The sequence below is a fragment of the Butyricimonas sp. Marseille-P3923 genome (assembly GCF_900184685.1).
Classification (GTDB): domain Bacteria; phylum Bacteroidota; class Bacteroidia; order Bacteroidales; family Marinifilaceae; genus Butyricimonas; species Butyricimonas muris.
Genome location: NZ_FXXL01000007.1, coordinates 865,072 through 922,742, shown reverse-complemented (window position 1 = coordinate 922,742; position 57,671 = coordinate 865,072). Strand labels below are relative to the sequence as shown.

At 41.9% G+C, this 57,671-nt stretch carries 53 protein-coding genes and 1 tRNA gene (2 of these 54 only partly in view); 25 read left to right on the top strand and 29 right to left on the bottom strand.

The annotated features are described in order from the left end of the window. Positions 1-1,163: the 3' portion of a DNA cytosine methyltransferase gene (locus CS948_RS15480; RefSeq protein ID WP_099292587.1), read on the top strand. It extends 106 nt beyond the left edge of the window; only the last 1,163 of its 1,269 coding nucleotides appear in the window; its start codon lies off the left edge, out of view; the stop codon is at positions 1,161-1,163. Between the two features lie 2 nt (positions 1,164-1,165). Here CS948_RS15480 and CS948_RS15475 read toward each other — a convergent pair whose 3' ends face one another. Both CS948_RS15475 and CS948_RS15470 read right to left on the bottom strand, forming a co-directional pair. Continuing rightward, positions 1,166-1,648: an N-acetyltransferase gene (locus CS948_RS15475; protein ID WP_099292586.1), complete on the bottom strand. Its 483-nt coding sequence runs from the start codon at positions 1,646-1,648 to the stop codon at positions 1,166-1,168. An 11-nt stretch (positions 1,649-1,659) separates the two neighbouring features. After that, entirely contained in the window at positions 1,660-3,333 is a 1,674-nt protein-coding gene (locus CS948_RS15470; RefSeq protein WP_099292585.1) for a hypothetical protein, read from the bottom strand. Between the two features lie 134 nt (positions 3,334-3,467). Between CS948_RS15470 and CS948_RS21710 the strand changes: the two genes are divergently transcribed. Beyond that, positions 3,468-3,617 (top strand): hypothetical protein, encoded by a 150-nt coding sequence (locus CS948_RS21710; protein WP_176555077.1) that lies wholly within the window; start codon positions 3,468-3,470, stop codon positions 3,615-3,617. Positions 3,618-3,620: 3 nt separating this feature from the next. Here the strand turns inward: CS948_RS21710 and CS948_RS15465 are convergent, their stop codons facing one another. From CS948_RS15465 to CS948_RS15455, 4 genes are read right to left on the bottom strand one after another with little or no spacing between them, the layout of a single operon-like run. Further along, positions 3,621-4,352, bottom strand: coding sequence for an ABC transporter ATP-binding protein (locus tag CS948_RS15465; RefSeq protein WP_099292584.1), 732 nt, complete (start codon positions 4,350-4,352; stop codon positions 3,621-3,623). Next, a complete protein-coding gene (locus CS948_RS21705; RefSeq protein WP_255302035.1) occupies positions 4,342-5,253 on the bottom strand; it encodes a glycine betaine ABC transporter substrate-binding protein in 912 nt (303 codons plus the stop codon). Before CS948_RS21705 ends, CS948_RS15465 begins: the two co-directional genes overlap by 11 nt. Then, a complete protein-coding gene (locus CS948_RS21700; protein WP_176555076.1) occupies positions 5,250-5,891 on the bottom strand; it encodes an ABC transporter permease in 642 nt (213 codons plus the stop codon). Before CS948_RS21700 ends, CS948_RS21705 begins: the two co-directional genes overlap by 4 nt. Before the next feature lie 18 nt (positions 5,892-5,909). Continuing rightward, positions 5,910-7,046 carry a hypothetical protein gene (locus CS948_RS15455; RefSeq protein ID WP_255302034.1) on the bottom strand — a complete coding sequence of 379 codons (1,137 nt, stop codon included), beginning with the start codon at positions 7,044-7,046 and terminating at the stop codon, positions 5,910-5,912. A gap of 208 nt (positions 7,047-7,254) precedes the next feature. Here CS948_RS15455 and CS948_RS15450 point away from each other — a divergent pair, with 208 nt between their 5' ends. The 10 genes from CS948_RS15450 (at position 7,255) to CS948_RS15405 (ending at position 16,993) form a co-directional block, all read left to right on the top strand. Beyond that, the gene (locus tag CS948_RS15450; protein ID WP_099292583.1) at positions 7,255-8,163 is read left to right on the top strand and encodes a DUF5996 family protein; all 909 of its coding nucleotides are present in this window, start codon (positions 7,255-7,257) and stop codon (positions 8,161-8,163) included. A 93-nt stretch (positions 8,164-8,256) separates the two neighbouring features. Beyond that, positions 8,257-9,651: a tRNA uridine-5-carboxymethylaminomethyl(34) synthesis GTPase MnmE gene (gene mnmE / locus CS948_RS15445; RefSeq protein ID WP_099292582.1), complete on the top strand. Its 1,395-nt coding sequence runs from the start codon at positions 8,257-8,259 to the stop codon at positions 9,649-9,651. A gap of 272 nt (positions 9,652-9,923) precedes the next feature. After that, positions 9,924-10,802 (top strand): helix-turn-helix domain-containing protein, encoded by an 879-nt coding sequence (locus CS948_RS15440; protein WP_099292581.1) that lies wholly within the window; start codon positions 9,924-9,926, stop codon positions 10,800-10,802. Positions 10,803-10,916: 114 nt separating this feature from the next. Continuing rightward, a complete protein-coding gene (locus tag CS948_RS15435) occupies positions 10,917-12,032 on the top strand; it encodes a site-specific integrase (protein WP_099292580.1) in 1,116 nt (371 codons plus the stop codon). Between the two features lie 167 nt (positions 12,033-12,199). Next, positions 12,200-12,949, top strand: coding sequence for a hypothetical protein (locus tag CS948_RS15430; RefSeq protein WP_099292579.1), 750 nt, complete (start codon positions 12,200-12,202; stop codon positions 12,947-12,949). Positions 12,950-13,072: 123 nt separating this feature from the next. Continuing rightward, a complete protein-coding gene (locus tag CS948_RS15425) occupies positions 13,073-13,447 on the top strand; it encodes a helix-turn-helix domain-containing protein (RefSeq protein ID WP_099292578.1) in 375 nt (124 codons plus the stop codon). A gap of 2 nt (positions 13,448-13,449) precedes the next feature. Then, on the top strand, positions 13,450-14,520 hold the full coding sequence (locus CS948_RS15420; protein WP_099292577.1) for an AAA family ATPase: 1,071 nt from the start codon (positions 13,450-13,452) through the stop codon (positions 14,518-14,520). Positions 14,521-14,821: 301 nt separating this feature from the next. Further along, positions 14,822-15,241, top strand: a complete 420-nt coding sequence (locus CS948_RS15415) for a metalloproteinase (protein ID WP_099292576.1) — start codon at positions 14,822-14,824, stop codon at positions 15,239-15,241. After that, the gene (locus tag CS948_RS15410) at positions 15,238-16,449 is read left to right on the top strand and encodes a relaxase (RefSeq protein ID WP_099292575.1); all 1,212 of its coding nucleotides are present in this window, start codon (positions 15,238-15,240) and stop codon (positions 16,447-16,449) included. Before CS948_RS15415 ends, CS948_RS15410 begins: the two co-directional genes overlap by 4 nt. A gap of 4 nt (positions 16,450-16,453) precedes the next feature. Continuing rightward, positions 16,454-16,993, top strand: a complete 540-nt coding sequence (locus CS948_RS15405; RefSeq protein WP_255302033.1) for a hypothetical protein — start codon at positions 16,454-16,456, stop codon at positions 16,991-16,993. Between the two features lie 71 nt (positions 16,994-17,064). On the opposite strand, the gene CS948_RS15400 is transcribed toward CS948_RS15405, so the two are convergent. The 9 genes from CS948_RS15400 to CS948_RS15360 form a co-directional block, all read right to left on the bottom strand. Further along, a complete protein-coding gene (locus CS948_RS15400; RefSeq protein WP_099292574.1) occupies positions 17,065-18,087 on the bottom strand; it encodes a virulence RhuM family protein in 1,023 nt (340 codons plus the stop codon). A 17-nt stretch (positions 18,088-18,104) separates the two neighbouring features. Further along, positions 18,105-19,073 carry an STING domain-containing protein gene (locus CS948_RS15395; RefSeq protein ID WP_099292573.1) on the bottom strand — a complete coding sequence of 323 codons (969 nt, stop codon included), beginning with the start codon at positions 19,071-19,073 and terminating at the stop codon, positions 18,105-18,107. Continuing rightward, on the bottom strand, positions 19,074-20,111 hold the full coding sequence (locus CS948_RS15390; RefSeq protein WP_218014305.1) for a hypothetical protein: 1,038 nt from the start codon (positions 20,109-20,111) through the stop codon (positions 19,074-19,076). A 99-nt stretch (positions 20,112-20,210) separates the two neighbouring features. Then, the gene (locus CS948_RS15385; protein ID WP_099292572.1) at positions 20,211-23,987 is read right to left on the bottom strand and encodes a type I restriction endonuclease subunit R; all 3,777 of its coding nucleotides are present in this window, start codon (positions 23,985-23,987) and stop codon (positions 20,211-20,213) included. Positions 23,988-23,994: 7 nt separating this feature from the next. Then, entirely contained in the window at positions 23,995-25,035 is a 1,041-nt protein-coding gene (locus CS948_RS15380) for a Fic family protein (RefSeq protein ID WP_099292571.1), read from the bottom strand. Positions 25,036-25,038: 3 nt separating this feature from the next. Then, a complete protein-coding gene (locus CS948_RS15375) occupies positions 25,039-26,349 on the bottom strand; it encodes a restriction endonuclease subunit S (RefSeq protein ID WP_099292570.1) in 1,311 nt (436 codons plus the stop codon). 2 nt (positions 26,350-26,351) lie between these two features. Next, positions 26,352-28,124 carry a class I SAM-dependent DNA methyltransferase gene (locus CS948_RS15370; protein WP_099294573.1) on the bottom strand — a complete coding sequence of 591 codons (1,773 nt, stop codon included), beginning with the start codon at positions 28,122-28,124 and terminating at the stop codon, positions 26,352-26,354. A 29-nt stretch (positions 28,125-28,153) separates the two neighbouring features. Beyond that, complete coding sequence (locus tag CS948_RS15365; RefSeq protein WP_099292569.1) at positions 28,154-29,227, bottom strand: YafY family protein; 1,074 nt, start codon at positions 29,225-29,227, stop codon at positions 28,154-28,156. Between the two features lie 13 nt (positions 29,228-29,240). Then, positions 29,241-29,492 (bottom strand): helix-turn-helix transcriptional regulator, encoded by a 252-nt coding sequence (locus CS948_RS15360; RefSeq protein WP_099292568.1) that lies wholly within the window; start codon positions 29,490-29,492, stop codon positions 29,241-29,243. A gap of 177 nt (positions 29,493-29,669) precedes the next feature. On the opposite strand from CS948_RS15360, the gene CS948_RS15355 reads away from it, so the two are divergent. Further along, positions 29,670-31,445 carry an SIR2 family protein gene (locus CS948_RS15355; protein ID WP_255302032.1) on the top strand — a complete coding sequence of 592 codons (1,776 nt, stop codon included), beginning with the start codon at positions 29,670-29,672 and terminating at the stop codon, positions 31,443-31,445. A 246-nt stretch (positions 31,446-31,691) separates the two neighbouring features. Here the strand turns inward: CS948_RS15355 and CS948_RS15350 are convergent, their stop codons facing one another. From CS948_RS15350 to CS948_RS15340, 3 genes are all read right to left on the bottom strand, one after another. Continuing rightward, the gene (locus tag CS948_RS15350) at positions 31,692-32,288 is read right to left on the bottom strand and encodes a hypothetical protein (RefSeq protein WP_099292567.1); all 597 of its coding nucleotides are present in this window, start codon (positions 32,286-32,288) and stop codon (positions 31,692-31,694) included. Between the two features lie 21 nt (positions 32,289-32,309). Next, the gene (locus CS948_RS15345; RefSeq protein ID WP_099292566.1) at positions 32,310-33,683 is read right to left on the bottom strand and encodes an ATP-binding protein; all 1,374 of its coding nucleotides are present in this window, start codon (positions 33,681-33,683) and stop codon (positions 32,310-32,312) included. 120 nt (positions 33,684-33,803) lie between these two features. Continuing rightward, a complete protein-coding gene (locus tag CS948_RS15340) occupies positions 33,804-34,124 on the bottom strand; it encodes a helix-turn-helix domain-containing protein (protein ID WP_099292565.1) in 321 nt (106 codons plus the stop codon). Positions 34,125-34,956: 832 nt separating this feature from the next. On the opposite strand from CS948_RS15340, the gene CS948_RS15330 reads away from it, so the two are divergent. Together CS948_RS15330 and CS948_RS15325 are read left to right on the top strand one after the other, a co-directional pair. Next, the gene (locus tag CS948_RS15330; RefSeq protein ID WP_099292564.1) at positions 34,957-35,271 is read left to right on the top strand and encodes a TIGR04076 family protein; all 315 of its coding nucleotides are present in this window, start codon (positions 34,957-34,959) and stop codon (positions 35,269-35,271) included. Between the two features lie 11 nt (positions 35,272-35,282). Then, positions 35,283-35,816, top strand: coding sequence for a hypothetical protein (locus CS948_RS15325; RefSeq protein WP_099294569.1), 534 nt, complete (start codon positions 35,283-35,285; stop codon positions 35,814-35,816). Between the two features lie 265 nt (positions 35,817-36,081). Here the strand turns inward: CS948_RS15325 and CS948_RS15320 are convergent, their stop codons facing one another. The 4 genes from CS948_RS15320 to CS948_RS21895 form a co-directional block, all read right to left on the bottom strand. Continuing rightward, complete coding sequence (locus CS948_RS15320; protein WP_099294567.1) at positions 36,082-36,729, bottom strand: hypothetical protein; 648 nt, start codon at positions 36,727-36,729, stop codon at positions 36,082-36,084. A gap of 29 nt (positions 36,730-36,758) precedes the next feature. Beyond that, positions 36,759-37,190: a hypothetical protein gene (locus CS948_RS15315; protein ID WP_099292563.1), complete on the bottom strand. Its 432-nt coding sequence runs from the start codon at positions 37,188-37,190 to the stop codon at positions 36,759-36,761. Then, on the bottom strand, positions 37,187-37,825 hold the full coding sequence (locus CS948_RS15310; RefSeq protein WP_099292562.1) for a DUF6266 family protein: 639 nt from the start codon (positions 37,823-37,825) through the stop codon (positions 37,187-37,189). Before CS948_RS15310 ends, CS948_RS15315 begins: the two co-directional genes overlap by 4 nt. Before the next feature lie 581 nt (positions 37,826-38,406). Then, a complete protein-coding gene (locus CS948_RS21895) occupies positions 38,407-38,541 on the bottom strand; it encodes a hypothetical protein (protein WP_255302031.1) in 135 nt (44 codons plus the stop codon). Positions 38,542-38,952: 411 nt separating this feature from the next. Between CS948_RS21895 and CS948_RS15305 the strand changes: the two genes are divergently transcribed. The 6 genes from CS948_RS15305 (at position 38,953) to CS948_RS15280 (ending at position 44,400) form a co-directional block, all read left to right on the top strand. Further along, positions 38,953-39,678 (top strand): hypothetical protein, encoded by a 726-nt coding sequence (locus CS948_RS15305; protein WP_099292561.1) that lies wholly within the window; start codon positions 38,953-38,955, stop codon positions 39,676-39,678. Positions 39,679-39,760: 82 nt separating this feature from the next. Then, positions 39,761-40,540, top strand: a complete 780-nt coding sequence (locus tag CS948_RS15300; RefSeq protein ID WP_099292560.1) for a zinc ribbon domain-containing protein — start codon at positions 39,761-39,763, stop codon at positions 40,538-40,540. A gap of 41 nt (positions 40,541-40,581) precedes the next feature. Then, positions 40,582-41,943, top strand: coding sequence for a hypothetical protein (locus tag CS948_RS15295; RefSeq protein WP_099292559.1), 1,362 nt, complete (start codon positions 40,582-40,584; stop codon positions 41,941-41,943). A gap of 33 nt (positions 41,944-41,976) precedes the next feature. Further along, complete coding sequence (locus tag CS948_RS15290) at positions 41,977-42,510, top strand: hypothetical protein (protein ID WP_099292558.1); 534 nt, start codon at positions 41,977-41,979, stop codon at positions 42,508-42,510. Between the two features lie 17 nt (positions 42,511-42,527). Then, positions 42,528-43,889, top strand: a complete 1,362-nt coding sequence (locus CS948_RS15285; protein ID WP_099292557.1) for a DUF805 domain-containing protein — start codon at positions 42,528-42,530, stop codon at positions 43,887-43,889. A 13-nt stretch (positions 43,890-43,902) separates the two neighbouring features. Continuing rightward, entirely contained in the window at positions 43,903-44,400 is a 498-nt protein-coding gene (locus CS948_RS15280; RefSeq protein WP_099292556.1) for a hypothetical protein, read from the top strand. A 466-nt stretch (positions 44,401-44,866) separates the two neighbouring features. Here CS948_RS15280 and CS948_RS15275 read toward each other — a convergent pair whose 3' ends face one another. From CS948_RS15275 to CS948_RS15265, 3 genes are all read right to left on the bottom strand, one after another. Then, a complete protein-coding gene (locus CS948_RS15275; protein WP_099292250.1) occupies positions 44,867-45,703 on the bottom strand; it encodes an IS3 family transposase in 837 nt (278 codons plus the stop codon). Beyond that, a complete protein-coding gene (locus tag CS948_RS15270) occupies positions 45,700-46,128 on the bottom strand; it encodes a hypothetical protein (RefSeq protein WP_099292555.1) in 429 nt (142 codons plus the stop codon). Before CS948_RS15270 ends, CS948_RS15275 begins: the two co-directional genes overlap by 4 nt. Positions 46,129-46,580: 452 nt before the next feature. Further along, positions 46,581-46,871 carry a hypothetical protein gene (locus CS948_RS15265; RefSeq protein ID WP_366482463.1) on the bottom strand — a complete coding sequence of 97 codons (291 nt, stop codon included), beginning with the start codon at positions 46,869-46,871 and terminating at the stop codon, positions 46,581-46,583. Between the two features lie 281 nt (positions 46,872-47,152). Between CS948_RS15265 and CS948_RS15260 the strand changes: the two genes are divergently transcribed. The 3 genes from CS948_RS15260 (at position 47,153) to CS948_RS15250 (ending at position 52,691) form a co-directional block, all read left to right on the top strand. Continuing rightward, entirely contained in the window at positions 47,153-48,136 is a 984-nt protein-coding gene (locus tag CS948_RS15260) for a DUF6340 family protein (protein ID WP_099292554.1), read from the top strand. 13 nt (positions 48,137-48,149) lie between these two features. Beyond that, positions 48,150-49,307 (top strand): iron-containing alcohol dehydrogenase, encoded by a 1,158-nt coding sequence (locus CS948_RS15255; RefSeq protein WP_099292553.1) that lies wholly within the window; start codon positions 48,150-48,152, stop codon positions 49,305-49,307. Between the two features lie 159 nt (positions 49,308-49,466). Further along, a complete protein-coding gene (locus CS948_RS15250; RefSeq protein ID WP_099292552.1) occupies positions 49,467-52,691 on the top strand; it encodes an exodeoxyribonuclease V subunit beta in 3,225 nt (1,074 codons plus the stop codon). 74 nt (positions 52,692-52,765) lie between these two features. On the opposite strand, the gene CS948_RS15245 is transcribed toward CS948_RS15250, so the two are convergent. Continuing rightward, positions 52,766-54,166: a DUF5723 family protein gene (locus tag CS948_RS15245; protein ID WP_227214760.1), complete on the bottom strand. Its 1,401-nt coding sequence runs from the start codon at positions 54,164-54,166 to the stop codon at positions 52,766-52,768. Between the two features lie 202 nt (positions 54,167-54,368). Here CS948_RS15245 and CS948_RS15240 point away from each other — a divergent pair. Further along, a tRNA-Met gene (locus CS948_RS15240) sits at positions 54,369-54,441 on the top strand. Between the two features lie 106 nt (positions 54,442-54,547). On the opposite strand, the gene lpxA is transcribed toward CS948_RS15240, so the two are convergent. The 3 genes in view from lpxA to CS948_RS15225 are tightly spaced (at most 19 nt apart) and all read right to left on the bottom strand, a layout consistent with a single transcriptional unit that may run on beyond the window. After that, positions 54,548-55,327, bottom strand: coding sequence for an acyl-ACP--UDP-N-acetylglucosamine O-acyltransferase (lpxA, locus tag CS948_RS15235; RefSeq protein ID WP_099292551.1), 780 nt, complete (start codon positions 55,325-55,327; stop codon positions 54,548-54,550). A gap of 19 nt (positions 55,328-55,346) precedes the next feature. Further along, a complete protein-coding gene (locus tag CS948_RS15230; RefSeq protein ID WP_099292550.1) occupies positions 55,347-56,729 on the bottom strand; it encodes a TolC family protein in 1,383 nt (460 codons plus the stop codon). A 6-nt stretch (positions 56,730-56,735) separates the two neighbouring features. Continuing rightward, on the bottom strand, positions 56,736-57,671 hold the 3' portion of the coding sequence (locus CS948_RS15225) for an efflux RND transporter permease subunit (RefSeq protein WP_099292549.1). The gene runs 2,238 nt beyond the window's last position; 936 of the gene's 3,174 nt are visible here — the last part of the coding sequence; its start codon lies off the right edge, out of view — the gene reads right to left on this strand; it ends in the stop codon at positions 56,736-56,738.

Genomic DNA, 57,671 nt, shown 5'->3' with positions numbered 1-57,671 from the left:
AAATAAATCCCGACTTTATAGAAAAGAACGGACGGAACGGGTGGGTAAAGTTACAATCAACCCGTTTCCGGATTGTTTTCGCCAATGATATACTGAAGGAAGCCCGGACGGCGTGGACACGTCATTTTGCCAAATACGGTTATTCCGCGGAAGTGTACCGCCAAGAGAGTGTTGTAGACCTCGTGAAACGCCACCGCGCAGGGGAAAAGGTATTTCCCGAAAAGGTGGATGTCGTCACGGGAGGATTCCCTTGTCAGGATTTCAGTCTGGCGGGGAAACGAGGTGGATTCAATTCCCATAAAGACCACAGGGGAGAGGTTATCAACGGGGAGATCGCTTCGGAAGAAACCCGGGGAAAGTTGTACATGTGGATGAAAGAAGTGATCGAGATCACGAAGCCCAAAATATTTATAGCCGAGAACGTGAAAGGACTGGTAAACCTCGCGAACGCGAAAGAGATTATTCAACGCGATTTCGCGCGGGCGGATGGTGACGGGTATCTGGTGTTGGAACCGAGGGTGTTGCATGCCGCCGATTACGGGGTGCCGCAATCCCGCGAACGCGTGATTTTTATCGGTATCCGTAAATCGGCATTGACTCCGGAGGCACGGGAGATTTTGTCGGGAGAAGTGATTCCGGCAGAATACTGTCCTTACCCTTTGCCGAGTCACGGTTATCGTGCCGCGGGAGAGGGGCTGATGCCCCCGCAGACTCTCGCAAATGTATTTGCCGGGTTGGAAGAACCGGAAGCGAGCGCGGATCCGTCGCAAATGTACTACTCCAAGGCAAAATTCTTGGGCAGGCATTGTCAAGGACAGATAGAGGTCGATCTCGCGAGTATCGCCCCGACGATCCGTTCCGAGCATCATGGAAATATAGAATACCGCCGGCTCTCGAAAGAGCATGGCGGAGTCATTGATTCTGAGTTGATGGCGGGTTTGAAAGAGCGTCGATTGACTCCCCGCGAGTGCGCGTTGATACAGACCTTTCCCCCTGATTACGAGTTCGTCGTGCCTAACGGGGGAGGGGGTAAATACAAATTATCCCCCTCTTCGGCGTATAAAATCATCGGGAACGCTGTTCCCCCCTTGCTGGCATACCATATCGGGAAACGCATGGAAAGCTTGTGGGATTTCTACTTCGGGAAGGAGCCGCTTGTTTAATTTTACAACTTCAACCGGAAGATATCGGAAACTTGTTTAAACCCGTGATGCTCGAAAAAGCGGTGGGCGGAGTGGTTATTCACTCCCGATTCGAGATAGCAATCCCGTATGCCTTTCGCTTTAAAGTTCTCCGTCGCTTCTTGCAGGAGTTGTTGACCGATACGTTTTCCCCTGTACGCGGGATCGACACTGAGGTCGAAAATCACACCGTAAGGAAATGCGCCGTCGTCCGTGATACCGAAGAGGACAAAACCGATAATATCTTCATCTTCCAAGTAGAGTAATAACGTGTTGGCGGGATCCGCGACTTGGCGGTCGAGGTATTTTAGCCACATTTCCTTGTAATCCGGTGCCAACTCGTTGCTGTCGAGCGCGACGCCCATTTGTAACTCACCATGCGAGATATAAGCCTTGTGATTCTCGATAACACGGGAAAAAAATTCGCAAAGGCGTGTCCTGTAATCTGTGGAGTACGTTTTTATCATATACGATGTGTTTAGTTTCTTGATTTCTTACTTATACGTTTCTTTCTTAAATAATGGATAATTACCCGGAGCAATACTTTCATACTGAAATAGATTCCGATAGACGTGATTATCACGAGAAGCACGGCGGTAAATACGCCGAACTCCTTGGATATCATCGAGAACACGGGTGCTTCCCCGTTCCCTTCCAGCAACACGCCGAAAAGCGAGGCGATGGAGATAAAGAGAAGGATGTTCTTCGTGCTGTTCGCTTCTTTGAGGTCGGCGATATTGTTGGCGTTCGTGAGGGATTTGTCTACCCGCTCGGTAATTTCCTTTAATTGGCGTTCGTCATCCTCGATACGCAATCGACGACTGGTTTCATGGTACATGTGCTTGTGCGACATGTAGCGAAGGTAACGCACCGAATCAAGTTGCAGGATGATATCCGACAGGCTGATACTCAAGCGGGCGTTTTGCTCGATCATGTCCAGAATCTTGTCATTGATAATGGTGAAGCCCTGTTGTCCGTCTTTGGAGTCCGTCCTACTGTTTTCCCTGATGGCTTGACGGGAGTTGAAGATGTATTTGTTGAGGACGTAATTGATCGTGTGTTTCTTTGCCAGCAGGATTTCGACCAACACGAGGTATTCCGGCCAACTGACGTGATAACGGTCCCGGCGGGCGAGATGCTTTTTCCAGTCGGTGGGAGCCTCTTTGCCCCGGTTGCCGTACGTGCCGACCACGAGGCTCATGGTTTCGTTCGCGAGCACGAGATCGTCCGTGTCAATGGCAATATTCTTGCCGCACACGTCTTCGTAACTGGAGTCCATGCGATACGGCCATTCTTCCGGGTAGAGCGTCATTAAACCCACGAGTTCCGCTTTGTGACATTGTTCGATGTGTTCGATGACCTGATCCTCTCGCATCCTGTCGAAACGGATACGACCGGAGTGACCAATGGATTCCCAGATGTCGAGGAATATGTAATTATGATCACCGTATTCGAATTCTTTCTCTTCCTTAGGTTTGTCGTGGTCTTTACACGGTTGCCTGTCAAAGAAATAGCGGTAACGTCGTTGCACTTCCTCGAAGGTAATTCCCTTTGTCCTCACGGTTGTCGGGTGGAAGTTTGACCGTTCGTCCAGATGTAGATCGCTGATGGTGACTATCTTCAAGGAACCGTCTATTTCCTGTCCTTTCAATTTCTTGTTGTACACCCAGTGTTCCACGTGCTGCACGATACCTGCCACGGCGATCAATTGATCGGTGTTGAAAGGAACATCCGTTTGACAGAATTTGGAACCGTTGATTCTTCCCGTTTTCGTCACGATAATGCGATAGGATATCTCTACCGTTTTGTTGAAAAAGACGGTAGCCCGCACATGCACGTGTCCCCACAAGCGTGCGGGTGTCAATCCCCCGATATCGATACAGATATCAAAACCTTTCAAGCGATAGCGTTCGATCTTGGGACCCGTGCGCATTCGATCGTGGGGTGTACCCTCGTCCCACGGGTGGCGCGGGCAGGTATTGGTAAATAGTTGATTGTCAAAGTTTCCCTCGTTGTCCTTTTTAATAAAAGACTTGACTTCAGGCTTCTCCGAATCGGGAATTTCGATCCCGGGAGAGGTAAAGGTCTGGATCAATATAATGGAAAACTCGTTATATACAAGTCCACATTCACATTGGTTGTAATTTTTCATAGCACCTAGGTTTCGTGCAAATGTAATTATTTCTTGTTGTTTGAAAAAATAATAATGACCGGGAGGAGGGATAGGATTAAATTTCTTAACTTTGTTAAGATATAATGATTTGATGTTGAATAAAATATATGAATATGATGCTAGGAGGTTTAATCGGAATATTTATTACCGTGATTTATATGGCACTATTCGTCGGGTTTATTATCTTGGGTTGGAACGCGTATCTGGCTCTACGGATATATATCCGGAAAAATAGTGATACAGGAAATAAGACTGACGAATAATCGTCAGCCTTGTACCAGTTCTTGCACGAAAGGCGTTGCCGGGTGGTTTCGAATATTGTCGGGCGTGTCGAATTGTTCGACGTGTCCCTTGTTCATAACCATAACCCGTGTGCCGAGTTTTAACGCTTCTTTTATATCGTGAGTGATGAACACGATAGTAACTCCCAGTTGCTCGTGTATTCGAAGTATCTCGTTCTGAAGCATTTTGCGCGTGATTTCATCGACGGCACCGAACGGTTCATCCATGAGCAATATGTCCGGGTTGGCGGCAAGGGCACGGGCTATGCCCACCCGTTGGCGTTGCCCGCCGGAGAGTTCCGATGGGTATCGGTCGAGCATTTCCTGTTCAAGTCCCACGACATCAATCAATCGTTCCACGGCACGGCGTGTTTTTTCCTTGTCCCGGTGATTTAACAGACCGGGGACATAGGCAATATTCTTACGGACAGTCATGTGGGGAAACAGTCCGATGCCCTGTATCACGTAACCGATGTTGCGGCGTAATAGAGTCTGGTCTTCTTTCGAGATATCCTTTCCGTCCACGTAAATAATCCCGAAAGTGGGAGATATCAACCCGTTGATTAGTTTCAGAACCGTGGTTTTCCCCGAACCGGAGCTCCCGATAATGGTCAGAAATTCACCTCGTCGGATTTCCATGTTAAAGTCATTCAGAATCTCCCGTTCCCCGTATGACTTCGTGACGTGTTCAAAACGAATAGCTATATCATTTCCCATGGTTATCTTGTTTTAGCAGACCTTTCTTTTGCAGAAATTCGGCGGCAACTTCCCGTTCGGAACGATGTTTCACGTCCACCTCGTGGTTCATACCCGCCATTTCAGAATCGGTCAGTATACCTTTCATTTTTTCTAAAATACCTTCCAGTTCGGGATGTTCTTTCAGGGTTTCTTCCCGTACCACCGTGGCGCAATAATAGGAGGGGAAGAAATGTTTGTCATCATCCAGCACGGTTAGGTTGGCTCCACTCAATTGACCGTCGGTGGTGAATATGTTCATGACATCGATGTTGCCCGACTTGATAGCCTCGTATTTCAACCCGATATCCATATCCAGATTCTTTTTGAACTTTATGTCATAATAAGCGCAGAGGTCGGCGTAACCGTCGTTGATCTCGTAAAAGTCGTACTCCGCGCCGAAAATAAACCGGTCGGGATAACGTGCCAGATCGGAGAAGGTTTTCAAGTGATATTTCTCCGCCGCGTCATTGCTGACAGCCAGACTATAAGCGTTGTTGAAGCCGTAGGGAGCCACCCATTTCAACCCGTACTCCCGCGAGTATTCTTTTTGCAGCTCGGCGTATAGCTCGTCCGGTGGCAGCAGGGTGTCTTTTTTCAGAATCACGAGCCATCCCGTACCCGTGTATTCCGGGTAAAGGTCGAAATCTCCCTTGACCATCGCCGGGTGAATGTTGCTCGTGCCGCCACCCACGCCTTTGGTAATCTTCACGTGAAGGTCGGAATTTTCTTCGATCAGCAGCGAGAGCATTTCCCCGAGAATGAATTGCTCGGTCATGGGCTTCGTGGCGATATGAATGGTATCTTTTTTCTGCCCGCATCCCCACGGTAACACGAGCCCGATAATCACCGCGAGTGAATAATATTTCATGTATCTTTTCATATTAGTTTACGTTTTCTTTTTATGTATTTTTCATAGCGTCCCACGCCCCAGTCCGCCAACAGGGCAAGCAGGGCGATGAGCAAACTTCCGGCAATGGTCATGGCGGAATTGTTCGTGGTGATACCCCGGTAGATGGCAACGCCCAATCCGCCCGCCCCGATAAAAGCGGCAATACCCGTGAGGGCAATCGTCATGACGACCATGTTGCGTATCCCCGACAAAATCACGGGGAATGCCAACGGTACCTGTATCTTGTAAAGTATCTGGAACGTGGTACTTCCCATGCCCCGTGCCGCCTCGATGATCTCCCGGTCAATACCCGTGATGCCCGTGTAAGTGTTACGTACCATGGGTAGGAGGGCGTATATCGAGAGAGCGATAATGGCTGTCATGTTGCCGATGCCCGAGAACGGGATCAGAAACCCGAACAGGGCTATCGACGGTATCGTGTAAATAAAATTCGTGAGTCCCAGTATCGTGGACGAGCTTTTCCGGTAAAGGCTGATCAATATACCCAACCCCAACCCGATAATGGCGGCAACCACGATGGATACCAGTGATATCTGGAGGTGTTCTCCCGTGAGGCTCAAGAAAAAACGCCAGCGCTCGACGTATAACGTGTAAATCTCTTTTATCATCCTGTTTTGTTTTTGTTATTAAAAATAGTAACCCACGTTCACGTTGAAACGTGCATGCCACGAGTTACTTTCACCTCCGGCACCGAAACCGTTCCAATCGGGTCCCAGCCACCCGTGATTCTTGCCCATGGCGTAATCAACGTATATGATGACAGGATTACAGTCCAACATTCCCCCGGTGACATTCTGGAAACTGTCCTTGAAATCGTTGTTTTGTTTTTGCAGGCACCCGAAGTCGTTGTATATTTGTATTTTCTTTAGAAACTTGCGGTTTACGGGGAAAGTATATCCGGCACTCAACATGTAGATGTTCGCTTTCGCGGCAACGAGGTAGGGTGCCCCATAGGCGGTCATGGATATGACCTCATCGTCATCGTCCGCGGCGTTTTTAGGGTGCATGGCGTAGGTCGTTACTTGCGCTTTCAGGCTTACCTGTTGCCATAGCAGTTCGTAATGCAAAGCGAGAGCGTAGTGCGTGCCGTTCTTCCGTCTGTCGAGGTTGTAGAGTTGACCGAACTCTGCCGACGCTCCCAGTCGTTGCCGGGAGTTTTTCCCGAATTTATAGAATGCCTGCCCGTTAAACTGGTTTATCTCCTTGTTGCGTCCTGCCACGTCATAACCGTAACGGTCGTCCGAAGTTTCGTTGTCCGAGCCGAAAAGCAATTCATCGGCATTCTTGAAAAAGGCAAAAGCGAGCTCCCAACGCTCGCCGGCGTGGAGATATTTGATACCCATGTCCGAATCATCTTCCAGACCGACATAATAGGCTATTTGCAAAAAGAAGTTATGAGAGGCTACGGGTTGTATCCCGAAAGGTACGCCTGTCAGACCGACTTGTATCTGGTTATTTGCGTTAAACCGGTAACCGATCCACCCGTATTTCAGCATGGGACCACCGAAATCCTTGCTGTAAAAGCGATAGTCGGCACTCAAAATAATATCGCGGTAAGAACCCGTCAATTTGAGGTATAACACGTCAAACCCGAAATCCCCGCCCCGGTCACGATGTCCTGCTTTCCAGTCACAGAAATTGTAGTTAAAGCGTAAAGCCCCGCCTAATTTGAATTTCGGGAGTTCCCTTTCTTTTTCTTGTGCGGGAAGTGAAACCGCACTAAACAGTATCCATATTATCAGTAAGAGTTTTTTGTTTTTCATTACACCCATCTTTTATCGTTTTTGGTGTATAACGGAAATTAAGTGAATTAGGTTTGCTTAAAATTATACTTTGTTTGCATAGTACTCGTGAAGGTAACCAAACAGCAGAAAAGTAAAACCATTTTAAGGTATCCCCGTTAAAGGAACAAGAACAGGGAGGGAAATAATACAATTTATGACCTGTGGCTTTAAGATAAAATAGAAGATTATGGATAAGAAATTTTTGAATTACACGGATTGGCAACAGACAGCCGACACGGTACACATGTACTTGCAAATGTTGGGTAAAGTGAAACTCGTGCGCTGCCATCAACGTCCGGAATGGGCACACGTGCGTTTGTATCTCTCGGTAGAAGGACTTTCCACGGGAATTATCCCCGGGGACGATTCTCCTTTTGAGATACAGGCTGACTTCATGAAACACATGATTATTTTCCGCAACGGGAACGGGAAAACGGTGCATTTTGATTTACACGACGGGCTTTCCGTGGCTGAATTTTATAAGCAGTTTATGAAATCACTGGAAGAGATTGGTTCCCCGACAACGATCAACGTGAGGGCGCAGGAATTTTACGATCCGGTAGATTTCGACAAGGACACGAAACACCACCATTACGACAGGGAAGCGGTACATTTGTGGCATCAGAACCACCTTTTCGCTCACGAGGCATTACGGGGCTTCCAGTCCCGTTTCCGGGGGAAAGTGGACGGTCCGGCGTACTATTTCGGTACGATGGATCTCACTGGTATCGTGTACAGTGGCGAATCGGCTCCTTTCGGTATGAACAAACCCATTTCCGATCATGCTTTCGACGAACGTTATTTCGAGTGCGGCTTCTGGCCGGGTGATCCGAATTATCCCCGTCCCGCTTTTTACGGCTTGCCTTACCCGTTTATCAGTGATTTGAGAGGTAACGATCATTTGATTCGTCCTGCTATGGCAATCTTCAAACCCGGTAAGAAAGAATTTTTCTTGACACTGGAAGATGCTTTGGCCTACGATGATCCCTTTGATGCCGTGCGGCAATTCCTGCAATCGAGCTTCGATATCATGCAGAAGATTCACCCGTGGCAACATTTGGACTGGATAACGACACCACTAACATACGCTAATTAGTTCTTTTCCCGAGGGAATCCTTTCTTGTAACGAGGAAAGATTGGTTTTGTTTGTTCCGGATTAAAAGTTTACCTTCGCGAAAAAGGTACGTTTATGATAGATCAATCCGTGATATGTGCAATAGCAACCGCCCCCGGCATGGGAGCATTAGCCGTGATCCGGCTTTCGGGTAAAGGTAGTATTGAACTCTGTGAGCGGCTGTTTGTTTCGCCATCAGGGAAAAGACTGGCGGCAGCACGCCCGAATACCGTGCATTTCGGCAAAATCATGGAGGGAGAGGAGATGATCGACGAAGTTCTGGTTACCGTTTTCCGTGCCCCGCACTCCTTCACGGGTGAAGATTCTATCGAGATATCCTGTCATGGTTCCGTCTATATCCAACAGCGTCTGTTGCAGTTACTGATTACTTCCGGAGCCCGTTTGGCCACTCCCGGGGAATTTACGCAACGGGCATTCTTGAATGGTAAAATGGATCTGTCACAAGCGGAAGCCGTGGCAGACCTGATTGCCTCGTCCTCGTCAGCCGCCCATAAAATGGCGCTAAACCAGATGCGGGGTGGCTTTTCCGACGAATTGATGAAATTGCGTATGGAACTTTTGCGTGTTACTTCATTGCTTGAATTGGAACTCGATTTCTCGGAAGAGGATGTCGAGTTTGCCGACCGCTCCGAACTACGTTCCATTGCGGTGGGTATCGATACCTTGATTTCCCGCTTGTGTGATTCCTTTTCTTTGGGTAACGTGCTCAAGAATGGTATTCCGGTCGCTATCGTCGGGAACACGAACGTGGGGAAAAGTACCTTGCTGAATGCCCTTCTTCGGGAAGACCGGGCTATTGTTTCCGATATCGAAGGAACCACCCGTGACGTCATCGAGGACACGATCAACCTGCAAGGTATCACCTTCCGTTTTATCGACACCGCGGGTATCCGCCATACCGACGATAAAGTGGAATCCATGGGAATCGAGCGCACTTTCTCCAAAATAGAACAAGCCCGCGTAGTGCTACTTCTTGTCGATACGACCAAAGATATCTCGAACTTTGTCCCGTATTATACCCGTGTCAAAGAACGTCTGGCTACCGATGCCCGCCTGCTGATCCTTCTCAACAAAATCGACTGTTTCCAAACCTCGGATTCCCTCGTGGCTGAAATTGCCGCCCTCTCTTCCGGCGAACCCATTCTGCCCATCTCCGCGAAGACAGGGTACAACATCCCCGACCTAGTGGAACAGCTTGTTGCTACCGTCAACATCAACGCCCTTTCCTCCGGCGACGTTATCGTCAGTAACGCCCGCCACTACGAAGCCCTATCCCGCGCCCGCTCCGCTATTGAACGTGTCATTTCCGGTCTGGACTCTCACCTTAGCGGTGAATTTATCTCCCAAGACATCCGCGAATGCCTCCATTACCTCGGCGAAATCACCGGACAAATTACAACGGATGAAGTGCTGGGGAATATATTCAAGAACTTCTGCATCGGCAAGTGATGGCTTGTAAACAGCCGTAACCAACTATAACCATTTAGAATAAAGTCGCTTTATATCAGCGACTTTTCTATTTTAACACTTTCCAATCCGTATTTGGAAGTAACGGTTTTTATCCATATTTTTCCTACATATTTCTACCGCGAAACAAATTGGGGTTTGTCCCAGATGTCACACTGAGGTAGTCGACAACATGTGTTGACAATGGTTTACATAGGTAGACAAAAAGCGAAATTAAAACTATATGGTTTCACTAAAAATATGGAGAAAACAACATGGAAGTAAAAAGAATTTGCCAATGGTGTGGTAAGCCATTCATTGCGAAGAAAACTACCACTAATTATTGTAGCCACCAATGTGCCAGTCAAGGCTATAAACATCGTATGAGAGAACGAAGACTCGAACTTCGTGAGTTACAGGATTTGATAGAAGTCAAAAGTAAACTTGACCATCAAGACTACTTTACTTTTGCACAAGCCGCACAGTTGATGGGCGTTTCTCGCCAATACATTTATAAACTCGTCAAAGAAGATAAGTTAAGAGCTTCAAGAATCAGTGCAAGGATGTCAATCATTCGCAGAGCCGATATTGAACTGATGCTCAAAACGCGCCCCTATGAACGAAGAAGAGTAAAAGACGATCTTGATATAACTGAGTACTATACTGCCGAGCAAATTTCCGAAAAGTACAAAGTATCGCAAAAATGGATTTGGGCATATACAAGAGAGAACAATATCCCCAAAATCCGCATCCGCCAGTTCAACTATTATAGCAAGAAACATATTGATGCAGCCTTTGCCAAATACGAGGTAGATTCCGACCTGACCGAATGGTACACGCCCGAAGAGATTCAGGAGAAGTACGGAATGACACGTGTCGCCATCCGTTCGCAAGTGTATCGAAACAACATCCCATCCAAGAAAGAGCATGGGCAGATATTCTACTCCAAGCTCCACTTCGACCTCTCGAAGAATTCCGAACAGGAGAGTAAGGCCGAATACTACACCGTCAAGGAGGCAATGGAGAAATTCAATCTATCCCGTGATTCGGTTTACGGTATTCTGCAATTCCATCAGATTAATCGTGAGAAGAACGGACGATTCGTCAGGTTCCTGAAAGTGGAGTTTGACAAGGTAATGGGTGTGCGTAAGTAACCAATCATAGACTTCCGTAAATTATTCCAAAATTAATCCCTGATGAAGGATTTCTGCATGGTTACATTACAGAGATTTGCCGACAAGTTAATAACAACCATAAAAATATGTATTATGCATGAGTGTAAAACCGTAACGTTAAGGACACGTCCTTTAAAGAACAGGATGCTGTCTTTCTACTTGGATTATTATCCGGGTTATCGAGACAAAGAGACAATGAAAGTTATCCGCCATGAGTCGCTTGGTATTTACGTCTATGCCAATCCGAGAAACAAGCGTGAACAGAACTTCAACGAGGTAATGACCGAGAAAGCCGAAGCCATCCGTTGCCGCAGGTTTGAATCTGTGGTGAATGAACGGTATGATTTCTTCGACAGGTACAAACTCAAAGCCGATTTCTTGGAGTATTATCGCAAACAACTCCGTAAGCATGACCAGAAATGGGAGTTCGTCTATCTCCATTTCAGAAACTTCGTACATGGCAAATGTACCTTTGAGGAAATTGACATCGACCTATGCAACAAGTTTCGTGAATACTTGCTGAGTGCCAAGAAGCTGAGACGCAATGGACCCATCACACGGAACTCCGCATCAGGATATTGGTCTACTTTCAGGGGATTCCTGAAAATTCTCTACCGTAATGGAATGATAAAGACCAATGTCAATGATTTTTTGGATAAGATTGAAACGGAAGATGTGGTTAAAGAGTATCTGTCTGTAGAAGAACTGTATAAACTGGCTGAAACACCGTGCAAGAAACCTATCTTGAAAATAGCATCGCTGTTTTCGTGCATGACCAGTTTACGTATCAGTGATATTCTTGCCTTATGTTGGGAAGATATTGTAGACTACTCAGCCGGAGGAAAATGCGTACATATAATTACGCAAAAGAACAAAGCGGAAGACATCATTCCCATCAGTGAAGAAGCATTGGGATTGATTGGTTACAGTTCCGAGAAGAAAGGTTTGGTATTCAAGGGGCTTATGCGCAGTTGGACACAAGCACCCATGAAAGAATGGATTCGCTCTGCCGGAATTACTAAAAACATAACTTTCCACTCGTATCGGAGAACATTCGCCACACTGCAAGCTGCGGCAGGAACGGACATCCGCACCATACAAAGCATTATGGCTCACAAGAGTATTACGACCACGCAAAGGTATATCAAGGTGGTGGATGCCAACAAACGGGAAGCCAGCAAGAAAATCACCCTGACAAGGAAAGATTGATAACGATTTTAGCCTCCATTTGTACGGGTATAGTATGATTTTTAGCCCGAAATCATACTATACCCGTTATTTTTTACCAATATTGGGCGATTTGTCATCACCAATTATAAGTATCTGGAATACGGTACATAACTTTGTGGCATAATCATTCCAAACATTTACAGTATATGACAAATAGGACTCAAATTCGTACTCAAAGGATAAGTTTTGTTCTTGCGCTGTCGGTAATCACCTACGCAACAATAAGTACTTATCTTTATATTTATCACGAGATCAACACAATGAAAGTAATGATACCCATAATACTTGGAATAGGGGTAACAGTTCCAACATGCGGTCTGCTGCAACGATTTTTCCATAGATGGCTGACGAAGAATCCAATCGATTTTTCTTTTGGTTGGCAATCTCCGCTTGTTTTTGACTCTGATTTCGAGATAAAAGACGGTTGTGCAAATGAAACTCAAACCATTGAACAGTCCAATAAATCAGTTATAGATAGTTATGATACACTGCTGGAGAACATCAAAAAGAAAGAAGCAGAAAGACAAGTAGAAGTCATGAGTGCTATTCGTGAATATGTAACTATTAAAACCGCTCCCTATCTGTCTAAAGAAGCTATTGCAACCCTCATTTCCAATATAAAATATATGGCTTGTGGTAGATATGACTTATACAAACCTATTCGCTCCAATATAGATAATCCGTTGAAATCTCCAGGACTACGCCATTTGGCATGGAACATCGGTGAACGTTTGGGGATATCCCTACTTCAAAGAGCAACTTTTATAAAAGCTTCATTCCCTCATGAACTCACAAATGCAACCATTGAATATCTAAAACTTAATTTGCGCGATAATGTTTCAAGTCAGATTCCAATTGACGTACCCGATAAAGGCGATTATCGCTTCCATTTATAAACAGATAATAGTAACTCAAAATAAAAAACGTATGCAGATGAAATAATTAATCCGGTCTGTATTGTTCTGCAAGGTTTCATTGAGTTGGTTCGCAGCATGTTAAACGATTAAAACACTTTTAATATGAAACAAGAAGAACTGACATTCAATGACCTGCCGGCAGTGGTAGGCGAACTGTGCAACCGGATTGCAAGCATGGAAAATATGCTGACGGAAAAACTTTCCAAGCAACACGAAGTCAAAGAGAACACGCACGTGCCCATGACAGTGCAAGAGGCTTGCGCCTATCTCAAAATGCCGTTATCGACCTTCTATTATAAGGTAAAAAAGGATGATATTCCAGTTATCAAACAAGGGAAGCATCTCTACATCTATCGGGACGAATTAGATAAATGGCTGGAATCCTCCCGAAAGAATCCGGCTCCGCAAAATTTCGAGGAAGAGAATGAGTCTATGTTAGCTTCCCATCGCCGTAAGCCGAACCTTAAAAACTGGTAACGATGGAGAAGGCGGATAATACGACTCTTTCACGTGAGGAGTTGGCAGTTTACATAGAGGAGTCAATAGTGAACGTGACAAGTGCATACGAACAGTCGCCTGTGGTGTTGATGGTGGACGATGCAGTTATAGGCACATTAGGCAATTTCAGTGCTTCCATAGGTAAGGCTAAAAGCAAGAAAACGTTCAATGTCTCAGCCATTGTCGCATCGGCATTGAGTAATGACACTGTTCTTCATTATCGGTCTACATTCCCAAAAGATAAACGGAAGGTGTTATACGTTGACACGGAACAAGGACGGTATCATTGTCAGAACGTATTAAAACGCATTTTACGTTTGGCGGATTTACCGGAAAACAAAGAGCCAGACAATCTGGTTATGCTGGCTTTGCGCAAATATTCTCCCGATATGCGATTAGCTATAGTTGAACAAGCTATCGGCACAATTCCCAATTTAGGATTGGTGGTTATAGATGGCATCCGTGATTTCCTGTATGATATCAACTCACCCAGTGAATCCACTGACATTATATCTAAATTCATGCAGTGGACGGATGACAAGCAGATACACATCCATACTGTCCTGCATCAGAACAAGAATGATGAACATGCCCGTGGTCACATCGGCACTGAACTCAATAATAAGGCGGAAACCATCATGCAAGTCGAAGTGGATAAAGAGGATAAGACCATAAGCGTAGTCGAAGCCATGCATATCCGCGACCGTGAGTTTGAACCGTTCGCTTTCCACATAAACGAAGAGGGGCTACCCGAACTGGTAGAACCTTACCTGCCCAGAGAAAAGAAAATCGGACGCCCGACCAAAGAACCGTTTGATCCGTACAAAGAAATTCCGGAGAATGTACATCGCGCAGCATTGGATGCCACTTTTGCGAATGGCACTATCGGTAATTATGGTGATTATTTGGAACGGTTGAAAGAGAAGTACGGATTGCAAGGTGTAAAACTCGGTCACAACAAGGCGGTCAAGGTAGCCACCTTTCTCAATAACAAGCGGATGGTGATAAAAGAGGGGAAAGAATATAAAATCAATCCCGAATGCCATTACTGAGTTCAACTTTACTTTATTGTCGGGGCGTATATATAGGAATAAAGCAAAGTAGGCAAGATAACATAATGTGAGATAGTCATACTCCCCCTCTTTTAGAGATATATCTTACTATCCGAATGCCGATTCCATATCCACATCCGATATGGCTTGCCAGGAAGTATCAACAGGTAACTGTTGCAAGATATGCCAAGGTATAACCTCACTGCGTTCCGGTTGTACATTGGCGCTCTTGCCTGCTCAGTTCCTTCGCCGGTGCGGTACTCGCAAGCTCGCACCTATTTACCATTATAGAACAATTAATATGAAAGAAAATACTGAAAATTCATTTGGTTCCTCTAACGAAACAAGATGCGTCTTCATCGGTGCGAAAGTCACTCCCCGTCAGAAAGAGCATATAAAATCACTGGCAGCACAATGCGGTATGACCGTAAGCGATTATATATTATCGTGTGCGTATAACTTCAAGCCCAAAGCAAGGCTTACAAAAGAAGAAGCGGCACTGTTGCAAAATTTGGACGATTGTCGGTCAGACCTTGTTAAATACACCTCCGCACTGCATGGAATGTCCACAAAGCAGCGCGTGGCAATGTTCAATCAGATTCCGTTCATGGTCGGTTGGCTCAAGGAACTTGGCAATGTAGCCGAAAGCGTCTGCCAGTTCCTGAATGCGGTAAAAGAGCATAACAAAATTCCGTCTAACGCTAAACATGAAGAAGAATGATTGCAAAAGCGAAAGCCATATCGCACGGCATAAACGCCATCCGTTACATTACCGGCGAATCACAGAACAAGAAACATCCGGAGAAAATCTATCGGGTATTGGATAATCTGTTGCACTCTGAACCGGACGCAATGGGAATATGGAACTCCATGCAGTTGACCTTATCCCAACATCGACCGATAAAGAATTCCGTAATCAGAATCGAGCTGAGTCCTTCGCCTGAACATACCCAATTCTTTGACATAGAGGACTGGCAAAAACTCTGGCAGGATTTCGCTGAGGAATTCGACAAACAAGTGATTACCGGCAAGGACGGAAAAGTCCGTTCCTGTCCGACCAATTTGACTAACAGCAAATACTCGGTTTGGCTTCATACGGAATCCAAAGGCGAAGTTCCCCACCTACATGCTGCGGTCTGTCGTTTGGATGAAGATGGCAATATCAACAACGACCATAACATTCATCTTCGTGCGCAACGTGCCGCCGAACGGGTGGCAAAGAAACGAGGCTGGACGACTGCGGCACAAATCAGAAATTCCAATATTCACCAAGTGAATCGTGACTGCATGGATACTCTGAAATCAATGCAATCATGGTCATGGGAAGCATACAAAAATGCTCTTATACGGAAAGGCTATGCCATACATGAACGAGAAGACAAGCAAGGTATTCTCCGTGGTTATGCACTCGTGCATGGGAACACCAAATACAAGGCTTCCGAATTGGGAGTCGGCAGGAATCTGATGATTTCGAAACTTCCTACGACATGGAATAAGTTGCATTATAAGTCAGGTGTTACCACATTGAACAGTAAACCTGAAGATATACAGCCGAAACATATTGAAAAGCCATCGGCATCCAATGCCACCAGATATAATACTTATCGTTCTGATACAGTTCCATATACTCTTAACCATGAAGGTAAGGAACACCGATTATATATTCCGGAAAAAGTGTTCGGCTGCTTCAATGACGAGTTTGATTACAGGTTCGTTTCCAACTGTCAGGAGCTTACCGATATGGCTGTGGCTATTTTTGTCGGACTGTTCGAAACGCCCAACGTTGCAACAGGAGGCGGTGGCGGAGGTTCGCAAAGTGACCTTCCGTGGAGAGACAAGGACGAAAACAATTTGCAATGGGCGCGCAGATGCGCCCGGATTGCCAGTCGTTCGTTAGGAAAGAAGCCGAAAACAGGATTGAAACGATAAGCCTATGAAGTCAAGCATGAAAAAGAAATTCGATTTTTCCGCAGAAATGGATGAAGCGGAATCCATAAAAGCCACTCCAAAGAATGAATATCTGGAGGAAGTGAAACGGCTACTTGACGTGAACGCCAAAGAACTTGCCAACCTGAATGACAATGTGCATAAGATGAGTATAAATCTGGAAAATTTACTTGAATTTCTTAGGGAATATAAATTGGCTATCGCCCAAGATACGCAGGAGCAAGCCGAAAAATTCGGGCAATCTGTACTTGATAAGTCCCTTTGCCAAATTCAAGACAAATGGGATGAAACCGAGCGAAAAATCCGCAAGATTGACAACCATATTTTCATACCACATATGACATTTTACATCTTGATTATCATACTGGTCGTACTGTTTTCTTTTTTCTCCAGTATCATAATAGCCAATGTGGAGATTTTGCACTCGGCATTGATTTGGAAGGCTGTTTTATGGACTATTCTGCTTGCCGCAGGCGGAATTACCACAATGATACTTCTTTTGAAAGTATTGAACAAGTCCCAATAGCAGATAACTACAAAGCAACGAGCCTTAAACCTGAAAATCAGGATTGAAACTCGTCGCTTTTCACCTCCATATCATTCTATATCCAAAGGGAGTAGATTGCCATCACCGAATCGGTCAAAATCGGATTGGAACAGTCTGTCTTGAATAATCCTATACTTTTCAAACTCTGTTTCCGCAAACTCTTTGGCAAATTCGGCAGACACATTTCCGTTATCCTGTAATATCGGAAGTTCTGCCACATCAATGAATTTGTCAATACGCTTTGCCCAATCCTCCATTGTCATTGGAATGTGACGTTTAGCCATATTTTCTGCCATATCAAGGGACGCATTGACTATTCTGCCCATTTCTTCCAATTCGTTTTCTCGTAAATAGTTTTTTGCAACAGACACATCTGTTTTGACAATTTTCCCATTCGGAGCCTTTTCCCAAGTTGTCAATCCCATGTGCTCTTTATCTGCATTGGCTCGTTCTACAATCAGCTCCGCAGCAGTATGTCCGTGTATAGCATAATGCATTTTGTTCTGTACTTTCTTGAAAAACAGACGAGTTATCGGAGCATCCTTGTTGTAGTCTATTGCCGTAGCATAAATATCGGTCAGTTTCTGATAAAAACGACGCTCACTCAGCCTTATCTCCCTTATTTCGGCAAGCAAATGTTCAAAGTAGTCCTCACCGATGAAAGAGCCGTTCTCCATTCGCTTCCGATCAAGCACATATCCACGGATGGCAAACTGCCGGAGTACAAATGTACACCACTGCCGGAACTGAGTGGCACGAACAGAATTGACTCTATATCCGACACTGATAATGGCATCGAGATTATAGAAGGTTGTGTTATAATTTTTGCCATCTGAAGCAGTTGTTTCCATTTTGGAAATAACTGAATGTTCGTCCAACTCACCACTCTCAAAAATATTTTTAAGATGCTTGCTGATTGCAGCTACTCCTACATCAAAAAGCTGTGCCATCGCCTTTTGGGTTGCCCAAATGGTTTCATTCTTATACATCACTTGAATCCCATCCCCCTTGCCTTCAAGCATGAAGATAAGAAATTCTGCTGTACTATTCCGTATCTCTATATTCTTTGCCATAAAAAATGTTACGATGACTATATCGGTTGGTTATCATCATCTACAATTTCAACAATTTCTCTGCAAAAAGCTTCTTGTGAAATTAGCAGACTCAAAACACGTGTGAAGTTATTCAGTTCTCTTTCTTCTGTGAGTTGTTGTTCTTGTGTTTTACCAATGTGGCCTACTCTGAAATACATGTCAATTGCCTTGTCAATACCACTCAGGATAGTTGGCATGTCTGCAATAATTGCTTCGTCCTTAACATTACCTTCAGAGGTAGATTCGACATAAATCGGATAACTACGGTGAACAGTTGTGATTGGACAAGATTCAAAATGTATTTTGCGGAAATATATTGTTGCTTGCCTTTTCATATCAGCATCAAGAGTCCTTGGGATAACAATTCTAATCTTCGCAGATTTGTATATTTTATCCCCAATTTGAATTTTATCACCTTGCCTAATTATCTCATCTGCCAATAATTTGATAAAATTTTCAAAATAAGAAATTGCGATAACAGTAGAAGGCAAAAGCCCTAGATGTCCTAAAGCAACTTTTTCATCAATTTTCTTTTTAAGATTTGACAGTTGCATTTCAAAGTCCTGATTAGGTATTTTGATCCCATCTTGGTTATAAGTTGTCGCGTAAGATAATAATGTAACGCCTAATATATCAGATGGTATTTTAACCGCATCTTCTTTAATGATATAGGCTCTGTCAACTCCAACTCTTCCCAAAAAGAGTCCGTATTCAAAAAGCACATTATCTCTTGCTGTATTATATTCTTGATTTCGGATTCTACTAATATCGTCAGCGGCAAATACCATAAAACCAAAATCAAACAAACTTGCAGACTTAAGTAAGGTTTCCAAAAAGCTTTCATTAAATTGAAATATGCCGTCATTCCAAATATAACAATCATAGTCTGGCTCAAAGAATGTTTTAATTCTTTGAACAACAGCTAATCCTTCAGTAGATGATCCTATAAATATCCTTGGTTTCATTTATTGTATTTCTTTATATATGTTCCACACTTCGTTATGCAATCGTTTCAAGTTTTCAAGCTTAGATGGATTATTTCTAAATATATATTCGGTTCCGTCTACAGATTTTAATCCATTTGCTTCCGACTCGTTTTGACATAAGTGGTAAAGCTTGAGCCATAAAACCCGGACCAAGTCTAGGTAGTAAGAATTGCGATATTCTTCAATATTAATATCATAGCAGATTGCATTTATATCAAAACTGGTTAGGTCTATATTTACTGATGCATCCGCTTTTACATTTTTAAGGAATCGAATCATCTTTTTGAGTCGTCCTTCGGTGTATGAACTTCTCGTGTTGATTCTATCTATACTGAGGAAGGGATAGTCTGGTCCAAGACGATCATTCTTTTGTTTATCGTAAATATAAATGCCTCTATATACATCGCCATTTCCACTAATGTATCCAAAAGAATCATGCCATGAAGCAACAACAACGTCAACATCACGATGTAGGTTTTGGTTCGTTATACGTATGGATTTTGGTTTCGTAATATCGCATATTACATAATGAGATTGCAAAATTCTTTCGTCTTCCAAACGAAGTTGTCTTAAATCATAATTTGCATCTCCAGTATATCGATTAAAACTGTTGACCCAATTTTTTATTCGCATCGTTTCAGCATCATACGAGTAGGGATGATTTTCAACAAATGCTTTAGCTTTGCTGTAATCTGTATCTTGAAATTTACAGGTAATTGTAAGCAAGTCAATATCACTAACACCACGAATATGAGTTCTAGTCATTACAGAACCCTGGTAGCGAAAATCAACACTTTGCTGTAGTTCTCTTTGCAAATGCGATTTTGCATTTTCACCTGCTTCTAAAGTCTTGTTCGTATATATAGGGTCAACTTCATTCATGGCAAGCTTTACATATTTTGCAATATCCTTGTCTATGCCAGAAAGGGAAGAAATGGAATTCAGTCGGACTTCTCTAAGAGAATCCGGATTGTATCTACTTTCGATACGATTAATAAGACTTGTATAATCAGCCATAATTACACTTTTAATGGTTAAACTTGATTTATAGCCACAAAATTAATACGCATCTATGTAGCCTTTTTGCATAACAAATTTAAAGTTGAAAAATCGCATCTAATTGCTTCCTTTTGAAGAATACTCAGAAGCCCTCTCTGCTACCATACGACTATCAGCCTCTTCTTCCATTATGGTATATGTTTTAGGCTGCTTATCAATATGTTTGATATTAAACTTATCTTCTACCATTTCGAGCTCTGTTATGTTTTTAAATGTCACATACATAAACATAGTGGTCACAACGTGAATCCCTAATTGAACCTCTTTTGCTTCAAGACTCTTAGCTTGGTGGTTTTCTTCGTTTCGTAAGTTTACAAGAATATCAATATACTGTGCAAACTTCTGGTCAATAGGTTTGTCACTATATTGCAGTTTGTTTAATTGCATACAATACAAAGCATTACTCAGAGCCGCATATTCAACTTCACCATTTTTATCAGTAACCTCTTTGTCTTTGATAAGGAAATGAAGCTTTTTTAAGTATGATTCATACCCTGTTACAAGGGTCTTAAGATAAATGCGTTTCTCTGCCAAAGTAAGGGTATTCGGACTACAATAAAGTTTGAACATAGCATTGAGTATTGTATCAGCCAAACCATTATATTTGCTAATGCTGAATACTTTAATCACCTTTATCATCCAAATGAATGCCTCTTCAACTGTTCTGCTGGTTCCTGCCATTCCAACAAATTCCTCCCGGATTAAAGGAATCATTTTACTTTGCAGATTCGCTATGGTATAGGCTTTTTCCTCTTGTTCGCGATAACGTTCATATATGGCATGTCCCATCTGCTGCATCAGAGTCTGATAGAACTCCTGATTTTCAAACAATTTACGGTAAGCATCGGTCTGTGTCGTATAGCACTGCTGAGCTGCTTTACTGAAAATATCCGGGAAGATGCTCTCTACAAATTGATTCTCATCGTTACCTATAGCTTGTTTCTGCATTTTTTTCGTTGCAGATTTCTGTATCAGGTCAAAGATACCTTCCACCATTACCTGGTCTGCTTCTGAGAATTCACCACGGAACATAATATTCACCTTGGCAATAATGTTATCCAGCAAATCACGAGTATCTTCCGGTTTATGAGATGCTCCAGGATTCTCTCCCTTTATCTCCGGCTTGTCACCATCAAGGGTTATATGTGTCATTTCTTTTGCCTTGATAGTATTGTTGACAAGACGTACTTTCTTGTCCAAATCAACTCTTTCGCGTGGATTTCTGGGTAATACACGATAGAGGTAATCGGCAAATATGTAGGACTTCATCAACGAACGATCAAAGGTGCGGGCTATCTGCGCCATATAAGCGTAGAAACGAATGAAATTTTTAATCTTGCCCCGTACGGTGAAACGCGTGTCTTCATCTAGTTCCTCGAATCTATCTACAATTGGCTTTAGCTCATTGGATAATGCACCCAGTTTTGACTTGTTCTTCTTGTCCTGTGTGGCAACAAACAGGTCATAGAATTTTTCTTCGTTTTCAGTAGTCCAAAGATGGTATAGCTCAATGTCCTTGTGGAATTGATATACATAGTTCACATTGACAGGGTTGATTAACTCTGTACCTTTAAAGAATGGCTCAAATGCAGTTTTGATCTCTTCGGAGCTATTTACGAAGTCAAACACGTATGTATCTTCTTTCAATGGATTGGCGCGGTTCAGACGAGATAATGTCTGCACCGCTTTTACATTTTTCAGTTTCTTGTCAACGAACATGGTGTGAAGCATCGGCTCGTCAAATCCGGTTTGATATTTATCCGCAACAATCAGCATGTTGTAGAAGTCACTGGCAAAGTAAAGCGGAAGTTTATCTTCAGAGATACTCTTATTATCGCCCCTTATATTGAGTTTTGGCTCAGTGTATTCCACACCGTTATATTCCACCTTGCCAGAAAAAGCCACCATCGGGGTTATGTCGGTAATTTTATGTTGCTTGCAATACTCCTTAACAGCAAAGAAGTATCGGACTGCGTGGGCACGGCTGGATGTAACGACCATCGCCTTGGCTCTTCCTGCCATGTTTTGAAGTGTTACTTCACGGAACTTCTCAACAATAATAGCAGTTTTCTTATTGATAGTATCCTTATGATTATCATGAAACGCTTTCAATGCTATCGTTGCAGGCGTCTCTTCATAATCGGGGTTGTCCTCTGATTGGCGTGCTATCTCGTATGAAATTTGATACGTAGTATAGTTTTTCAGCACATCCTTGATAAACCCTTCTTCAATAGCCTGTAACATGGAGTAGTTGTGATATGCCTTATATTTATCCTTATCAGGGGTTTCGCCTTTCTCCACTAATATGCCGAAGGTCTGAAGCGTTTTGGGTTTTGGAGTGGCGGTAAAAGCATAAAAAGAAAGGTTATTATGATGGCCTTGACTTAGCAGATCGAGCATCAGTCTGTCTTGTTCTTTCTCCAATTCTTCTACGCTCTTGTCTTCCCATTCAGCAAGTTCCCTCAGAGCCTCGTCTGTATCTGCCAAGGCTGCTTTCAGCTTTTCCGCACTCTTACCGCTTTGACTTGAATGAGCTTCATCCACCACAACGGCATAGCGATTACCGCTATGCGAGGTAATTTGCTCATAGATTTGAGGGAAGCGTTGCAACGTAGTAATGACAATACCTGTTTTCTCTGAATTGATGGCATCACGCAACTTTTCACTAGCATTTGCATCTTTTTCCGTGATAGTTGTTACTGTACCCTCGACATGTTCAAAACCGAGAATCGTGTCTTGAAGTTGTTTGTTCAACACTCGTCGGTCTGTTACTACAAACACACCTTTAAAAATGTGATTGTTGTCTTTGTCGTGCAGAGAAGAAAGCCGGTAGGTCAACCAAGCAATGGAATTTGATTTGCCTGATCCGGCTGAGTGCTGAATCAAGTAATTGCAGCCAGCCCCCTCATGCTCAGTATCCGCAATAAGTTTTTCCACTACATCCAGTTGGTGATAACGAGGGAAAATAATCTTTACGCTTTTGTCTGTCACCTCTTTTTCCTTGCCGTGCTTGTCTTTGATAATGGCAATCTTTTCCTCTTCCTGACGCATGATGTAACGTTGGAGGATTGCCAACAATACATCGCGGCGCAATACATCTTTCCATAGATAGGATGTCACATATTCGTCATCATCATGTTGTGGATTGCCCGCACCCCCCACGTTACCGGCACCATTGCTGCCTTGGTTGAAAGGCATGAAGAATGTTTTTTCACCCTTCAACTCGGTTGCCATTGCAGCCTCATACAGGTCGCAGCCGAAATAAGCCAGAATACGATTGTCAAAGTGGAACAACAGTTCTTTCGGATTTCTATTTGTCTTCCATTGCTCGATGGAGTCACTTAAGTCTTGATTGGTAAACTGGTTTTTCAATTCTATGGCCACAATAGGAATACCATTGAGAGAGAGCACCATGTCGATGGAGTTCTTCACATCCTTACTGTACACGAATTGGCGGGTACACTCCAATATGTTTTTATTGTACTTCTCGATCAGTTCGGGATTAAGCGTTGATGTGGGAGCGAAGAAGCAGAGTTTCAATGGAATGCCGAAGTCGTTCACTCCATTGCGCAACGTATGTATCAACCCATACTTCAGGATGTCACCTTGTATAGTTTTATACAATTGTGCCTTTGCACCATTACCATATTTACGTTCAAACTTTTCCCAAACTTTCGGCTGGGAATCTTTGATAAAGCGAATCAAGGTATCAAGGTCAATGGCTTTTTCCTTGTCATATGTGGCTTGATTTCCTTTGATATATCCACCTTCCGTGAGCAGGTATTGTTCAATATCCGCTTCAAAGTTCTTCTCGTATAAACCTGTATGTGCCATAATACAATTAATCTTTTTTAGAGTAAGTTCTGTTTTTATTGCCTCCGTGGGCTTCCAAATATCCGAATTCAGTCAATTGACGCAGATAACGTTTGGCTGTTGTTTCGGTGAAGCCGAAAACACTGACAATAGTTTCGGTCTTTATTTCGTCTTTATCGACCATAAATAATAAAATATCGACCAATTTCTCAGCAATGGATAGCTTTATCGACCATTTATCAACCATTTTCTTAGTCAAGTCTGTTTTATCGACCACCTCTACCGACTTAACATACTGTTCGATGTCATGCTTCAAATGAGTGCAATGCAACTCGGTCATGCAATTAAGGAATATTTCTATATCCTCATTTTCTCTTGTATCGATCAGGACTTGTATATATTCCCCCTTATCTTCTTTGAGTACCTTTGTGGGCAGCACGTCATATTCCATTTGTAAAAGGTTCATCAGCAGGCGGCTGGTTCTGCCGTTGCCATCTGCCCATGGATGAATGGTGACAAGTTCATAATGTGCCCAAAAACTCAGTTCGTATATAGCAGCAATATCACCAGTATCAAGTGCTTTACGGCGGGCATTAAGTTCATTGCAAAATGCTTTCAGTTTCTGAGGCACTTTCATCCAGTTCATATAAGAGCGTCCACCTGCTCCGGCAGTAACATTCAGTTTGCGCAATTCTCCTTTTGAAGCGTCAAAATTACCGCCCAAAGAATTATATTCAGCCCCTGTTCTTGCCATAACTTTAGAGGCAAGCGTGATTAGAGAATCCACCGTGATGTTTTCGTGACGCTTTATCCATTCCCGACCATATTCGTATGCATTTTTCAGGTCAAGGTTCATCAACTGCTCAACCATGGGTTTACCTTTTGCGGTAATGCCCTCGTCAAATAGGAGCTGGGCTTCCACTTCTGTCACCGTACTGCCTTCAATAGCTGTAGAATGGGTAATAATGGAGTAGAGATAGAATTTTTCGTAATCTATCTGATTTGATATTCCCAGTTCTTTGTGCTGCTTGAGTAGTTGCAGCAAGATGGTTTTATTGTCTGCATTCATTACTTAAACTTTTTTCTTGCCGGTTACATACTCGTAGATGATACTCTTTTTGTAGTCCTTCAACTCCTGTATCTTCTCCCGCTTAATGGCAATCAAGGAGTCTATTTGGGCGGTCTTGGTGTCGAGGTATGTGACAATGGCAGTTTGCTCGTCTCTTGTTGGTAGTATAACTGATGTGGATTTTATAAGTTTTTGATTAACGCTAAATACTTTAATTCCGGAGACATGTGAACGAATCTGTTGTCTCCATATATCAGTTAAAAACTGGTAAGCGAGATATTTATAATCGCCAGCAATAATCGGACGAGCAATAATTGTATGATAACCAGCAAACAATGTTATATCTCTATCAACATATATAGCATTGCCACATCCTTCATAATCTTCAGAAGTGTCTGCAAAGAGGAAACAACCTTTCTGTACCAAACATTTTGGGTCTGAATTAAGATATGTGTCTGGAACATATTTTAAAAGGACATCATTGATTTGAGTTCCTAGGTTTTCTTTACTATGTATTTGCCCATAACTTAGCACAGGAATTCCACTCTCCACTAAGTTTTCTTTTGTGATATTCAATCCCTTTTCCGTATAGTAAAGCGATTTTAGTGGTTTTATCTTCCACCCCTCCGGCACTGCCCCAATCCATTCCACACCACTGTCTTTCATCTTTGCATTAGGGTCAAGTCCTTTGGTGACAGCCTCAGTAATTACAGACTGTTTGTAAGCCTGCAATTCCCCAATCATTTCTTCCTGCAAAGCAATCAAAAAGTCAATCTCCTCACATTTTTTGTCGAGAAAAGAGGCGATAGATTTTTGCTCAGGAAGAGGAGGAACACAAACTTGCAGCTTTGCCAAATCACCAAAATTCATACTTTGCCTAACACCTGAACCAATTCCGTATAAAACTTTGCACTCATCACAGGCTCGAAAGAAATAATTATAAAACACAGAAAAAACTTTTCCTCTACTTCTTATCGTAGTGTATGCAGAAGTTATTATTCCTCTCTGTTTACATATAGCAGTTCTAAGGCTTCTTTTATCATTCTGTAAGTCAGTCAAACGAAATACTATATCATCTTTTTGAATTATATTATATCCTTCAAAAGATTCGGGCAGAAGTCCTTCTTTGGTATTGATATCCTTATCTATTATTGCACCATAACTTAATGACAAAAGGTTATTTTCCTTATTGCCTGCATTTTTATTCTTATGTTCAAAGAAATATGTCGAGAGCATGAATATTCCCCACCCCTCCGGTATCTCTCCAATCCAAGCGACTCCACTATCTTTGTATGTATCGTAAGTCTTTGCCATAGCTATCCCAAAATTTTAGCCATCAATTCAGCTTCCTTTTGTTCCAACTCCTTCAGATGTGCAAAAATCTCTTCGCTCTTGCGTGGAGCTACATATTTGTAAAACTCACGTGTGAAGGGAATCTCATAACCAATCTTGGTCTTCTTTGCGTCAATCCAGGCATCCGGGGCATAGGGAAGAACATTCTTCTGCATGTATTCCTCAATATCCTCGGTCCAAGGGACAATCTCCGTATCACGTTTCTTGGAATCCGGCTGCGGTTTGCCTTTCTTCAAGATGGGTTCTCCTGTCTCTTCGTCAAGCAAAGGACGTTCAACGGTCAATTTGGAGTATTTAAAATACCCGTTGTCCAAGATCTTGCTCTCAACCTTCAAAGTTCCATCTTCACTTATGTATTCCCAATCTGTAAAGTCCTTGTATGCCTCCATGATAAGTTCTCGGCAGCTGTCACTTATCTCCACACGCTTATTTCCCAGACTCTTCCGGCGTTTGTCATAACATTGGCTTGCATCTATAAGCTGGACTTTACCTTGACGTTCTTCACTTTTGTTCTTGGTGATAAGCCAAATATATGTAGCAATACCTGTATTGTAAAAGAGGTCATTAGGCAACTGTACAATGGCCTCCAGCCAGTCGTTTTCCAAGAGATAGCCCCGGATCTCACTCTCGCCGCTACCAGCATCCCCTTTGAAAAGACTGCTGCCGTTCTGAATGATTGCCATTCTACCCTCATCTTCTTTCAGTTTGGCTATGCCATTTAGCAAGAACAGCATCTGGCCATCGCCAATGGCAGGAAGTCCGGGTGCAAATCTACCTGCTTCACCCAATGTATATTCATCCTCTACAGCCTTCTTCGAGGTTTTCCATTCTATACCAAAAGGTGGATTTGAAATGATATAGTCAAACTTATAACCGGAGAACTTGTCGTCCCCAAGGGTATCTCCCTGACGCATATTGTCGGCATTGCCACCCTTGATAAGCGTATCGGCTTTGGCAATGGCAAAGGTTTGGTTGTTCAACTCCTGCCCGTAGCTTGTAATCTCCGCTTCCGGGTCAATCTTCAGAAAACGTTCGGTAAGGCAACCCAGCATCTGGCTTGTACCCATCGCCATATCATAGATAGAGGCAGTAATACCTTCACGCTCCAACTTCTGTTCATCGTTGCCGACAAGCAGTTCTGCCATGAGGTAGATAATGTCGCGGGCGGTAAAGTGTGCTCCTGCCTGTTCGTCATAGCTTTCAGAGAATTTGCGCACAAGCTCTTCGAAGATGTAACCCATATCCACACTGGTCACCACATCGGCTCCAAGATAGGCTTTGGCGGTACAGAACTCTTTAATGACAAGGTACAGCACATTGTTATCAGCCATCTTTTGGAGTTCACGGTCGAAGTCCATACGATGTATGATGTCAATTACATTTTCAGAGAAATGATTGAGATATGATTCAAAGTTCTCTTTGATATTCTCAGGATCGTTCAGCAGGCTTTGAAATGTGAACGGAGAAAGGTTATAGAATTGCTGGCCGGCAGTTGTCTCCAAAAAACCCTTTTTCACCACAATACCATCTTTGTCAAGCTTGGCATTTGTATCAAGGACAGCCTGCTTGGTAGGAGCAAGAGTGTCTTCAAAGCGTTTGATAACGCACATTGGAAGAATGACATTACCGTACTCGTGAGGCTTATAAACACCTACTAACTTATCTGCTATAGCCCAGATAAGGTTTGCTTTCTCTTGAATATTAATCGTTGTTTGTTGCTGTATATTATTGTTCATATTAACGCACTGCATTATGTCTAGCTAAATTAAAGTTTAACGTCTATTGCTTGATTACGGCTACCAAGTTCGCCTTTATCTGTGCAGTGATTCTGCATAGATGAATATTTTTTCATACAATCATAGATTTTTTTGCCAAATTCATCCCTAAACCAGGCTGGAGATAGGACTTCAACATCTGGTCCGAATGAAAAAATCTGCTGTTCTAATTCCAAAGTGTGATATAGGGTAAGAGAAATGACACAGTCTTTTTCGCTTACCGTTTTTTGCGATTTATGAATCGGCTTGGAGGTTACATATTTAAAACGATGCGGAGAGAATTTTAATTGAAATTCTTCTAATTTTGCATCATATGGCACTGTGACCCCAACCACATTATCAAAATAGGAATTGAAATCAACAATTTCATTTTTACGAAATATATACGTACTTAATGCAAGACTTTTGATTCTGTCGAAAGCTAGATTTTTAATTCGTTCTTCCTTTTCATCTAAACCAAACAGATACCATCTACCATTGTACTGCTTTACGAAATAGGGATGCAATGTGTGCTGATGATAGTTTCCATTGACAGATATATATTCAATTTCCAACGGTTGGTGGTTGATTGTAGCATCAATAATGTCAGAAAGATATTCTAATCCTTTTAATTGTTCATTTTGTCCAAATGAAACAAGATTTTCAGCGTTGTTTTTGACACCAAATCTGATTTCAAGATTAGAGATGACTTCTTCCAGCCATCCGTTTGAAGGCAAACCCCTGTATTTTCCTAACATTTCTATGGTAGAGCGAAGATTCTGTACCTCTGAAACAGAAAGTTCATTTTTGTAAATAGAAAAATCTGGTTCTGAATAACGATAGTAGCATTTCTTACCATCATACGGAATAGCATCAAGGTAAACTCCATCTGGAAGCATTTTGCGAATAGCACTAAAATCACCACGCAGCTGACGTTCCAAAATCATGGACTTACAACCATTAGCATCATAAAGTTTATCGTTGACTTTTTCCAGCAAGTCTTCAATATTATATTTATGGTGATAATCGCTAAAGCATCGGTCTAAAACCATAAACCTATATTCCGCATTTTTATTCTTAGGCATAGTACTGAATCTGTTATATAGTAAAATTTGTCGGAACTTTAAAATACATAGTATCTTCCTTTGTAGAATGCAGCAAATCTTTCACATCTACATCAAGGACATTAGCAATCTGCAACAATGTTTCCAATCCCGGTTGTGAAGTGTTTGTGCACCATTTGGAAACCGTTGCCGGGTCTTTCCCTAATTGTTCTGCCAGCCATTTATTGGTCCGCTTCTTTTCAACAAGAACAACTTTGATTCGATTTATATCCTTCGTTGCTTCCATTTTGGATTCTATTATTTACCTTACCATGCAAAAGTAATGAATTTATTTCATTCAAGCATCATTCAAATTATATAATTTTCCATTGAAATTGCGAATTACATCAATATTTATAACCATCATTCACTCAAACTCGATAAAATTGTCTAACTTTGCGTATATCATTTATTCAAGAAAATTATGGCAATAGAAAAACTGACAACATTAGCCTTTTCCATGTATTCCAACAAAGGTGCTTATGCTCTTTTGCTTGGTTCAGGAATATCACGCTCTGCACATATACCAACAGGATGGGAAGTTGAAACAGCTTTAATAGAACAGCTAGCAGCTTCAAAAAAAGATATTATAAAGGATAATCCGCACCGATGGTTTAAAGATAGATATGAGAAAGAAACCTCGTATTCATTCCTGTTGGAAGAGTTGGTAAAAACCCCCACTGAACGAGTGCAGTTAATGAAACAGTTTTTTGAGCCCACTGAAGAAGAAAAAGAATTGGGCTGGAAACAACCAACAAAAGCCCATAAAGCAATTGCCAAATTGGCAAAAGCCGGTTATATCCGCGTTATTTTGACGACTAATTTTGACAGATTGCTAGAACAGGCATTTGAAGCAGAAGGAATAACACCTCAAGTGGTTTCTCATGAAGCCGCCATATTACAAGCTACACCACTTACTCATTGTCAAATTCCGACAATTATTAAAATCAATGGTGATTATATTGATTGCCAATTTAGGAACACGACAGAGGAATTGGATGATTATCCTCCAATAATGAGACGATACCTTGAACGAATTTTTGAAGATTATGGACTTATAACTTGCGGATGGTCCGGAGAATGGGATAAAGGACTTATTAAAATTATATCTGAAGTAATAACACCAAGATATAATTCGTTTTTCGCAACTGTTGGTTCAGCCAAAGAAGTATTGCAGGAATTAACACGACTAAGACACGGTGAACTATTACCTATAAATGGCGCTGATGAACTATTTTCAGAATTATTGGAGCAAATTTCTGCTTTAAATGAGAACCATATCAGTAAGAATATGGGACATGACATAATGATTGCAAAATGCAAAAAATATCTATCATTAAGTCAGTACGATATTGAGTATATGGATTTAGTGGAACGATTAGGCAATAACGCCTATGACATGATAAATGCCCATGCTCAATACAACTTTGCCCTAACACAGGAATCTTTCTCAAATTATTTGGAACATCACAAAAACGCAATTACTCCTTTGATAGAAATCGCAATTTTGGCAATCAGGTGGGGTAAATGGTATCACATTAAGCCTTTTGGTGAATTATTGGTAAAATTGTGTATCAAGCCTTTCAAAAACGGCGAAAGCTTCATAGAAGGGACTCAGTATATACACTCAATAGCTCCAATGCTATTATTAAATGCCATCGGTATTGCCTGTATTAAATACAGTAAATTCAGAGAACTTGATAGTATTTTGAAACTATCCGTCCCAGCTCCTAATTTTATGACAGTTTCATATAGAGAGCCATTGTTAACCTTGTTGGGTAGCACTCATTGGAATTATGAAACATGGAATGAATTAATAGGACAACGTTATTATTATCCTATCAGTCTCTTTTTACTCAATGAATTGCGTCCTTTATTTGAGGATTTTTTTGTTGTCAATTCGGAGTATGAAAACACCTTTTATATCTGGGAACGTATGAAATCTTTAATATACGGCTACAACAAATGTTCTATTCTTAGAGAGTTCGATGTCCCATTAGGACAGTTTGTGCGAAGTGAAAAAGAATATGAATTGAGAGGCATGGGGAAAGAACCATATACTATATTTTGGAAAAGTGCTGATTCACTCAAAAATGAATGGCCTCCTATAAAGCAGGGAATGTTTGGCGGTCGCTATGAAAATTACAAAGCGATTAATGAACAAGCGATTGATTTTTATTCAAAGCATCGGAGATATTAATATAGTGCATAGATAATTACCGCAATGGTCAGATTATTCCAAAGATTCTGATTGAACCATCCCAAATTTTCGGATAGTTCACTGTCTGAATTAATCTATACATCCTAAATTCACCAAAACGAAACGGTTAACCATTCTACCATATCAACCAACTGGTTGATATGGTAGCTTTCTTTATCATACTCAATCTATCATATGATATGCAAAAACACATCTTCTTCTTTATTTTATGACAGATTGTTACTTTTATTCATCATATAGAAAAGTCCAGTCTTTTGACGCATATTCCCTTTCAAGCTCCGCCAAATCTTCTTTAATTCGTTCACGGAAGCTCTCTTCGCTATCATCTCCACTCATCATCCAATCTACACGAGTTGCATATATTTCTGCTATACGAATTTGCCGATAAGCCTCCTTCATAACATTTATTATCTCATCGGACAGTTCCAACACATCCGCTTCATCGGGATAGCGGTCATAATAACAATGGTGAATTGAGTATAATACTGGAATTTGTTCACAGTCAGGAGTGTCGGGCATATTTCGCTTTTTCGATTGGAAAATTACCCCATCATCAAAGAATCGTCGGTCAGCATATTTTTGTTCTGCCTTGACTATAGTTTTATCTAACAAAAGAAAAGATTCCGCATCTTCATAACTGGCAAAACTCATGTAGTCCTTATAGCTATGGTATGAGCTAAGGCTATCCTTCTCGTAAATAGTCCAATAATCTTCACAAATTTTCTCAGGCTTAGGTCGTAAAGCTCTTGCAATATCACGCTCAATAGAATTAGCTATCTCTCCGAAGGCAATCATATGCCGATTAAAATATCCACCACTCATAGTTATATAATTTAATCAATTCTATTTCATCAACTCAACGATATTTTCCGGTAACATCGCATTCCCGACATCATCTTTCGGGACGTTTTTCAGAAATAGGACCGGAATAATCGTGTAATTTTTGGCAAATGGTAACAAATTGGCTTTGCGGAGAAGTTCAGCTGTCAGTTGTTTGCCGTTCTCTTGGGTTGTCCACTTGCATTCACCAACCAGCAGATACTTTTTGTCAAGCGATTCGGCCACAATATCGAATTCGACCTGTTCTGGCTTCTTATCCTCATTGAGAACAGAACCCCACCACCGTTTTGCTTTGCCATAAACTACACCCTTGACAAGATTTCCTGTAACGGCATCCCGACACACTTTTTCCCACTGCATACTCACATACTCAGAGAAATGGGCAGTCAAAGCCTGTTCTATGGGTAAGCGACGACCAAGTTCAATGAACGAACGGTTAGGAACAACAAACTGATAGTAGAATGCCATAAATGGATCGGCTATCTTGTAGAGGCTCTTTTTCGCATTCTTTTCATCAATACCGAACGGAACATCTTTTTCCAAGAATCCGAGATCGATAAGTTTCTTCAACGGACGCGAGAGATTGGTTGCCGGCTCATTGCATCGTGCTGCAATCTCAGAAAGCCGGTTTGCACCAGTCCCGATATAAGACATGATCGTTGAAGTCTTGACAATATCCTTGACATCATCCTGAAATAGTTTTATAGGCTCCTCATAAAGAGTTCCATTTACAGAAAGGATATTGCGCCACAGGGCATCATCAAGCGAACTTCTGTTTTCCCTCAATTCCCAATAACGCGGTGCACCGCCCCATACGGCATACTCTTCAATGGCATTCATCGCATTAAGATGCAAAGCCTCTTGAATATACGGTAAACGTATCGGTGCAAGCCTCATTATTTCATCAGCACGCCCATATAGAGGTGCAGTAGAATCAAGGAACAACCCATACATCATATTTTGTGATGAACCGCAAAGCACCAGGTTATACTTCAACTGCTTTTCATCAACAAGTTTCTGCAATACAGACGGCAGCTCTGGTGATTGCTCTACAAGATACGGAAATTCATCCAAACATAGAGTAAAACGTTTGTTTGTCCGATAATTGACCGCACGAAATATAGATTCCCAATCTGGATATGTCAATTTGTCGAAATCCGGAAACACTTGTGCAATCACTTTTGCAAGCAATATCCTCTGGTGTTGGTCTTCAGAACGATCGGCAAGGAAATAAACATCCGTGTCCGACAACACCCTTTTGATAAGCGTTGACTTACCTAACCGTCTGCGACCGTACATCACGACTAACGAGGACTTCTCTCTTGCAAGAGCGTCCTTCAAACGTGCTGCTTCATCTATTCTATCAACGAATTTCATATGTCTTATTTATTATGTGATGCAAACATAATGTTTTTGAAACATAACACAAAATTTTGAGCCATGTTTTTTTTATTCCAACAGAACAAATTGTCACTTTTGTATAGGAGAACATGCACTCTATTCCTTTTTTGAAGCTCTTTTCCTTGTTTTCAAACTCAAATCTTGCAAAGCTTTTCCCAACTTGTCTTCTTTGGCCAGCCACAGAATATCATCGTCAAGCTGCAAAGCATACAACACTCGCAAGTAAATTCCGATTGCTACTGTTGGTATGCCTTTCTCTATTCGAGACACGGTCAACGGAGAGCAAGTAGCGCGTTCCGCAATCTGAGCCACACTCAGATTCCTGCGCAAGCGAGCCAGTTTAATCTGCTCTCCCACAACCGACATCTTTTGCTCCAATTTTCGGGGCAACTTGGTTCCCATTGTATTCTTTGCCATATCAACTCATTATATAATATACAAAGATACTACTTTTTATTTATTTAATGATATATTGCAGGTAAAAAATGCAAGATTGGGAGACATGGTATTTAAGCGATTCTACACTTTTTAAAGCGAATAAATCGGATTTATTACACTTTTCCCAACGAATCACCTCAATTGCACAACATTTTTTCGAGCGAATCCAATGTTAATTTTACAAAAGCTACATCAGCTTCCGACAAGTATTTTGGAAAAGGGCGTAAAACAAGGTGATTTTGCTTTGGAAAAATGTAAACGCTATCATATTGTTTGTAAACGCCAGTATGCCCACATAACAAACAGTATATTATTCGTAGTATAAATACAAACACACCCTACAACATATATTTAAGATTAGTTTGGTCATTCAAATGAAAAGCAACTTTACTTTATTTCCGTATTCATGTATACGTGCATTAAAATAAAGCTAAAAAAGGGGTAGAAAAGAGATGGCTGCGCCAAAGTCGAACGATACTTGCCGACTTTTTCTTTTGGTTGCAATAACAAGCTAAAACACCCGTGAATCTGTATTCCATTTTGTAGCCCGAATCGGCGAAATTATCCCCGATATGCCTTATCTTTGCGAAACGGAGATTTAAGAGCAAAAGTGAGCGCTTTTTATCTTTTTCCCTTCGTTTGAAGACAAACTAAGGTTAAAAACGTTAAATCTTCGATTTTTGACGAAAAAACAAGTAAATTTTCGAGCAGTCTATCTTTTAAGTCGTAAACCACTGATAATCAACTGGCATAATATGCTGCATCGGGAAATAAATCCATATTATTAACGATCACCATAAATATTACAGTTATGAAAAAGTGTAAAATTACCGTTATGAGAATAGCTTGCTATCAAGATTTGATGGCAAAGTATGAGAATCCTATGGAACATGCTTGTGATATGAAAGAAGGACAAATTTTCATAGCTAATGGTTGGAAGAAGCCCGAAGGTATGTGCGATAGTGCTTGGGAGAGCATGTCTTCTTTTGTAATGACTTTAGCGCATGGCGGAGGTAATTTTTATAACGGGTGGATGAAAAATGAGAAATCAGCCATGATATCGTGCAATGACGGTTTTCGTCCTGTTAGTTTTTTGATTGAGGCATTGGAAGAAGAGGCCGAATGAGGGGTATTCAAATGGATTTCAAAACTAAACTATCTCGGCGTATCGGAATGGATGATATTCGTGAGATACTTTTTCTTGTCGAGAGTGATGACAGTCAAAAGCAGAAATTGTATGATTTAATTATCGGTGATGATGGGGTTATCGGTTATCACGCGGCGTGGGTTTTTACTCATTTTTCACCGGAAAACAGAAAGTGGTTGTACGGGAAACAGGATGAATTGATAGATGAAGTATTAGCTTGTAAACATGGGGGAAAACGGAGGGTAATTCTTTGTTTGCTCTATCAGATGCCACTAACAAATCCGCCAAGGGTGGATTTTCTTGATTTCTGTTTGGAAAAAATGATGTCGTGTCAGGAATTACCGGGGGTAAGATCGCTTTGTATGAAATTGGCTTATGAATTATGTCTTTCAATTCCTGAATTGATGCGAGAATTAAAAATGGCACTTACGATAATGGAAGTTGATACATTACCATCTATGCGAACTGTTCGAAAGAATGTGCTGAAAGCGATGGGGAGAGGGAAAAGTTTGCAAACTTTCTGATTGAGCAATTTGTTAGTAAGCTAATTATCTTGTGATTGTCATCAGGGAACGTTTTCAAGAACGAACATATCATTCATTGCTTTTGTGCTTAATTATAGTTCTGTTATCAGTATTGATAACCTTTTCGGCTCAAATGCAAGTAAAATTTGATAAAGTCAGCTCAATTTAAGTCGATAAATTTACAAGAATATAGCTAACTAGGATAAAGTCGCTGATATTCAGCGACTTTACTTATAATGTAAACGAGTGTGGTAAAATCACCGAATTACTCCACGTGCGTGTACCAACTACCGGAAAAATCAAGTTGATTTTCCCCGGCAAAAAAGATATACACGTGTGCCGTGCAGCCGATAGATTCGTCAAGAGTGAATTCCCCTTGCAAATCTCCCCGGCAGCCATTCACTTCCGGGGCTAATCGGGGTGAGCGTGTCAAGTTGTCGTACAAGACGCCAACTTGCATTTTGTCCGTTGCCGCCGCGGTTTTCCACTCTCTTTCTTCTTCCCATGTCACGAGGAAACGATTGCCTTCCCGCTTTATTTGTAAATCACGGGGCAATGCCAGTTTCCCCACGGTGAACACGAATCCCTCGAAGTCCGTGATTTCGCCTGTTCCGTCAAAACAACGGAAATTGGTCGAGTTGAACAAATTGGGGGCTATTTTCCCTTGTGCCTTGGCGGCAGTACGCCACACGGTAGGGGATACCTGTTTCATGTATTCCTTGTAAAACAGTTGTACTGCCTTGAAACGGGTGATTATCTCCTGTTGCTTGGGCGTGTGCCCTTCCACTTCCCATTTCCTTTTTTTCCCGGGAATGGCATATCGTTTGACGTGCGTTTCGCCATTCCACGTGTAATAAATCATGTTGCCTCTTCTGCCACGGATTTTGCCGTTAAAAAAATCGAATATTTTCATAATAAGATACTTGATTTTGTTAGTTGTCTTCATGTTTCCTCCTCCGGTTCCAAGTACTGTGCTTGAGAAACTTCCGTTTTATCCGCCTTCGTCGCGAACGTGTACACGACTAAGTCTTCTCGCTTCACCCCATATTGCAGTGTCATGAACACGGAACCGTATTCCTTCCGGTTACGAAGCTGTATTAATTGCCAATCACCTGATTCTTTTTCCAACAACACGCCGTACACCAAGTCATCCGCGTAAGCATTTTCCTCGTCTTCCATTCCTGTTTGCGTGAAAACAAGCTTGTTTGTCATGCTGTTGTAGCTAAGCGTCACATTCGGAATTGCTAATGTTCCATTCGTGCGAAGCAGGCGTTTGTAGTCAGCCATAACCGTATCCTCGTCCGATTGCCGGAGTGCATTCGTGAACGAGAAGGGGAGTCCCGTTTCCGGAACTCCCTTTTCAACATTCGTCATGCTTCTTCCTCCAATTCTAAAAACTGTGACTTGGAAGCTTTCTTTTTGTTTGCACTCAGCGCGAACGTGTACACGATCAGGTTTTCTTTCTTCCACCCTTGCGGTAACGCTGCAGAAGTGGAACCTCCTTCACCTCGAACGCGAAGCTGCACCAATCGGCAAAAGCCTTTTTCTTTCTCCAGTAACACGCCATACACGAGGTCATCTGCGTTGCAATTCACCTCTTCCTCCATGGCTGTTTGCACGAAGGCAAGTTTGCTATTTGCGGCTTGATAGCTAACTGTCACATCCGGAACCACGAGTTGTCCATTCGCGCAGAGCAGGTGTTCGTAGTCAACCGTGACTATATCGCCTTCCACCGTACAAATGTCCTTGTTCAGGTGATGGAATGCATTTCTCGCTAAAAGTCCCCTTTTGCGCTGCGGAAAACCGATAACGATTGCCGGTTGCAGATTTTTTGTTAATTCTACTAACATTCCGAACCTTTTCCGTTGTTCAACGGCGGCAGGAGAATCGGAACTTTTCCTCTCCGCACCTTTTCTGCGCGCGATATTATCGCTGTATCGCATATAATACGATACTTTGCCCACTGAGCCAATAATGGCACCGAGCATATCAACGTAAATTTTTGCCATAATCAACAAAAAATTTAAGTTTATAATAACCTGCTAATTATTTTTTAGACGTACAGACCACTCACAGGCAAAATAGCCTACGCCCTTTGAGTAATTTTGAAGACGGGGTAAACGACACGAAGTAAAAACCTTTTAATGCCACGTAGCAAGAAGCTACAGTCTTCAATAGTAGATAGCCCAAAAGTAATTTACTTTCGTAAAGTAAAATACTTTTATAAATTGACTCAATAATATGAGTCAATGTTGATGGAGTATTTTTCAACGTGACAAAGATCAATAAAAATAATCACATAGCAAAGAAAATCTGGTATTATTTTAAAAATAAATTTTCCAATTTCCCTTCTAGTAGGTCGAAGTATTTGATTACGTGCATCGAAGTCCGTATCGTGGTAAAGAGTTTTTCCGGGGAATTATACGCGTGATTGATTTGGGAATATCCCGGATTTTTCCTAATATTGTGTCGTTAATAAATAAGTCAAACCAAAACGTCAAGAAGGAAGAAACAGACATTTGAATTTGAAAATATAGTAGAACGAACAGGATATTATTTTACATTGCAAAATCTGGTACATTTTCAATTACTACGAATAATAAGCCGAATCACGTTCCACCCCCGTTTGGGCGTGGACTGTTTTCGCTTTCGTAGTGAGAGGTTTACCAGAGCCTTGCAATGTAGGAAGAGTCAGCAGTTTCACGCTCTCTTTATGTCCTTCCACTTAGAAACGTTATAAACAGTACCGGAAAGTTCATCTAGGACAGCGGTTTTGCAATAAATTACTACTTTTGTTACACGGCTACCCCAATGAGCGTTTGATGGAATCTGAAAATTGATTACATTTGTATAATTATTCGGGATAATACCCGGGTAATGAAAATGTGAAATATTTGAAGCGTTTAGTTTTATCCTTGTTTTGAAAATCGCCAATTTACGAAGCAGAAGGGTAAACAGTACAAACGTTCATGCTTGCCATATAGAAATCTACTCTATATTTGGTTTAGCGTGGGGTAGCTGTTTATTTCTGCAAAGGTGTTTGGCGATACCTCAAAACAAATAAACTGAAAGTTCCCACGCTTCTCTTTTATTATAAATTTACCACAGGGAACGTTGGTATGTAAAAATCGCAATTATGGCAACTAGAAAATGTCCTTACTGTGGTAAGATTGGTGATGCTAGAACTTCCGTGTGTCACTTTTGTAAGGGAAGGTTGACAGGCTCACCGGAATCTGAATCTAGTCAAGATCACGTTTTACAACTTCCAAGGGTTTATTATGATTGGGGATGGGTATTATTACTGATATTTCTGATCGCCTTAGTAGTAACTAGGATTAAAGGTGGACTGGAAGTTACTTCTGCTTTGTTACTTTTTATGGTAGGATGGAGATTTGCTTTGTTGGACAAGTATATGTATAATTTTCAGCGAAAGATTGGAGCGTTGAAAGCATTTCCTTGGTTTTATTGGTTGTTGGGTACGTTAATATTTATAACAGATGGAAAAATTTTGCAAGATGGTATCACAGCCACAGATGTACTTGTTATCATATCAGGAATTGGAAGCATTGTTTGTGGTTTTATTGTCAGTTGGCAATTAATAAAATTCAAATACGACATTGCTGGAGGTATAAAAGCTTTAGGGAACTTTCTTTTTATAAGTAATTCTATCTCCTTTATAGTATTACTTCTATTACTAGTACTACATCTTGTCAATGAAGATATTACCGGTTTTGATAAAATTGTATTGTGTAGCTATATATTTCTTTCTATTGGTACGAGTCATTTTATTATGAATGTTTTTTATAAAGCACGTTGTTACAACAATAATGAATATCCTCGAACTATATTTTACAACGAATAGTTGGTAATTGAGTAAATAGATAAACTATATCAATATTGTATAACTATATTATTTGAGAATATTTAAATAACTAATTACAACTATGGTAACTAAAAAATGTCCTTACTGTGGTAAAATAATCAATGCAGGTGCTTCTAAGTGTCGCTTTTGTCGGGAATGGTTGACCGACTTACAGGAAAAAGCGGATACTTCTTCTGAAAAATCAGATGCATTGTCAAAATTCGAACCTCCCCGCAATCGTGTGTTACAACTTCCCAAAGGTAGTTATTATCATTGGGGATGGGGATTGTTCCTAATGTTTTGTTTTTTTAAAGTAATAGGAAATAAATCTCATGGTTGGTTAGACTATGGTGGGCTAGATGTTATATTGGGTTTGTCGTTTTGCGTGATTGGATGGGGATTTTCCAGATTAGAGCAATACATGTGTAATTTTGAACAAAAAATAGCAGTATTGAAAGCACTTCCTTGGTCTTATTGGTTAATAGCCATATTAACTATATTAACAGCAGGAAGTTCCTCGCAAGATGATATAAATATTTTGAATGTACTCTTATTCATGGGAACAATTGGATTACTGATTTGTGAGTTTATTGCGGGTTGGCAATTAATGAAATTCAAGTATGATGTTGCCGGAGGTATAAAAGCCCTAGGAATCTATCTTTTCATCAGTAATCTTATTGCGGTTTTCTTGTTCCCTCTAGTTATTGTGTCATTATCGTTAGGTGAGAATACGGAAGATTTCGGCATTTCAGAAGTCGATGTATTCTTTTCTATTGTCACGATTCTCTTTATTGGGAATGTTTTCTATAAAGCGCACCGTTACAATGAAACAATAAATACAGAAACGGAACCAACAGAATAACCATGAAAGAATTATATATTACATATTAAATACCAATAATAATGAAAAATTATACATTAACTACATTTTTATTACTGTTAAGTTGCTTGGTGTATGGACAAAGCAATGTGAAAACATATTCGGGTAAAATGAAAACACCGAAAGACATCCTTGGGAAATTAGCTCAAGCCTCGCCTGTAGGAGAAGGAACTTATTCTTATTATGAGTTAGATGATGGGACTCGAGTTAAACATGGTAAGTTTGAATTTGTATATTATTATAATTTTAAATACACTGTTCTAGGACAATATAGGAATGGTAAAAAAGAAGGAACTTGGGTAATGACTGAATACAATTTTGACGGCAAGGAATTAGATAAGTTTACGGTAAACTACAAAGATGACAAATTAAATGGTCCATATAGCGGAATCCTATATGATGTTATTACTTCTATATATGTGAAAGCCACGGGTACGATGAAAAATAATCATTATGTGGGTGAGGTTACAATTGAGATTCCTTTTAGCGGGGGAACCTTGAAAGGTGCATTTAATGATTCTGGTTGGGCTCATGGGACTTGGAGAATCGAAAGGAAAAAGAATATACCTCTAATACAAGTGAGAGAATACTACGAAGGTTTTTTAATTAAAGTAATAGAAACCGATTTGTCGTCCGGAGAAAAAATTGTATTGTTTGAAATGCCTATTGATAAGGTAACGGATCTTAAAAAAAACTTGAACACGATTGATTCGACAGTCATTATTAAAGAAGAACATTATAAACGTGTTCAAAAAACAACTCTTTCCGATGATATTAATTCAAGATTATTTCCTTACATATCTGGTGGGAAAAGTGTTATCGAAGTATTTAACGGTATATATAGCCCTAAAATAAACGAATTTATACCTCTAGTTAATGGTTTTGCGGATATAAAGAAAGACCTTGATTGGTATAAAGCTAGACGCCTTGAAGCGGAGCAACTTGCGAAAGAAAAACGTGAAGCCGAAATAAAGCAAAGAGAAACTGAGGCTAAAATAAGAAGGGAAGCTGAAGCTGAACGCCGAAAAGAAGTCAAGGCTAAAGAACAGAGAATAATGGAATTAAATAAAGTAATTAGAGATAATGACAAAACAATCACGAATAAATACTATTCCGCGGGAAAGGCTGTGAGTCAAGAACTTTTTGGTAAATTTGGTTCAAGTACTAATAAAAAGCCAGCCATAGTTGATGCATATAAAATTGTGCTAAAAAAGATGAACAATCGTGACACTTTAGGTATGAAAGATGTTATTGACGTTCAAAACATAATGTTACAATTAGTCGGTAAAAAAACGAAGAATGTGGAGAAGGCTCTAAAAACCAAAACAGATTCACAAGAGATTATAACATTTTTTAAACAAGAGGCTATTCGTTTGTGTAAGTAATAGTATTGATGTATCGGAAAAACTAAAAAATCTATGAAACAAGTTTATTATTGGGCATCTATTGCTTTGGTGATGTGTATTTATTCATGTTCGTTATCGCCGGAGGATTATGAAAAAGAAATTCAAGATGCTGTGAAATTTCACATTGCGGGAGCTGATTACATCATTGAATTGGCTCAAAATCCTCTGTTTTTGGTAGGTGCTGTATTTTCTTCCAATTCGTTAGAAGAATGGTTTGGTGAGCTGGAAACAGAGTTTAATGAATTATATATAAACGGTGATTTGACGTATCAGCAAGTCTTGGAGCGTGTGTCTAAAAACGATCGGTCACGTTTCCAAAAGAATGCCGAGGAAATTCTAAAACATTACAAGGCGCTTCGTATTTCTTTGTCCGATTATACGAAATCTTCGACACGTGACGATTATGAATGTTGGAAATTCAGAGAACAGCACAGCAATATCGAATTTTTGTTTGAATTTGAATATTTAGATACGGGCAATTTTATTTGGTCGTGTTCGCCAATCGAGAAATCTTATGAAAAATATATATCCGATCACGTGGAATAATTTAAAATCAAATAACCATGAATGATATGAAGAAATGCCCATATTGCGGCGAGGAGATCCTCGCCGTGGCAAAAAAATGTAAATATTGTAAAGAATGGCTGGATGAATTCCCCGCCGAAGAAAAGGCGGAAACTCATAAGCAAATTTGCCCTTTTTGTATGGAGGAAATAGAAGCGGATACCAATATTTGTCCTTTTTGTGAAGAACCTGTCCGTCAAGGCAAAACAATCTCTAGCGGTAATACCTCTTATGAACATACAAAAATTATTAATGATCCTATTACAGTAGAGAAGGGGGAACCGGAAAAAGCAAACGGTTTTTTTAAGATATATTTTATGAATAATTTACTTCGTCGTTATGCCGATTTCAAAGGGGAATCAAGCAGGCGAGAGTATTGGGGATTCACCCTTTGTTATACTATTATTATTTTGATATTGATCTCTGTCAATATTATGTTTTTGGAATCAATAGCAGTAATAGTAGTCAGCGTGTTGATTATATTAGCTTTATTGTTGCCAAGTCTCAGTATCACGGTTCGTCGGCTACATAATGCGAAGAAGAGTGGTTGGTGGGTACTTGTTCTGCTTATTCCTTATTGTATAGGAGATATTTGGTTGATTGCATTATTGTGTAAGAAGGGTGTACCTTCCAAAAAACGTGTCAAATGGACATTACTTGATTCGATTATCTGTATCAGTACAGTAATGTTATTAGTTCTAAGTTGTACATTAGAACCTAAAACAGGTATGGTTAGATATAATTGGCTTCCCAGTTTTTCTACTTCTGCAAAAACAACTTACTATTTATGTGTTGGAGAAAGCTGGCGACCTACGAGTGATTATTCAAGTTTTGTTGCCGTTGTTTCCGATGTAGAAGAAGATTCATTTGCTGTAGGAAAAGGTTGGGTCGGTGACTTGACGATAGCCAAGCGCAGCGGACCGGGAACAAAAATACATCCGGTACTATCATCCGAAGAGGTTTGCCGATCTAAAGATTTTTATGATTTGACACATATGACAGATAAAGAAGCTTATGGAAATATTACCTCTATATACCCTAGTTGTTTACCCGATGTGGTGTATTTCTATTATGCTCCTTTAGTGACATGTGGAAGTGAGGATTTTTGCGTCTATGGAAAAGTTAATGTTAACACAAAGAAATTCACTTTGTTCGAGGGGATTTTCTGGGGTACTATCAATAGGGGAAAATTTGCCAATTGCTATTTGTGCCAGAGAACGGAAACGAGTATGTACATTTATCCACAATCACAAGTCGGAGAAACGAACGATCCTGTCGTAACTTTTGATCTTGCAGACTATTTTGATGCGAATTTTCGAGATACAGACACTGTGATCAAGTGGTTAGAAAACCAGAATTAATTAGTTGTAAATAATGGAAAAAAAGAATTGCCCCTTTTGTGGGGAAGAGATACAGATATCTGCGAAAAAATGCCGATATTGTGGTGAGTGGGTAGATGGAAAAAAAGAACTGGAAAATTCAAAGAAAATAGAAGAGAAAGATAATTCATCCTTTGTCACACGTGCTATTCAAAGTGTAATCTATACTTTAATTGGGTGGTTGTTATTGCATTTTGGGAGTTGGAATATAGTACTGAATAAACATGTATCTGTATTAGAACAATTAATGCTTAAATATGCGGGAAGAAACCATATATCGGATTCAGAGGTTTTTCAAAGTCTGTTATTTAAAAAAGAGTCCAATTTTATCATTAACAATCACAATATGTTGGTACGAATCAATGATACATATTATGGATTTGTAAATAATATGCATTTTTTTGACGGTCCGGTAGTTCAATGGATTATGCTTGTTGTTGCTTTAGGTGTTTTTTGGATAGCTATTACAAATTTATTCGGTTTAAATGATTAATGTATTGTTGTATTAAGGAATGCTTCAAATTATTCAGCAAAATATGAGAAAGTTTCGGAAAGCAAAAACTAAGTTGGTCGAGAAAAAATTGGATAACATGGATTCTTTAGAAGATAAAATAGAATTTTTGAAAAAAGAGGCCTTAACTTTGCTCCCGAGTGAATAATATTATTGGATTCATCATCCCTCACCGAGGAATTGAAAATTTAATTTCGTTGATAATCAAAAACTTTAATACATAAAAGAATTGAAGCTATATTTTCATGATAACGGGGAAAATAAAATATTTATACTGTAGTTTCCTGAAATTGGTTTACTCGATTTGATATTCAATAAATTAAAAAATGTAGTATTGTTGTAATCTACTGTTACAAGTTTACTTTAAATAAATGATACTTCCTATCAAAGGTTTACTTTCTTTTCCTTCTCCCGGGGAATTCCCCGGGAGAAGGAAAAATCGCCCGGCTCAAAACATTACCCTGGCAAATTTTTTCATTTTGTCCTTGTAGGCTTGCTCCGGCACTTGACAACAAACGGCCAGGTGTGGTCTTTTCTTGTTGTATATTTCAATCACCCTCTTGACGTGTTTCCTGGCGTCATGAATATCCTTCAACGGGATATCGTTCAACCATTCTCTCTTTAAAATCCCGTTCACCCTCTCGGCGATAGCGTTATCGTATGGAGAGCCGTCCTGGGTGACGCTGACACGTATCCCGTGCAATTTCAATATCCCCGTGTACAAGGCCGAACAATATTGACCGCCCCTGTCAGAATGATGGATCAAGTCCTTGAAAGAGCCGTGTTCTCCGGTCTCTAGGGCATGGTACAAGGCTTTGACCGGACCAGACGAATCCAGAGTCGGGTGTACATCCCAGCCCATGATCCGCCTCGAGTAAGCGTCCGTCACCAGGGAAAGGTAAACAAAACCTTTGCCCGTCGACAGGTAAGTGATATCGCTAACCCATACTTGGTTAGAGCGCTCGACTCGAGAGCCTTTCACCAGGTTCGGGTACTGGTGACGCCACGCGCGGGAATCCGTGGTAATGACGCGATACTTCTTCATTTTTACCATCAAGTCATGCCGGTGAAGCAAACGGGAAAGCCAATCACGACCAACCATCAAACCGTTACCCGTTAGCATCCGCCACAACTTCAGAACCCCCAAACGAGGCAAATCACGACGGATCTCTTCAACAATGGAAAGAACGTAACGTTCACGTTCTTCCTCGTCGTTACTCGAGCGAAGGCTCTTGTAATAAGCCTGCTTGCTGTAACCTAGCGAGTTGCACAGGTATGCTGTCATCGCTTTGCCCTCCCGAGCTTTTTGGCGGTCACTAATCCCGCTAATAACATCTCCTCGTAGTTTTTTTTTACATCCACGTGAAGACGGTCTTTAGCTAACTCAAGCATCAGCTCGTAAGCTTCTACAAGTACCTTTTGTTTCTCTAACTCCTCGCGTAAGTGTTCCAGTTCTTGAACTTCCTTGTCTGTCATTGATAATAAAGTTTTAGGATCATGCACTGGTAAAGATAAGCGTTTATAACTTGCTTCCGACATCACTCGGGGTTTATATTTAGTCAACCATCCATGGAAGGTAGAAGAACTGACATCATACTTGCTTAAAACCTCCGCGTAATCTAGTTCCTCGATCAAACGATCACGAACTGCCGACAATTTTACCCGAACGGGGAAATGACGATGTTTGATAATTTTTGCTAATTCTGACATTGGTTTACTATGGTTTACAGTAAACTTTTTTCAGGGTAATACATACTATTCTCTCCGTATATTATGGCGACCAACTCCTGACTAGGTTCTGACCAAGTCCTGACTAACTCCTGTATAGACAGGACTTGGTCAGGACTTAGTCAATACTTGGTCAATAGGTAAGTGCCATGAAACACGGAGAATACTCTTTTCAAAGCATAGTTTGTTATGATTATTTCAAGAAATTTCCTCCATGAATTCCTCGTACAAAGCCACGGGACTGTAATGTCACAACTTAGTACTTTCATTTTCCAGTTTCTTGTAGGTTTTGGAATGATAGAATTTTCGTATAGCATCAATCATGGAACCTCCATGCTCTTTCACGTATATTTGCGCGAAAAGACTGACTTTGGAGGATAACAGCAAATACCGACTTCGGGTATGTAATCTGTCCAACCTTAATATGGAAGGGATTATAATAGATTTATTTCTTCGAGAGAGAGTCCGGTCGTTTGAACAATAATATCCGGTGCTATGCCAAAAGATTTCATATTCTCGGCGATTTCTCGTTGTTTTTTCTTTTCTCCCTCTGCTAATCCTTTTTCAATTCCTTTCGCTAATCCTCGTTGTTCTGCACTGTAATAGAGTGTTTTTTCGACGCTGATAATATCCCAGAATTTCTCGTACCCTATGTGCGGTGTGAATTTTGGCAATTCCACGAAAATCAATTGTAAGCCATCAATAACCTTATCAGAGTTCTCCACAATGTCAGGTCTGCCTTGGGGTTCAGGTATCTCATGGTTGGTCTGTATTTAATTTATTGTTTAATAACAACAAACATAGTGAATTAAATCGAGAATTGTTTATACGCTTACCCGTGTTTTCGTTAAATACAGTGAAAAATAAAACTTTGTCACGCTAGTCTTGGTTATTTTCCGGAATATGTCTAATTTTAAAACATCGTAATACCACCATCTTCGGATGTCAATGACGAATTATGGTCTGGTTTTTGCAAGTTTGAATATTGAATTAAAGGAATAACCTCATGGGAAATAGTGTAAGATATAGTTTAAGGACCGCTTGGCGAACAATAGGGGCGTGTCTGTTATTGGGTTGTCTCGTGTCGTGTGGCAGCTACAAAGTATTGGATATTGATGTGTTGAAACCGGGGGGAATTAATCTGGGGAGTGGTGATGCACAGGTAATGTTTATAGACCGGAAGATCGTTCACGTGTCGGATTCTCTCTCAGCACAGCAATTATATACTTCCTTGCGGTTGAGGCGGGATAATCTGGTGAATTGCTTCTATGACGGGCTTCGGGACGGGTTGCGTAACGGGTTGCGTCCCGTGTTGCTGGTAAGAGGGTTAGGGTTGACGCCGTTATACGTGCCTGATGGTTTCGAACCGGAGCCTGTAACCCCGGAAGAAATTCGGGCGTTGGGGAAAAATTCCCGGTTGACGCACGTGCTTGCCGTGGAATATTGTAAATTTAATCTTGATTTTTCAAGTCGTTTGCTATTGGATGATAATATACTCGTTCGTTTGTATGATGCTAACGGACAAGTGGTGGATTCGATGAATAGCAAGAAAATGGAAGTGAAGCATAGCGTGTACGAGGGAGAGGATGATTACGCCACGATTTGTAACTTCTTCTATGACAAGGGATGGAGTTATGCCGAGCGACTGACTCCGATGTGGACACCGGAGAAACGCCGGATATACACGGGCAATCGTTTGTTAAGTTTGGGGTATCAGTTATTCCAAGAAGAGAACATACCGGAGGCACGCCGGATATGGGAGGCGGCGTTGGCGTTGAAACCGAACGTGGCGGCACAAGCCGCGGTCAATCTTGCTTGGCTTTACGAGAAAGACGGGAATTTTTCCGGGGCAAAGGCCTTGTTGGAAGCTGCAGCAAAGACGCTGCAGAAAGCTAACGTTGATAATAAATTGTCCGTGTATATCATGGATTATATCGCAACTCTCGACAAGCGGATAAAAGATGAAACTAAAATAATGGAACAGATATAAACGAATTTAAAGCATGGAAAATTTCAATTATTACAATCCGGTAAAAATACTTTTCGGGAAAGGAAAGATTGCTGAAATCGGGAAATGGATTCCCCGTGGAATGAAGATCATGATGACCTACGGCGGTGGGAGTATCAAGAAAAACGGGGTATACGCTCAGGTTATGGATGCCCTGCAAGGATTTGATATCGTGGAATTCCCCGGGATAGAACCGAACCCGCATTACGAGACGCTGATGCGTGCCGTGGAGTTGGCAAAACGGGAGAACGTGGGCTTTCTGCTTCCGGTGGGTGGTGGTTCCGTGATCGACGGGACGAAATTCATTGCTGCCGCGATATGCTTCGAGGGCAACGAACCGTGGGATATTGTTGCCAAGGGAGCAAAGATCAACGCGGCACTTCCTATCGGGACCGTGTTGACGTTACCCGCCACGGGGTCGGAAATGAATTGCGGGGGCGTGATTACCCGCGAATCCACGAAAGAAAAGCTGGCGTTTCGTTCACAACACGTGTTCCCGAAGTTCTCCGTGCTTGATCCGACGGTGACGTATTCACTGCCGATGCGTCAAGTGGCTAATGGTATCGTGGATACTTTCGTGCACGTGATGGAACAGTACTATACTTTCACGGAACATGCCGAGATACAAGACCGTTTCTCCGAATCTATTCTGAAGACCTTGATCGAGATCGGACCTCGTTTGATTCAGGATGAAACGCCGAATTATGACGATCGGGCAAATTTCATGTGGGCTGCCACTATGGGGCTAAACGGGTTGATCGCTTGCGGTGTAACCGAAGATTGGTCTACTCACCATATAGGTCATGAACTGACTGCGTTCAACGGGTTGGATCACGGGATTACTCTGGCAATCGTTTTGCCGGGAGTAATGAGCGCCACGAAGATGAAACGTCGGGAAAAACTGTTGCAATATGCCTCACGGGTGTGGAATATTGACCCAACTCAACCCGATGCCTGTGATCAAGCTATCGCTCGCACGGAACAATTTTTCAATGAATTGGGAGTGAAAACCCGTTTATCCGATTACGGCGTGGGAATAGACACTATCGACCGTATCGAGAAACGTTTCCGTGACCGGGGGATGTTTGCCTTGGGCGGCATTGACGACGTGAACGTGGATAACGTGAGGGCGATATTGACGTCAAGACTCTAATTAATTGAAAGTTGAAAATGGAAAATTGAAAATGATATATTCCCGGACGTGAGGACTATTATTTTACAGTTTTCCATTTTCAATTTTGTATCATAAATTGAAGTTGAAAATATAGGAATACCTTTCATTTTCAATTTTCAATTTTCAATTTTCAATTGTATGTTGCAAGTTTATCGGGCTTCCGCGGGTGCGGGAAAGACTTTTGCTTTGACGATGGAATACTTCAAGATCGTTTTTAACTCCCCGTTGGAGTACAAAAACGTTCTGGCGGTTACGTTCACGAATAAGGCAACGGAAGAGATGAAATCCCGTATCGTGAGAGAGTTGAATAAGTTGGCGGAAGGGCAGAAGAGCGATTACCGGGAGGATTTGAAGCGATCGTTGCGGTTGTCGGATGAACAGGTGAAAGCCCGCGCGGAAGTGTTGCGCACGCTGATCCTGCATGATTACGGGCGACTCGCGGTAACGACGATCGATCGTTTTTTCCAGCGTGTGATCAAGGCTTTTACCCGGGAACTCGGTATATTCCCCGGTTATAACGTGGAGTTGGACAGTGATTACGTTTTGCAGCGTGCTGTCGATCAAGTGATGCAGCGTATGAACAAGGACAGGGAGTTGGGGGCGTGGATTACCGAATTGATGAATGATAGCGTGGAGGATGCCCGTTCGTGGAGCGTGAAGTCAAAAATTGCCGAGTTGGGAAAAGAACTTTTCGGCGAGAGTTATATGCTTTTCGATAAGGATGTACAAGAGCGTTTTAGTGACCGGGATTTCTTGAAAATATACAAGCGTTTCCTGCAAGGTATTATTACCGGGTTCGAGAAACGTTTGCAAGAATACGGGCGAATAGGGTGCGTGTTTATGGAAGAGCAGGGACTGCACGTCGAGGATTTCAAGGGAGGCAAACGTTCGGCGGTCACTCACTTTTATAAATTGAAGGATAAAAATCTGGATGGCATCACGGCTACTATCCGTAAAGCAGTTGATAATCTTGACGAATGGGTGACCAAAAGCATGGATGCCGCCAGTCGTGCCCGCGTGGAGGATGCTTACACGACGTTGAACACGTGGTTGCGGGAGAGCGTGGAGTTTTATGACGAGCATCTCCGGGATTACGTGTCGGCTCGCTTGTTGTCGGGTAACCTTTATCAATTGGGAATATTGAATGATTTATACGGGGAAGTCCGGGATTATTGTGACGAGAAAGGGCTTATGTTGTTGAGCGACACAACCCGTTTACTCAATACTCTGATCGCGGGTAACGATACTTCTTTCCTGTTCGAGAAGACGGGAAACTTCTACAAGCACGTGATGATTGACGAGTTTCAAGATACTTCCACTATGCAGTGGGCGAATTTCCGTCCGCTGATCGTAAACACGCTTGCCGAGGGCGGACGGGCGATGCTTGTGGGCGACGTGAAACAGAGTATCTACCGTTGGCGCAATGGGGATTGGCGCTTGTTGGCGGAGGGCGTGGAACGTGATTTTACGGCTTTCGGGACTGATAATATCGTGTTGGGGCATAATTGGCGAAGTAGCCGGGAGATCGTGGAGTTTAACAATCGTTTTTTCGTGCAGGCGGCGGGGCAATTGAAGGAGTTGTATGACGCGGAATGCGGGGAGGATAATGTTTATTCCCGCTCGATCGCGGAGGCATATAATAAACCGGAACAGTTGGTTAGCCGTCCCGGTAACGGGTACGTGGAAATTCGTTTCGGCGAAGAGAAGCAGGAGGAGGGAAGTGATACAGCTATTATGGAAGAGGTCGTGGCTATTGTCAATGATACCGTGCGTCGCGGCGGTCACCTGAAAGATTGTGTTATCTTGGTCCGTAACGGCAAGGAGGGGGCTTTTGCCGCCGATTACCTGATAGAATATAATAAACGGGAGGGAATACCTTTTCCCGTGACTTTTATTTCCAACGATTCGTTGTACGTGTCATCGTCGCCTTACGTGGAGTTGATTATCAACGTGCTGCGTTATATGGTGGAGCCGTATGATGCTGTAAACCGTACCGTGTTGCTTTACAATTACCGTACATTCGTGAAAGGGGAGAACACGGCGGAAGACGACGAACTTTTCAAGGCGGGCGGACAGGCGGAGAGTTTTCTCGACACGCTTGATATACCGTTTCTGCGTGAACCGGAACGATTGGTTTCGGGTTCCCTGTTCGAGATCACGGAAGAGATTATCGAGGCTTTCGGGTTGAAGAACCGTACGGAAGAGCTGCCTTATCTGATCGCTTTTCAAGATATCCTGTTTGAATATGAACGGAATAACACGAATAGTTTGCCGGTGTTCCTTGAATGGTGGGAGAAAGAGAAAGATAAAAAGGTGTTATCCACTTCCGAGGAAACGGATGCCGTGCGAATACTCACGATACATAAATCCAAGGGGTTGGAATTTAAGTTGGTTATTATTCCCTTCTGCGCGTGGGATCTCGATGATACCCGCCACGGGCGACGGATATGGTGTCGCAACCGGGAGGAGGGATTCCGGGATTTGGAATATGCCCCGTTAAATTACTCTCCCAAGTTGGCGGACAGTCATTTTAGGGAGGATTACATGGAAGAGCACATGAAAGCATACGTCGATAACTTGAATTTGCTTTACGTGGCTCTGACACGGGCGGAGAGGGAATTGTACGTGTTGCCTTACGCGCCAAAGATCAGTAAAGAGGGTAAACCTTCGGATATCGGGGCATTTCTTTATCAAGTGTTGGAACAACTTGCCCTGCCGGAATGGGACGGTGAGAATTTGTGTTTGCGCATCGGGCGGCAAGAAGTGATTCCTGTTTCGGGGAAAGTGAATGACGATAATACATTGAGTTTGTCGGAATACCCGATATATAATTTGAATGGTCGGGTAAGCGTGCGCTACAAGTACGAGGACTATACCGATCCTGAAAATATAAAAACTTCAGCAGTAGACGAGGGGAAGATGTTGCACGAGATTTTCCGGCGTATCGAAACCGTGAATGATATTGATCGGGCTGTCGGTGATATGTACCGTGCAGGATTGATAAATAACGATGAACGGGCGGTGTACCGGGAGCAGGTGGTCGGTTTCTTGAAAAACAACGTCCCTTCGGAATGGTTTGACGGTAAGTACAAGATTATCAACGAACGGGATATTCTTTTTAAAGGGACTGGAAAAGCTCGTCCAGACCGGGTAATGACAGACGGCAGGAAAGCCGTTGTCGTGGATTACAAGTTCGGGCGGAAAGAGGAGAAATTCTATCTCCGTCAAGTTGGTTTTTACTGTAAGACATTACGCCAAATGGGATATACCGACGTGTCGGGATATATCTGGTATGTCACGTTGGACAAAATCGTGCCCGTGTATACCGAGAGTACACCTGTTCAGTTGCAGCTTTTTGATTGAATTTCTTTAAAACTTTGAATAAAAAAGTGGTCGGAATTTTTTCCGACCACTCGTGTTTTTTAGCCTTTTTTCTTTTATCTTCTATAATCAAGTCTTTTTTTACCGAGAGGGATGCTGCATCCGATATAAGCGTTTGCACGGTTTGCATCGCCCGGGGCCTTCGTCATTAAATAGTCGGAACCGATGAAGATGGGACCTAATTTCAGACCGATACCCACGGTTTTGAATTCACTATGCAGGAATGAATAACTCAACGTGGCTCCGAACCAGTTTCTCGGACGATAGTTCGCCGAAACTGTTAATTCAGAATAAGAACTCGGAAGGGTGAATTGAGTGGAGGAGAGGACACCGAAACCGAGTTTGTTGTTCAGTAACGTGATCTCTGCACCGATGTTTAAGGTAGAACGAAGTGTCGTTTTACGGCTTTTGGCTTCACCTTCTTGGAATTGGATCAAATCAAGGTCGAAGATGTCCGTGTTACTAATGTAGTTTTCGTAATCATCGGGATTGATATTTTCCCAGTCGTTCGGATCATAATCGTCCGGGTTAATGGAACCTATGATTTCTCCATAAGTATGTGAACCTTCGGTCGTGGCTATCGTGGTATGTGACTTAGACCAATTGATAAAACCTAAATCCAAAATAGCGGCTGAAACGGTCAGGTTGTTTAATATTTTGTAGCTTGCACCCAAGTCAATGCCGAATCCGAAACCGGAAATTCCCGGTGAATCGATATCAATATCATTGATATACTCGTGTTCTGAATCATACTCAAGTTTCAAGCCTTTCATGGATGCTTCCAATTTTCCTTTCGTGGTAACTTCCCATTTTTGCATGTCGGAACCTGCATTCACGTAGATTTTGTCTATTTTGGCATCAAGGTTACCTACACCTACTAATACTTTGAAGCGTCCCCCGATATTCAGTTTGTCTGTCACCGGACGGGAATATCCCAAGCCGATTTCAGAGAAGACATCGGCATGGAGTTCCATGTTCCTGATATCGTATTCTTGTCCTAAATCTATTTCCGCGTAACGGGCAAATTCGAACATCGTTTTCGGGATAGAAGCACTGACAATCGCTCTCGCTCCCAGATTGACAGTCCAAAATCCTTTACCACTATAAAAACCGAAAGAAAGGATATCGGTCGTGAAATCAATGTTCATCGTGTTTTTGCTATCCAAACGATTCATGAACTTGTCACTTTCGAGGAAGCCGTTTTTGTTTTCGATGATATCCACGAAATCATCGATAGATAGTTTGTTGGAAGAAATGGATAACCCTAACGCTCCAATGGCCGGAATATTGAAATATCCTCTGGCGGGTTGTAAAGCCGGATTCATTTTTAATCTCGCCGGAACGTTGTCCATAAAATAGGAAGTACGAAGCCCTTGAGCGTACCCGTTCGTGACCCCTAAAACTGTCAGCAAGCCCACCACACAAGCTGCTTTCAGCAATTTGAAACTTTTTTTCATAAATAAGTGTCCTTTTAAATATGCAATATTGATAATTTCCTTATGCAAAATTGAGATTTTATTTTAGAATAGCAAAGGAATTTTATTACTTTTTTGTGACGTTTTAGAGGAAAAGGGGGATATTTGTTGTTTCATTATTTGGAAGTGAATATAAGAAACACTATCTTTGCACTCGCAAAACAGGAAATGTTTTGATGAACATTGCGGGATGGAGCAGTTGGTAGCTCGTTGGGCTCATAACCCAAAGGTCGTCTGTTCGAGTCAGGCTCCCGCTACAAGGAAAAGAGATTGAAAGTTCAATCTCTTTTTTTATTGTATTCAATAAAAAATCTCCCCCTGTAGAGGAGGAGATTCTCGGAACTGTATTTTGCTTCTATGTAGTTACATCGAGACTCCAATGATTCCTTTCGTGGAACTTTCCAGAAAATCAATGATTTTCTGAATTTCCGGACCAATGGATATGGTTTCCTTGATTCTTATCAACGCGTTTTCAAGGCTGGTACTACATTGGTATATCTGGCGATACGCTTTCGCGATGTCGTCGATGATATTTTCGTTCAACGCATCCTCTTTACGCAGGATGGTCGCATTTATCCCGTAATAGCTGATCGGGTTATGTGCTGCCACGATATAAGGGGGCACATCTTTATTTGCCCGACAACCGTCTTTGATGAAAGCCCATGTCCCGACACGGCATCCGTGTTTCACGATCACGCCGCTACCGAGAATGACACAATCTTCAATGACACAGTTCCCGGCGGTTTTTGCCCCGTTGCCGATAACACAGGTATTTCCCAGATGAGTGTCATGTGCCAGATGGACACCTTCCAGAAGGAAATTGCCATCTCCAATGATGGTGCAATCCGTGGTGTTCGTTCCCCGGTTGATGATAACTTTTTCACGGATGGTATTGTTGTTACCGATTCGCAGGATCGTGTCATCACCCTTGAATTTGAAATCCTGTGGAGTGGCACCGATAATGGCTCCATGATAAATCGTGTTGTTTTCACCCATGCGGGTGCCGCTTAGCACGCTGGCATAAGGCATAATCGTGCAATTGTCACCGATCTCTACATTATTATCAATGTAGGCGAAAGGATGAACGGTCACGTTCTTTCCTATTTTCGCGTTTGGATCAACATAAGCTAATGGACTAATCATATCTGTATGTTTTTGAGGTTTATTCTGTTCGTCCGCCACCTAACGCGTGGTACAAATTCACGACAGCCTGCATGCGCTGGAATTCATCGGATATTCCCGATAGTTGAGCGCTTAGCAGGGATTGTTGAGCTGTTAATACTTCCAAGTAAGTGGACGTCCCTAAAGTTAGTAATTCTTGCGTGTAATCGACAGATTTTTCCAAAGAAAATATTTGTTTTTCCCGTTGGATGATTTTGTCCTGTGCCGTCTGGTATTGAGTGAGGGCGTTACTAACTTCGCTTCCGGCGTTCAACAGACTTTGTTCGAAATTGATCATGGCCTCTTCCTGCTGTGCTTTGGCAATCCTCAACCGTGCGGTGAGGGCTCCTTTATTAAAAATCGGTTGCGCGAGGGACCCCACTGCCGTGGCGATCATCTTACCGGGATTAACGATGCCCATTCCGGAATTGTTTGTCCACCCCAGAGTTCCGTTGATCGTTAATTGCGGGTAGAAAGACGCCCGAGCTTGATTCGTGTTATAGAAAGTGGAAGCGAGAGCCATTTCCGCCGCTTTCACGTCCGGGCGGTTTGATAATAATTGAACCGGAACGCCCGCGTTCAGCAAGGTAGGCAGATTTTGGTCTTCCAACTTGCCTCTTTCTATTCTTTGAGGGGCTTGTTTCAACAGGAGGGACAACGAGTTTTCCGTTTCCCGGATGCTTTGCTTTAAATCGGGGATAGAAGCGGCAATCATGTAACTGTTTGCTTCGCTTTGTGCTATCGCGGCTTCGTTTACCATGCCGGCTTCTTTCATGGCTTTCATGGTTTCCACGCTTTTTTGCCAGAGTAACGCGGTTTCTTCTGTGATAGCCAGTTGTTTATCCAGCATCAACAACGTGTAATAAGCATTAGCGATAGCGGAAATAACTTGTGTCTGAACCGCTTGTTTATACGCTTCACTTTGTAGTAACGTGACTTTAGCACCTCGTTTGGCATTTAATAATCTTCCGAACAGGTCTATTTCCCAACTGGAAACTACCGGTAGGGTATAGGTTTGTGAGGCTTTCGCTTTATCAAAACTGCTCACCGTTCCTTGGGGAGATAATCCCAAGGAAGGTAAGTATGCCAGACGGGAGGACATTAAGCCTGCCTCTGCTTCTTTCACTTTCAGCACGGCTGTCTGGAGATCGCTGTTTTGTTCCAGACCTAACCGGATCAATTGTTGTAATTGAGGGTCCGTGAACACTTCTTCCCACGGTAGATTACCCATGTTTGTCGTGTCTGTAGTCAAGGTGTCCGTCACGGAAACGGGATCACGATACAAGCCTTGAACATCTACTTCAGGGCGATTGTATTGCTTGTAGATGTTACAGCTACTTAGCAAGGCCCCTAGACTGAGGGTGTATATTGTAACTCTTTTCATTATTCTTTATTTTGTGTATTGTTCAATTTCAGATTCCAGTTCGGAGTTATCCATGTCATGCCATTCGATCGGTTTGATCTTTTCCTGCAAGTATTGGAATGCCACGAATAATGCCGGTACCACGAATATCTGACAAATCATACCGATAAACATACCACCGATGGCTCCCGTACCTAAGGTACTGTTACCGTTGGCTCCCACGCCACTGGCAAACATCAACGGCAACAATCCGATAACCAAAGCCAATGAGGTCATCAAAATCGGTCGAAGACGGGCAGAAGCACCCAACACGGCAGCGGAGACGATACTCATGCCGGATTGCCGGCGTTCCAAGGCGAACTCGGTAATCAAAATGGCGTTCTTTGCCAACAACCCGATCAACATGATCAATGATATCTGCAAATAGATATTGTTTTCGACACCCATGAATTTAGCGAATATAAAGCTACCCATCAACCCGAACGGTATGGACAGGATAACTACCCAAGGTAATATGTAACTTTCATATTGTGCACTCAATAACAGGTAAACGAATACCAGACAGAGCAGGAAGATCATGGCTGTCGTACCTTCACTGGAACTTTGTTCTTCACGTGTCATACCGGAATACTCGAAACCGTATCCCGTGGGTAAGGTTTCTGCGGCTACTTCCTGTATAGCTTGAATGGCTTGTCCGGAACTGTATCCGTCGGCAGGAGAGCCGTTCACGCTCATGGCGGTAAACATGTTGAAACGCTTGATGTTGTCCGGGCCGTATATTTTCCGTAAGGTAATAAACTGTGTGATAGGAGCCATTTCGTTTCCGTTTCTGACCATGATTTGGTTAAGTGTTTCGGGATTGACCCTAAAATTGGCATCAGCCTGTATCATTACCCGGTATAGTTTACCGAAACGGTTGAAGTTGGAGGCGTACATACCACCGTAGTATCCTTGTAACGTGGT

Excerpts from the sequence above, each read along its gene's own strand:
- CS948_RS15475 (WP_099292586.1), bottom strand. The coding sequence starts at position 1,648 with ATGATAAAAACGTACTCCACAGATTACAGGACACGCCTTTGCGAATTT.
- CS948_RS15470 (WP_099292585.1), bottom strand. The coding sequence starts at position 3,333 with ATGAAAAATTACAACCAATGTGAATGTGGACTTGTATATAACGAGTTT.
- CS948_RS21710 (WP_176555077.1), top strand. The coding sequence starts at position 3,468 with ATGATGCTAGGAGGTTTAATCGGAATATTTATTACCGTGATTTATATG.
- CS948_RS15465 (WP_099292584.1), bottom strand. The coding sequence starts at position 4,352 with ATGGGAAATGATATAGCTATTCGTTTTGAACACGTCACGAAGTCATAC.
- CS948_RS21705 (WP_255302035.1), bottom strand. The coding sequence starts at position 5,253 with ATGAAAAGATACATGAAATATTATTCACTCGCGGTGATTATCGGGCTC.
- CS948_RS21700 (WP_176555076.1), bottom strand. The coding sequence starts at position 5,891 with ATGATAAAAGAGATTTACACGTTATACGTCGAGCGCTGGCGTTTTTTC.
- CS948_RS15455 (WP_255302034.1), bottom strand. The coding sequence starts at position 7,046 with ATGAAAAACAAAAAACTCTTACTGATAATATGGATACTGTTTAGTGCG.
- CS948_RS15450 (WP_099292583.1), top strand. The coding sequence starts at position 7,255 with ATGGATAAGAAATTTTTGAATTACACGGATTGGCAACAGACAGCCGAC.
- mnmE (WP_099292582.1), top strand. The coding sequence starts at position 8,257 with ATGATAGATCAATCCGTGATATGTGCAATAGCAACCGCCCCCGGCATG.
- CS948_RS15440 (WP_099292581.1), top strand. The coding sequence starts at position 9,924 with ATGGAAGTAAAAAGAATTTGCCAATGGTGTGGTAAGCCATTCATTGCG.
- CS948_RS15435 (WP_099292580.1), top strand. The coding sequence starts at position 10,917 with ATGCATGAGTGTAAAACCGTAACGTTAAGGACACGTCCTTTAAAGAAC.
- CS948_RS15430 (WP_099292579.1), top strand. The coding sequence starts at position 12,200 with ATGACAAATAGGACTCAAATTCGTACTCAAAGGATAAGTTTTGTTCTT.
- CS948_RS15425 (WP_099292578.1), top strand. The coding sequence starts at position 13,073 with ATGAAACAAGAAGAACTGACATTCAATGACCTGCCGGCAGTGGTAGGC.
- CS948_RS15420 (WP_099292577.1), top strand. The coding sequence starts at position 13,450 with ATGGAGAAGGCGGATAATACGACTCTTTCACGTGAGGAGTTGGCAGTT.
- CS948_RS15415 (WP_099292576.1), top strand. The coding sequence starts at position 14,822 with ATGAAAGAAAATACTGAAAATTCATTTGGTTCCTCTAACGAAACAAGA.
- CS948_RS15410 (WP_099292575.1), top strand. The coding sequence starts at position 15,238 with ATGATTGCAAAAGCGAAAGCCATATCGCACGGCATAAACGCCATCCGT.
- CS948_RS15405 (WP_255302033.1), top strand. The coding sequence starts at position 16,454 with ATGAAGTCAAGCATGAAAAAGAAATTCGATTTTTCCGCAGAAATGGAT.
- CS948_RS15400 (WP_099292574.1), bottom strand. The coding sequence starts at position 18,087 with ATGGCAAAGAATATAGAGATACGGAATAGTACAGCAGAATTTCTTATC.
- CS948_RS15395 (WP_099292573.1), bottom strand. The coding sequence starts at position 19,073 with ATGAAACCAAGGATATTTATAGGATCATCTACTGAAGGATTAGCTGTT.
- CS948_RS15390 (WP_218014305.1), bottom strand. The coding sequence starts at position 20,111 with ATGGCTGATTATACAAGTCTTATTAATCGTATCGAAAGTAGATACAAT.
- CS948_RS15385 (WP_099292572.1), bottom strand. The coding sequence starts at position 23,987 with ATGGCACATACAGGTTTATACGAGAAGAACTTTGAAGCGGATATTGAA.
- CS948_RS15380 (WP_099292571.1), bottom strand. The coding sequence starts at position 25,035 with ATGAATGCAGACAATAAAACCATCTTGCTGCAACTACTCAAGCAGCAC.
- CS948_RS15375 (WP_099292570.1), bottom strand. The coding sequence starts at position 26,349 with ATGGCAAAGACTTACGATACATACAAAGATAGTGGAGTCGCTTGGATT.
- CS948_RS15370 (WP_099294573.1), bottom strand. The coding sequence starts at position 28,124 with ATGAACAATAATATACAGCAACAAACAACGATTAATATTCAAGAGAAA.
- CS948_RS15365 (WP_099292569.1), bottom strand. The coding sequence starts at position 29,227 with ATGCCTAAGAATAAAAATGCGGAATATAGGTTTATGGTTTTAGACCGA.
- CS948_RS15360 (WP_099292568.1), bottom strand. The coding sequence starts at position 29,492 with ATGGAAGCAACGAAGGATATAAATCGAATCAAAGTTGTTCTTGTTGAA.
- CS948_RS15355 (WP_255302032.1), top strand. The coding sequence starts at position 29,670 with ATGGCAATAGAAAAACTGACAACATTAGCCTTTTCCATGTATTCCAAC.
- CS948_RS15350 (WP_099292567.1), bottom strand. The coding sequence starts at position 32,288 with ATGAGTGGTGGATATTTTAATCGGCATATGATTGCCTTCGGAGAGATA.
- CS948_RS15345 (WP_099292566.1), bottom strand. The coding sequence starts at position 33,683 with ATGAAATTCGTTGATAGAATAGATGAAGCAGCACGTTTGAAGGACGCT.
- CS948_RS15340 (WP_099292565.1), bottom strand. The coding sequence starts at position 34,124 with ATGGCAAAGAATACAATGGGAACCAAGTTGCCCCGAAAATTGGAGCAA.
- CS948_RS15330 (WP_099292564.1), top strand. The coding sequence starts at position 34,957 with ATGAAAAAGTGTAAAATTACCGTTATGAGAATAGCTTGCTATCAAGAT.
- CS948_RS15325 (WP_099294569.1), top strand. The coding sequence starts at position 35,283 with ATGGATTTCAAAACTAAACTATCTCGGCGTATCGGAATGGATGATATT.
- CS948_RS15320 (WP_099294567.1), bottom strand. The coding sequence starts at position 36,729 with ATGAAAATATTCGATTTTTTTAACGGCAAAATCCGTGGCAGAAGAGGC.
- CS948_RS15315 (WP_099292563.1), bottom strand. The coding sequence starts at position 37,190 with ATGACGAATGTTGAAAAGGGAGTTCCGGAAACGGGACTCCCCTTCTCG.
- CS948_RS15310 (WP_099292562.1), bottom strand. The coding sequence starts at position 37,825 with ATGGCAAAAATTTACGTTGATATGCTCGGTGCCATTATTGGCTCAGTG.
- CS948_RS15305 (WP_099292561.1), top strand. The coding sequence starts at position 38,953 with ATGGCAACTAGAAAATGTCCTTACTGTGGTAAGATTGGTGATGCTAGA.
- CS948_RS15300 (WP_099292560.1), top strand. The coding sequence starts at position 39,761 with ATGGTAACTAAAAAATGTCCTTACTGTGGTAAAATAATCAATGCAGGT.
- CS948_RS15295 (WP_099292559.1), top strand. The coding sequence starts at position 40,582 with ATGAAAAATTATACATTAACTACATTTTTATTACTGTTAAGTTGCTTG.
- CS948_RS15290 (WP_099292558.1), top strand. The coding sequence starts at position 41,977 with ATGAAACAAGTTTATTATTGGGCATCTATTGCTTTGGTGATGTGTATT.
- CS948_RS15285 (WP_099292557.1), top strand. The coding sequence starts at position 42,528 with ATGAATGATATGAAGAAATGCCCATATTGCGGCGAGGAGATCCTCGCC.
- CS948_RS15280 (WP_099292556.1), top strand. The coding sequence starts at position 43,903 with ATGGAAAAAAAGAATTGCCCCTTTTGTGGGGAAGAGATACAGATATCT.
- CS948_RS15275 (WP_099292250.1), bottom strand. The coding sequence starts at position 45,703 with ATGACAGCATACCTGTGCAACTCGCTAGGTTACAGCAAGCAGGCTTAT.
- CS948_RS15270 (WP_099292555.1), bottom strand. The coding sequence starts at position 46,128 with ATGTCAGAATTAGCAAAAATTATCAAACATCGTCATTTCCCCGTTCGG.
- CS948_RS15260 (WP_099292554.1), top strand. The coding sequence starts at position 47,153 with ATGGGAAATAGTGTAAGATATAGTTTAAGGACCGCTTGGCGAACAATA.
- CS948_RS15255 (WP_099292553.1), top strand. The coding sequence starts at position 48,150 with ATGGAAAATTTCAATTATTACAATCCGGTAAAAATACTTTTCGGGAAA.
- CS948_RS15250 (WP_099292552.1), top strand. The coding sequence starts at position 49,467 with ATGTTGCAAGTTTATCGGGCTTCCGCGGGTGCGGGAAAGACTTTTGCT.
- CS948_RS15245 (WP_227214760.1), bottom strand. The coding sequence starts at position 54,166 with ATGAAAAAAAGTTTCAAATTGCTGAAAGCAGCTTGTGTGGTGGGCTTG.
- lpxA (WP_099292551.1), bottom strand. The coding sequence starts at position 55,327 with ATGATTAGTCCATTAGCTTATGTTGATCCAAACGCGAAAATAGGAAAG.
- CS948_RS15230 (WP_099292550.1), bottom strand. The coding sequence starts at position 56,729 with ATGAAAAGAGTTACAATATACACCCTCAGTCTAGGGGCCTTGCTAAGT.